The organism is Pseudarthrobacter sp. CC4, from assembly GCF_048957775.1.
Lineage (GTDB): Bacteria > Actinomycetota > Actinomycetes > Actinomycetales > Micrococcaceae > Arthrobacter.
Window position 1 is genome coordinate 1 of record NZ_JARCCZ010000034.1, and the last position, 42,587, is coordinate 42,587.

Here is a 42,587-nt window from a genome sequence, read left to right on the forward strand (position 1 = left end):
CGGCGCTGATGGGACCGCCCGGCGACAATGGCCGGCCCGGACAGGCAGAACCCGCTGTCACTTCATATCGTCTAACCAAGCAGTAGCCTTCTCCGCGGCCGTGAAAGGGTCTCTAGGCCAGTCATAGTTACCTTCACAAAGGCAGTCGTGAATGGCTTTTATGCGTTCAGACGACATTGCGGTCGTTCCCCCAAGTGATAGCGCCGGCTGCTGCCAACAGTAGAAATTCAGGCTACAGTTCGGGACTGACAACCTCTCCCGAACTGTACGTCTGCGGAATTGCTCACGTCGAGTTTTGGAAAGTGCGGATCAACGACCGGGCCAGCATCGTCGCAACTTCTCCCGCTCCTCGATCGAGCGCTGCGCGGCTTACGGTTTCATCCGGTTCTAGGTGCAGCGGAGCGCTGCTAAGGTGCATTCCCACGCTGTTACGGGGACCGCGCCCGAGTTCTCCAACCGCCACCATTGACGTCGAAGTGATTCCCACGCCAATGGCAAACCTATCCGCCCCTGATACATCAACCTGCCCCGCTAACCGCAGCGCTGATCCTAGCCTCCGCGACAGATCGTTTAGATCCAGAATCGATCCCATCATGTCCCCCGGAAGCCTGAACGTCACAGTTGTCCCGCCAGATTTGCGGATCAACACAGCAGCAAGGGACCCGTCATGGGTCTCATGCAAACCTCCCCGACGTGAAGGCGCCGGAGAGCGAACAATGACGCCGCCTTCAAAGTGGTCGAATTCCACACCCTGAGCAGCAGACACAAGTCCAGCGTTTCTGACTTGCCCCGGCAGACCGGCCCCTACCTCATCCAGTAGTCGCGCTGAAACCGGCCGTCCGTGGATCGGGACAACATGAATCTCAAGGAGGCAACGTTCCGAGGACGAAAACTGGTTCCTGAAATCGTCTTCCAGAAGCCAGCGAACCTCAACGGTTTCTTGCAGGGGCTCGAAATCCAATGATTCGGGCGCAGCCTCGAGTTCGCGGATGGACGCCACTACAGCTTGTTGAAGCTCCGATACGTCGGAGAAGGCCTTATAGAAACGGCCTGATCCGTACTCGCCCAAACTCTTTTCAAACTGCTGCTGCTCTACGTCGAAGGTGCTGCCGCTCTTTCGAAATACGTAACGGGCGATACCGGCCCGTTGTGCTGCTACCCACTCGTCGTGCGTCGCCGACTGCCCAGTCTCCGGAAACACCGTTCCGTAATGAGGGCCGAGTATCAATAGGTAGGCATCACTGGATTCCACACCCTTGATGCATGCCTCTCTGCTTGGTGCTGATTGCGCGGAAAAGTCCTCGAAACGAACAGGCTCGTGCCCGAGCGCTTTGATCAGGCCTGGTAGCGCATCTCGCTCTACTTCCAACCCACGCCGAACGCTGCTAATGAAGATCCTCATTGGAACATTGTGCTTCACTCGGCGCACCAAATTGTAAGATGTAACGCCTGCGCCCTGAAGGAATCTACAAGATTAACTCTGGGCCCGGGTTTCCAGCACGGCCAGCACCTGGCGTGCTGCAGTTCCGGTAATCGGACCACCACCGGGAGTAGGGTCGAGCTTTGAATCCTGCAGAGGGCTGGAGCAGCGTAGGCGAAGGAGACGGGGAATGGATATAGCGGGTCTGCCTGACCGGATTGCTGCAGGAATACAGCTCCTCATCAGCCAGGATAAGCCAAAGCCAGGTGGCCTCAGCCTCGGAAAGTGCCACTACTACGCGGACGGCAGCAACAACTTCTGGGCACTGCTCTACGACTCCGGGCTCTCCTCGGAGGCGCTGACACGGCAGGACGACGAAGAACTTTCGCGACTGGGGATCGGTCTGACCGACCTGAACAAGTCAGACGAACTCGGCTCGGGCCACATACGGTTGGAGGCACTAGTGCGCGAGTTCCGTCCGCAATGTATGGCTTCAACGGCAAGGGTGTTGCCAAGGACTTCGTCAGACAGGCCGGTACCCATGAGCGCGTCGAGCTGGGTCTTCAGGACTGGAGAATCGCCGACACCGAAGTGTTCGTCCTGCCCAGCAGCTCGGGCCTGTACACGCACCCACTATTGCTGGGCCGGGACGAACTGCTTCTGGACAAGCCCGCTTGGTGGGCGCAGCTAGCGATGCACCTAGGGCGGCGGTCACGGGCAGGAGTAGCCGAAACCTGAAGCGGTCCTGGGTCGACACGGTTCCTCGCCGGAGTCGAGCGCGTAACAGTTACGTAGTCGGATCTGGAGAAGCCGCATACACTCCTCCAGTGCGCATCGAATTCCATTACCGGCGGCTCCTCCGAACAAGACGTTCATCCGTTTCGTCTTCGCCAGAAAGCAGACCCAAACACGGCATCTCTCAACCTCACACGAGTTAGGTATGCTGGGCCGAAAGGCAGGGGATGGATCGGCATGGCCAAACGTAAAGCAACAGCACTGGATGTGGCACGACGGGCGGGGGTGTCCCGCAGTGCAGTGTCACTGGTACTAAACGGCAGGGCAGACGGCAACGTCACCGCCGAACGCCAGGAGAGGGTGCTCCGCGCTGCGGCGGAGCTAAATTACACGCCCAACTCCGTTGCCGTCAGCCTGCGTAACCAGCAGACATCGACGATCGGCATCATCACGGATGACATCGTTACCAGCCCTTTCGCCGGTCGTTTGATCAGCGGCGCCTCACGCACGGCCTTGGCCCGCGGATACATGGTCCTCGTGGTCGACACAGAACATGACACGGCCCGTGATGGCGCTGCGGCGCAGCAACTCGTGCACCGGCAGGTCGACGGGATCATGTACGCCACCGGCAGCCTGCGCGAAATTACGGCCCCGCCGGCGATGCTCACCGTGCCCGCCGTTCTGGCCAATTGCACTGATACCGGCTCGCAGCTCCATTCGGTGATACCGGCAGAGATCGACGGCGGACGCGCGGCGGCGCAGTTGCTGCTTGACCTGGGCCACCGCCGCATCACCTTGTTGACCGGAACTCTCAGCTCCCCCGCCGCGCCGCAGCGTGAACAGGGTTACCGTGAGGCTATGGCCGAAGCGGGGCTGGGCCTCGAACAACAGCATGTCCACGCGACCGGATGGGACATCGACGAGGGCTACCGGGCCGCTTCCTCCGTCCTGGGCGGCAGAGACCGGCCGACGGCGATCATTTGCTCCAACGACCGGGTTGCCACCGGCGTTTTGCTCTACGCGGCGACCGCAGGACTGCGCGTACCGCAGGATCTGTCCGTAGTGGGCTACGACGACCAGCAGAACCTCGCTGCCAACCTTGTTCCCGCCCTTACCACGGTGGCACTTCCGCACGCCGAAATCGGAGCAGCGGCCATGTCCCTGCTGTTGGATGCGGTCGAAGGAAAAGCCCCGGCAGCTGAGCAAGTTGAAGCAGGCACTCTTTACATGCCCTGCCGGATCATACCGCGGGCGTCCACTGCAGCGGTCCCGGCCGGCTAACCTGGCGGACCGTTTCCGCAGCGCCTGGCTGCGGAAAAGTTATGCCAGGGATGACTCGCCCAGCCTCCGCGGGAGCCCACTGTCCGCGCTTCGTCAAGCAGCTCACGCTCGTAATTCAAGTTCATCTAGGCTCCAGCAAAAGTCTCACTTGACACGTGTTAGGTGCTCTATTTACCCTACTTAACACGTGTTAGGAGGAGCCGACAATGACGTCTGAAAAGACACCGGGGAACACACCCCCCTCGTATGCGCCGCGGTCCGGCAGCGGACTTTCGCAGCTCACGCGTCGTTCCGTGCTGGGCCTTACTGGCCTCGCTGTTGCGGGAGCCACGGTGGGCGCCTGGCCCCGACTGACCGGGAGTGACATTCCGGGCCGCGGGAGCAAGGCACTGAACATCGCCATCCTTGGAACGGCAGCAGATGCCGCGGCCCGGCAGGGCCTGGTTAACGCCTTTACCGCCGCCCACCCAGATATTCCGGTCCGCTTGCAGGCGATCCAAGGCGCGGACTGGAAGGATTTCTTTTCCAAGATCCTCACCATGGCAGCCGCCGGAACACCGCCGGACGTCGTCTACGTAGCCACCGAGGGCGCCCAGCTGTTCGCCGACAAGCTCGCCGAGCCGCTGGATGATTATGTCCGCCGGGACGCTGGGGACATGAGCGACTACTTCGATGATGTTCATCCGAGCCTGCTGGAAGCCTTCATGTACCAGGGAAGCCTGTACCAGCTTCCGCTGGACTGGAACGCGGCGAACATGTATTTGAATACCACCACCTTCGCCCAGGCCGGCCTTGACCGGCCAAAGGACGACTGGACACAGGATGACTTCAGCGCCACTCTCCGCGCCCTGCGGAAAGCGCGCCCGGCCGACTTCACCCCGTACTACTGGACCAACCGGCTTTTTGGCGGAGTCGTGCCATGGCTGTACGCCAACGACACCAGCTTCCTAACCGAGAGCAAGGCCCCCGGCGGGGAGTGGCTCTGGGACCGCTTTTATCCCAAGGACCCTGCCCGGGCGACCCGCGGCGGCGGGTATCAATGGCTGGCTCCCAACGCCGAGGACGGCCGGGTTATCGAGACCTTAGACTACCTGCGCGAACTCGTGTCCGAAGGACTGGGCGTGCGGCCTGAATCGGGGGGCGGCAACGCCCTCGTTGGCTTGTTCGGGAACAACCGCATCGGCACCACGCCAGCGGGTGGCTACTGGGCGCAAGGTCTGCACGATGCAGGCATGACGGCCGATCAGTTCGATGTGCAGTTCTTCCCCCGCTGGCGGACGCAGCGGCACCAGTTCGGCGCTGCCGGCTATGCGATCATGCGTACGGCGAAAGATAAGGACGCAGCCTGGGAATGGGTGAAGTTCTGCTCCAGCCGCGAAGCGATGCAGCTGGCCATTCCCAAGCCGAACACCACTCCAACCCGCCGTTCGATGGTAAATGAGTCCTTTTACGCCGCCACCGGGCCCCGGCATTGGAAGGTCTTTTACGACACCCTCGACAGGTTCCCCGCGTCCGGCCCGATACCCGCGCCGCCGCAGCAGGCCGCCGTCGAAACTGCCCTGATGAAAAACGTTTCCACCGCTGTCAGCGGCAGCTCCGCCGGCGTACGGACAGCGATGGGCACCCTGCAGCGCGATCTCGAACTGGCCCTCAGGAGGAACGCATGACCACCATTTCTACTACCCCACGCCACACCGTAAAACCACCGGCCACGCGCCGCTCGTTCGTCGAGCGACGGTTGGCGATGATTTTCCTTGCCCCGACGCTGCTGGGGATGGCCCTGTTCACCTTCCTGCCGATCATCGGCTCGCTGGTCCTGGCCTTCTTCCGCTGGGACATCATTTCGGCACCCCAATTCGTCGGTTTCGCCAACTTCGCTTCCCTGGCACAGGACCCCACCGTCCGCGTGTCCTTCCTTAACACCATCGTGTTCGTGGTCGTCGCAGTAATCCTTCAACTCGGCATTGCACTCAGCCTGGCTTCCATGCTCCAGGGCAGGATGCCGTCCTGGCTCAGGGTATTCCTCCGTTCCACCTTCTTCTTTCCCCTGGTGCTGTCTGCCGCGTCGGTGTCCGTCTTCATGCGGTATATGTTCAACGAACAGTTTGGCGTGGTGAACTGGCTCCTGTCCCTCATCGGCATTCCCGCAGTACCCTGGCTGACCAGTCCCGTGGCCTCCGCCGCCGTCGTCGTCCTGGTGTACGTCTGGCAGAACTTCGGGTTCTCCTTCCTCCTCTTCCTCGGCGCCCTGAGCAACATTCCGAAAGAACTGCACGAAGCAGCAAACCTGGACGGCGCCACGGGCTGGAAACAGTTCAGCAACGTCACCCTTCCGCTGATCAGCCCCACCGTGCTCGTCGCCTCCGTCATGGCGATCATCAGCGCACTGCAGGTCTTCGACCAGCCCTACGTACTGACCAACGGCGGTCCAGGGGATTCCACCCGCACCGCAGTCATGGTGATCTTTGAATCCGCCTTCCAGCAACTGGAATTCGGCGAAGCCTCGGCCATCGGCCTCGTACTGACCGTGCTGATCCTGGCCGTCACCGCCCTGCAATTCCGCCTCAGCCGCCGCTTCGTCTTCTACCAGTGAGGTCCCTTATGTCCAGCCAGACCCTGAACACCGGGACCAACGAGCATCCGGGTTCCACCGCCGGCACACCGGCCACCCCACAGCCCTACCGCAACCGCCGCCTGCCCGCCGCAGGAACCGTCGGCAGATACGCCGCGCTGGCGGTGGCTGCGGCGCTGACGCTCGGCCCCGTCCTGTGGACCCTGTCCACCTCGCTGCGAACGCCGTCGGAGTCGTTCAACCTGCCCCCGTCCTTCCTGCCCATCAACCCTGACTTCACCGCCTACCGGGAGGTGTTCAAGCAGATCAATGTCGGCCTCCTGGTCCTGAACAGCGCCCTGGTGACCGGGCTGATCGCGCTTGGCCAGATGGCCTCCGCCACTCTGGCCGGCTACGCCTTCGCCCGCCTGGACTTCCGGGGCAAGAACGCCATCTTCTCGCTGGTGCTGGCCACGATGATGGTTCCAGTGCAGGTCACCATCGTCCCCGTCTTTATGCTCATCCGTGGGATGGGTCTGTCCGATACCTTGCTGGCACTGATCCTGCCGGCCATTCCCACCGCCTTCGGCACGTTCCTGATGCGTCAGTATTTCCTTGGCCTGCCAAATGATTTTGCGGAAGCGGCCGCCCTGGATGGTGCCGGACCGTGGCGGATCTTCCGTTCCGTCTACGTGCCGCTGGCCGTTCCGGGCATGGCCATCGTCGGGATCCTTGCCTTCAACTTCCACTGGAACGAGTTCTTCCGGCCACTGATCCTTACTATCAGCGAACAGAATTTCACCCTCCCCCTCGGCCTGGTCACACTCCAAGGCAACCTCGGCACCGGGAGCATATCGGTGGTCCTCGCTGGAGTGATCCTGTCCATGCTGCCCGCACTGGTCGTCTTTATCTTCGGCCAACGCACCCTGCGCGAAGGCCTCACAGCCGGCGCGAGCAAATAGCACGCACTTCCAAAAGGAACCTCATGGATACACTCACCTCGGCCAGTACGGCAGCCACAACAGACAGCTACCGCCCGGCCCTGCACTACACGGCGAAGGACACCTGGCTTAATGACCCCAACGGCCTGATCTTTCACAACGGCGTTTACCACCTCTACTACCAGAACAACCCGCTGGGAAACGTCTGGGGCAACATGTCCTGGGGCCACGCCACCTCTACCGACCTGCTGACCTGGACCGAGCACCCCGTCGCCATCGCCTGCGACGAATACGAAGACATCTTTTCCGGCAGCATCGTCTTTGACCGTCACAACACCAGCGGATTCGGCAACGGATCCACTGCGCCCCTGGTGGCGATCTATACCAGCGCCTTCAAACCGGGCTCCGGGCATGAGGGCGTCCAGGCCCAGTCCCTGGCCTACAGCCTGGACGGGGGCTACAGCTGGACAAAACACGGAGGCAACCCTGTTCTTAACCGCGGCTCCGCCGAGTTCCGTGACCCCAAGGTCATCTGGTACGACGGCGGCGCGGACAGTTACTGGGTGATGGTCGCCGTCGAAGCCACAGACTTCCAGGTGGTGCTTTACAAGTCCCGCGACCTGAAGAGCTGGGAACTGCTGAGCACCTTCGGGCCGGCTAATGCCACCGGCGGGGTCTGGGAATGCCCGGACCTGTTTCCCCTGCCCGTGGACGGCGACCCGGACAAGGTCAAATGGGTCCTCACCGTCAACCTCAATCCCGGCGGGCCCAACAACGGCTCCGCCGGCCAGTACTTCATCGGCGACTTCGACGGCACCACCTTCACCTCCGCCAGCACCGTGACCGAAGGCCCGCAGGACCCGGCCCGACTGGGCGAATACCGTTGGCTGGACTGGGGCCGGGACTACTATGCCGCCGTTTCCTTCAGCGACGTCCCGGACAACCGCCGCCTGATGATCGCCTGGATGAACAACTGGGAATACGCCAACCACATCCCCTCCACGCCCTGGCGCAGCCCCATGAGCCTCGCCCGGGAAATTTCACTCCAGGCCCGCGACGGAGAACTGTGCCTGGCCCAGCAGCCCGCGGGCGACTGGACCGCCCTGGCCGGCACGGAGTCGTTCCACCTTTCCGGAACCACCATCCACGACGGCTCGCAGGTCCTGGCGGACGCGGCCGGCACCGTCCAGCGCATCGACGTCAGCTTCACCCCCGGAAGCGCAGAGGAATTCGGCCTCATCCTGCGCGGAGACGGCCTGAAGGGAACCCGCGTGGGCATCCGGCCCGAGCAAGCCACACTCCTCGTGGACCGGCGCGAATCCGGCAGGACAGACTTCCACGCATCTTTCAGCTCCATTGACACCGCCCCCATCCAGCCCAGGCAGGGGTCCTACGAGCTCACCATCTACGTGGACCGCTGCTCCGTTGAAGTCTTCGCCCAGGACGGCCAGGTCACCATGACCGAACTGATCTTCCCGGCGGAGACCAGCACCAGCCTCGCCGCCTACGCCGTCGGCGGCGCGGCAACCATCAACAGCCTCCAGGTCACTCAGCTCGGCTAGGGCAGCACCCAAAGCAAGGAACAAGACATGCACAACGGCCGGAAACCGAACCCTCCCGGGCAGGGGTTGGACGTCGTCGTCATCGGCGAAGCCCTGATCGATGTCGTCACCACCCCCGACGGCACCACAGAACACCCCGGCGGATCACCGGCCAATGTCGCCTACGGCCTGGCCCGCCTGGGGGTGAGCACCGGGCTGCTCACGTCCATGGGCACTGACCACCGTGGTGACGCACTTGAGGAGCACCTCACGGGCGCCGGGGTGACGCTCTTGCCAGGCTCCCGGTCACTGGAGAGAACGTCGACGGCGACCGCCACACTTGCCCGCGATGGCTCGGCGAGCTACGCCTTCGACATCGACTGGGATGTGGCGCCGCTGGATCCTGCCCTTACTCCGCCCAAGCTCGTGCACACCGGTTCGATCGCAAGCTTGCTGCCACCGGGCGCCAACTGCGTCAAAGCCATCCTCCAGGAACTCCGCAGCGAGTGCATCATCACCTACGATCCCAACATCAGGCCGGCCCTGCTCGGAACCCAAGCCGAAGCACGGCACACCTTCGAGGAACTGGTGCAGCTCACCAGCGTCGTCAAACTCAGCGACGAGGACGCCGCATGGCTTTACCCGAGGAAGGCCCTGGAGGAAACCGCCACACACATCCTGGGTCTCGGAGCAGAGCTGGCTGTCATCACCCGGGGCTCATCAGGCTCGTTGCTTGCCACATCCACCACCGCCCTCAGCATTCCTGCAGTGAAGACCCCCGTGGTGGACACCATCGGCGCCGGCGACTCCTATATGTCGGCCCTGATCCTGGGACTCCTCACCCGCGGAACCGGCGGCCTGGCCCCTTCAGTCCTCGACCAGCTAGGATGCACGGCGGCCGCCGCGGCCGCGATCACCGTATCCCGGGCCGGCGCCCGGCCCCCCACCGAAGACGAACTCCGCACACAGCTCCAGCATCAGCATCAGTCCCAGCTGCATCCGCACGCCTAGCACGAGCCCTCGGTGCGGCTGCTCTGATCGTCGGCAGCGGTCACCTCGCACGCGAAAATGTAACCCTTGACACAGCTCTAGTAACGCGCGTAACCTCTATCTATGCGCAAGTAACGCGCGTTACCCACCTGGCAGCACCACCGATTATCACCGGAGCATTCAATGGCGAAAACCACCACCTCGAACCATGCCGGGGCCGCGCGGCAGCGGGGTGTCACCATGAATGATGTTGCCAAGCACGCGGGAGTTTCCCGGACTGCGGTTTCGTTCGTGCTAAGCAACCGCGAAAATGCCAGCATCTCCGAAGAGACCCGCACCCGGATCAACGAAGCTGTCCAGGCCTTGGGCTACCGCCCGAACGCCGGAGCACGTGCACTGGCATCCCAGCGCAGTGACTGGTACGGGATTGTCACCGAGATCGTCACGGCACCGTTCGCCGTCGACATCATCAAAGGTGCACAAGACCAAGCCTGGCTCGACCGCAAGTTCCTGCTCATCGCGCCCTCCGACCAGGCCGATGCCGTAGGACCCAACCAGGGCCTGGAGGACGCAGCAACCGAAAAGCTGCTGGAGCAGCGCGTGGAAGGACTTCTATACGCAGCCACATTCCACCGTGGCGTGCACGTGCCCGAAACCGCCAAGGAAGTACCCACCGTACTGATCAACTGCTTCGACGCCGACGGGAAGCTGCCCTCGATCGTCCCGGACGAACGCGCCGGCGGCCGCACCGCCGTCGAACGTTTGCTCCGGGCCGGCCACCGCCGGATCGGAGTCATCAACCTGGACCCGGCCATTCCCGCAGCAATCGGGCGTTTGGAGGGTGCACGCGAAGCACTCGCCGATGCCGGACTCGAGCTGGACCCCGAGCTCGTGGTGCCCGGATATGCAACGGCCGACGGCGGGTATGAGGCCGCGTGCTGCATCCTGGACCGCTACCCGCAGGAGGACAGGCCAACCGCGCTGTTCTGCCTCAACGATCGCATGGCGATGGGCGCTTACGACGCCATCAAGGAACGGGGCCTGACCATCCCCGGAGACATCGCCGTGATCGGCTTCGACAACCAGGAACTGATTGCGGCCTACCTCAGGCCCAAGCTGACCACGGTTGCGTTGCCGTTTGAAAAAATGGGCGCCCTGGGAGTCCAGACGCTCGCAGCTCTGACAGCAGGACAGCCGATTATTGCCGACCAGCAATTGGTCGGCTGTCCGCTGCTAGAACGCTCTTCGGTCTGACCGCGAAATCACTTTCGAAGAGCAACCCCTCCCCCACCCCTTCACTTTGCTGATGAAGATAGGAAAGAGATAACCATCATGACACAACCCCGATTCCTGAGGGCTGCCCGCACCACGGCGGCCGGGCTGGCGGTGGGCGCACTGCTGCTGACCGGCTGTGCGGCCAACGGCAACAAAGCTGCCGGCACCGACGCCGCAGCAAACGCCAGCGCCTTCCTCACCATTCCGCGTGAGGACATGGGCACGTTCGTGCAGAACTTCAACCCGTTCGCCCCCACCGTCAACCCGATGGTCCAGCAGTCCATCTACGAGTCGCTGCTGATCTTCAACCCGGCCAAGGGTGACACCGTGCCGTGGCTGGCCACTGAATGGAAGGCCGCCGACGACGGCAAGTCCATCACCTTCACCCTGCGCGACGGCGTTAAGTGGTCCGACGGCCAGCCCTTCGTGGCCGAGGACGTCGCCTACACCTTCGAGCTCCAGAAGAAGATCAAGGGTGGCTTCGAGTACCTGGACTCCGTGAGCGCCGAAGGCACCAACAAGGTGACCTTCACCTTCAACAAGCCGTGGTCGCCGGCCCTGTACGACGTCGGGCACCTCACCATCCTGCCCAAGCACATCTGGTCCGCCCTCGCCGATCCGGAGAAGGACGCCAACGCCAAACCCGTCGGCACAGGCCCCTACACCGAGGTTGACAGTTTCCAGGCCCAGTCGTTCGTGCTGAAAAAGAACCCCAACTACTGGCAGCCGGGCAAGCAGAAGATCGCCGGTATCAAGATGCTCGCTTTTGCGGGAAACGACGGCGCCAACCTCGCCGCCGCGAACGGCGATGTGGACTGGGCCCCGCAGTACATTCCGAACATCGAAAAGACGTTCGTTTCCAAGGACAAGGAACACCGCCACTACTGGTTCCCGGCCACCGGCGCCATGATCAACTGGCAGCTCAACACCACCAAGGCACCCTTCAACGATGTCGACGTCCGCAAGGCCCTGAGCATGGCCGTTGACCGGGAGCAGGTCACCACGATCGGCATGAGCGGCTACGCCGAGCCTGCGGACTGCACCGGGCTTTCCGGCAACTACGAGACCTGGAAGAACAACGAGGTCAAGGAGAATTGCACCTGGACCAAGCTGGACGTCCAGAAGGCCAATGAGCTGCTGGACAAGGCGGGCTACCCGAAGGGTGCCGACGGCAAGCGCACGCTCAAGGACGGCAAGCCGTTCGAGTTCAAGATCTCCGTGGGCGCATCCTCTTCCGACTGGCTGTCCGTGGCCAACGTGATCGCACAGAACCTGGCAGAAGTCGGCGTCACGGCAAAGGTGGAGTCCCCGGACTGGGCTGCCGTGGTTGCCGGCTACGAGACGGGCGATTTTGACTCCGGCATCGTCTGGAGCGCCAACGACCCCAGCCCGTACAAGTATTTCAACGCCGCAATGGGCACGTCGACCGTCAAGCCTGTGGGCACCAAGACGTTCGACAACTACCACCGCTTCGGCGATGCCAAGGCTGACGCCCTGCTGGCAGAGTTCGCTGCAGAGTCCGACGAGTCCAAGCAGAAGGACATCGCCAACAAGCTGCAGGAAGAATACGACGACGCCGCACCGCTGGTGCCGCTGTTCTCCGGTCCGGAGTGGGGCGCCTTCAATGACACCCGCTTCACCGGCTGGCCCACCGAGGACAACCCTTACGCAACCCTTTCGGTCCGCTCACCTTCTACGGTGCTTGTGCTGACCACGCTGGAACCGCGCAAGTAACTCCCCACCGCCTCCCTAGCCTCGCTCCGCTTCGGCCAGGGAACCCGGGCGGCGTGGGCCCATCACGCACCACTGCTGGCCGCCGGATCATCCGGCGGCCAGCCCCCAAACTTTTCCGTAATTCCCGAATGGAGGGAAACCGTGCGCTTCATCCTGCGCCGCCTGGGTTTCTACCTGATCGCCTTCTGGGCATCCATCACCCTGAATTTCCTGCTCCCCCGATTCATGCCCGGGGACCCCGTCTCCCGCATGTTCGCCCGCTCCCAGGACAGAATGCAGCCCGAACAGATTGAGGCCCTGCGCAAGCTGCTGGGTGTTGACGACCGGCCCCTCTGGGAGCAGTACATCGGCTACATGACCAACATCTTCACCGGGCAGATGGGCGTCTCCATCTCCCGGTTCCCCACCCCGGTCACCGAGGTCATCTCGTCCCAGATCGGCTGGACCCTCCTGCTCGGCGGAACCGCACTGGTGATTGCCGCCGTCGTGGGTAACCTGCTGGGCGTCCTCGCCGCCTGGCGGCGCGGCGGCGCGATCGACTCCGCGCTTCCACCGCTGCTCGTATTCATCGGCTCGTTCCCGTACTTCTGGCTCGCAATGGGCGCCCTGTACCTTTTCGGCGTAGTACTGAACTGGTTCCCCATCCGCCACGCCTTCACCGCCGGCCTGGAGCCCGGGTTCACGTGGGAGTTCATCGGCGACGTGGGCGCCCACCTGGTGCTTCCGGCACTCACCATCGTGCTGGTCTCCATCGGCGGCTGGATGCTGGGCATGCGGAACACCATGATCGCCACCAACTCCGAGGACTACATCACCATGGCCGAAGCCAAGGGGCTCCGTCCGGGCCGCATCATGCTCCGCTACGCAGCCCGCAACGCCATGCTCCCGTCGGTCACAAGCTTCGGCATGGGACTGGGGTTCGTGGTGGGCGGTGCGTTGCTCACCGAAGTGGTCTTCGCCTACCCCGGCGTCGGATACCAGCTCCTCAACGCCGTCCAGGGCCTCGACTACCCGCTCATGCAAGGCCTGTTCCTGACCATCACCGCCGCCGTGCTGCTGGCCAACTTCCTGGTGGACATCCTCTACGTCCGCCTCGACCCGCGCGTGCGCAGCAACTAGAGGGAGCGATCATGACAACCGCAATCCTGAAGCAACCCGGCACAACGGCCGCCAAAACCCCGGCGGCCCGCAAGCCCAACCGCAGCTTCGTCCACGGCATCCTCACCAACAAGAAGGCCCTGGCAGGCATGGCCGTGATGCTCGTCTTCATCGCACTGGCCCTGCTGGCACCGGTGCTTTTCCCCGGCGACCCGTCGCGGATCACCGCGATGGCGTCGCTGGAACCGTCAGCCGAGCACTGGCTGGGAACTACAGCCAAGGGACAGGACGTGCTCGCCCTGACCGTCCACGGCTCCCGGAGTTCCCTCTTCGTGGGGCTCACCGTGGGCTTCGCGTCCACCTTCATCGGCATCCTGGTGGGACTTGCCTCGGCGTACTTTGGCAAGTTCATTGACGAAGCCCTGTCTCTGGTGACCAACGTCTTCCTGCTCCTGCCCGGGCTTCCGCTCCTTGTCATTCTTGCCGCGTTCCTGCCGCCGGGTTTGGGAACCGTGATCCTGGTCCTCGTTGTGACGGGCTGGGCTGGGTCGGCACGTGTACTGCGCTCCCAGGCCCTGTCCATCCGCTCGAAGGACTTTGTGGCCGCGGCCGTGGTTTCCGGCGAACGGGCCGGCCGGATCATGTTCCGCGAAATCCTGCCCAACATGGCCTCGATCGTGATGGGCACCCTGCTTGCCTGCGTCATCTACGGCATCGGTGCCCAAGCAGGCCTGGAGTTCCTGGGCCTGGGCGACGCCAGCACGGTCTCGTGGGGCAACAACCTCTTCTGGGCAGGCAACGAAGGCGCCCTGTTGACCGGCAGCTGGTGGGTGTTCGTTCCCTCGGGCGTCTGCATCGCACTGGTCGCCTTCGCCCTGGCCCTCATCAACTACGCCGTGGACGAGGTCACCAACCCGCGCCTGCGGAAGATCAAAACCCCGAAAGATACCGAAAGGAGCGCCTCCAAATGACCATCTCCCAAGTGTCCTTCGGCTCCCACGAACCCGTCCTGGACGTCAAGGACCTCACCGTCAAGTACATCGGGGACACCCGCTCCACCACCGCCGTGGACCGCGTTTCCTTCAGCATCGGCACCGGTGAGGTGTTCGGGCTCGCAGGGGAATCAGGCTGCGGAAAATCGACCATTGCCAACTCGATCATGCGGCTGCTCAAGGATCCCGCGAAGATCGCAGGTGGCAGCATTTCCTTTGGCGGCAAGGACGTCCTGGCCATGAGCCCGGAGGAGCTGCGGCGCTTCCGCTGGCAGGACGTGGCCATGGTCTTCCAGTCAGCCATGAACTCACTCAACCCCGTGCTGACCATCGGCGAACAGATCGTGGACATCTTCACCACCCACGCCGGCTACTCCCGCAAGGAGTCCCTCCGGCGGGCCGGTGAACTGCTGGAACTGGTGAGGATAGACCCCGCACGCCTCAAGTCCTACCCGCACCAGCTCTCCGGCGGCATGCGTCAGCGTGCAGTGATAGCGATGGCCGTGGCGCTCAAGCCATCCCTCCTGATCCTGGACGAGCCCACCACCGCGCTGGACGTGGTGGTGCAGCAGGAGATCATGGCCCAGATCAAAGACCTCCAGCGCGAGCTCGGCTTCTCTGTCCTCTTTATCACCCACGACATGTCACTCATGGTGGAACTCTCGCACCGCATGGCCGTGATGTACGGCGGCAGGATCGTGGAGACTGCAAAAGCGCAGGACGTCTACACCAACCCCTGCCACCCCTACACCCAGGCGCTGATGGGCGCATTCCCGCCGCTCACCGGCCCGCGGGTACTGCTGACGGGACTGCCCGACGGCGTGAAGTTCCGTAACATCCCGGACCTCACCGAGGCGGCACCCGGCCATTTCGTGGCTCCGCTTGGTGCCGACGCTCCAGTGATTGATTCCGCAGACCTGGCAGGAGCCGCACGATGAGCCACTCCCTGACATCCCCGGTGGCTGCGTCCACCACACGCACCCCCGCCCTTGAAATCCGTGGCCTCGGCAAATCGTTCCCCATTGGAGGGCTGTTCTCCCGCGACTCAGTCCGCGCCCTGCACGGCGTGGATCTGACAATCAACCGCGGCGAAATCGTCGCGCTTGTGGGAGAGTCCGGTTCTGGCAAAAGCACCCTGGCCCGCTGCGTTGCCCGGCTCGAGAAGCCAAGCAGCGGCGCGATCCTGATCGACGGCGTCGACATCCTCAAGCGCGACCGGTTCCAGGCGTCGCGTGCGTTCCGGTCCCAACTGCAGATGGTCTTCCAGGACCCCTTCGGTTCACTGAACCCGGCCCACCGGATCGAGCACTTCCTGCGGAGGTCGCTGGCGATCCACGGCAAAGGCGGCGGTTCCGCGGAGGAGACCGTGCGGCGGCTCGAAGAACTCATGACCACCGTGGGACTGCAGGCCGACATGCTGAATTCCTACCCGCACGAGCTCTCCGGCGGCCAGCGCCAGCGCGTTGCGATTGCCCGGGCCCTCGCTGTGGAACCCAAAGTCATCCTCGCCGACGAGCCCACCTCCATGCTGGACGTTTCCGTCCGGATCGGTGTGCTGAACCTGATGCGGAAGCTCCGCGACGAGCAGGGAATCTCCATGCTCTACATCACCCACGACCTCGCATCCGCCCGATACCTGGCGGACCGGACGGCCGTCATGTTCGCCGGTGAACTCGTTGAGGAAGGCGAGTCCCTGGACCTGCTGTCCAACCCCGCACACCCTTACACCCAACTCCTCGTTTCGGCTGTCCCGGACCCGGCCCGGGCAGGCTCCTACGATCCCGTCCGCCGGGCCGAACTACGGCAGGCGGTGATGGCTTCGACCACGTGCGCTTTTGACGGCGACCCGAACCGGGCCTGTTCAGCCGAAGAACCCGTGCGCCACCAGGTTGGAGACCCCGAAAACCGCCACTGGGTGCGCTGCCACCTCTACCGGCCGTGGGCCGGCGCCGCCGGCCATGCCCTGGCGGGCGAACCAACCCAGCCCAGCCGTCCGGCGTCGAACGCTCACGAAGGGGCTTCCGCATGACTGAACTGACCCACCCGCTCGCAACGGTTCCACAGGATGAACTGGTGGCCCGGGCCGAAGCCGACCCCCTCCGGCCCCGCTTCCATTTCGTCTCACCGGCCGGCTGGCTCAACGATCCCAACGGCGTCAGCCAATGGGACGGCACGTACCACCTCTTCTACCAGTACAACCCGGAGGGCGCGTTCCACCACCGCATCCAGTGGGGCCACGCCACCAGCACGGACCTGGTCACGTGGAAGGACCAGCCCGTTGCCCTGGAACCGTCCCCAGGACCGGACGCCGAGGGCTGCTGGTCCGGGGTCCTGGTGAACGACGGCGGCAAGCCCACCCTGGTGTATTCGGGGCGGTCCGAGGGCAAGGAGCTGCCCTGCGTCGCCGTCGGATCCCCGGACCTCCTGAACTGGACCAAGGACGCCGGAAATCCCGTGATCGCAGCGCCGCCGGCTGGAGTAGACATCACGGCGTACCGCGATCACTGCGTCTGGCGGGAAGGAACAAAGTGGCGGCAGCTGGTGGGTTCGGGCATCAGCCAGCGCGGCGGTACAGCGTTCCTGTACGAGTCAGCGGACCTGCGGCGATGGGACTACATCGGGCCGCTGTTCATCGGCGACGCCTCGCAGGGCGATCCTGCGGACACTGACTGGACGGGGACCATGTGGGAATGCGTGGACCTTTTCCGGGCGGGACAGGGTTCGCTGGGGTCCGCACCCTCCGCCGGCTCGCCGGACGTGCTGGTTTTCTCGGCATGGAACGACGGCGACACCCGCCACCCGCTGTACTGGACCGGCCGGTACGCCGGGGACAGCTTCGAACCCGCGGCGCTGCACCGGCTCGATTACGGCGGCCGTTTCTTCTACGCACCGCAGTCGTTCCAGGATGAGTCCGGCCGGCGTGTCATGTTCGGCTGGCTGCAGGAAGGCCGAAGTGATCTCGCGATGGTGGAGGCCGGCTGGTCCGGGGTGATGAGCCTGCCGCGTACCGTCACGGCGGCCGAGGACGGGACCCTCCGCTTCGCACCCGTACCGGAAATCAAGAAGCTGCGCCGGGACCATGCCGGTCTGCGCGGGCAGGTGCTGACCGGTGACCTGGTGCCCCTGGAAACCGGTGTCTCGGGCAGGCAACTCGACCTCGAACTGGACCTTCAACTGGCACCTGGCGCAGTGGTGCGGCTCGGTGTACTGGGCTCCACTGTCCCTGGCAGTCCCGGAGGCCCCAGCGAGGAGACGGTCATCGAGCTGCGCAGGGCGGCTGACGACACCGTCAATGGCACGCTCCGCCTGGACCGCACCCACAGCAGCCTTGATCCAGCCGTTGATGCGGAAGACAAGTCAGGACCCGTCCCCATGCCCGAAGGACGGGTGCACCTTCGTGTCCTCCTGGACCGGTCCGCCGTCGAAATTTTTGCCAACGGAATGCCGCTCACCGCCCGCGTCTACCCCACGCTGGGCGGGGACCATGTCAGCCTTGCCGCCGAGGGCACGGCACAGGTAGTCTCCCTCGACGCATGGACCATGGCCGACATTTTTGACGGTGCTCGGAGTCTCCTTCCCTGAACCGGGGCCATACACCACCACCAACTTTTACAGCAGCATCGAAGCTGCCCAGCAAGAAGAAGGAACCCATGCAAGATTCACCCGCGGTCTCCCGTCGGTCACTCCTCACCGGAAGCGGCGCGGCTGCACTCAGCGGATCACTCGCACTGTCTGCGGCGTTCGCCGGACCCGCCGCAGCCGCACCGGCCAGGACACCAGATCCAGCATCAAACGGCTCAATTTCGAAAGGATCACGCCGGATGCGTCCCGCCTTTCACTTCAGCGTCCCGGACAACTGGAAGAACGACCCCCAGCGCCCCGTCTACATAGACGGGGAATACCACTACTACTACCTGTACAATGCCGACTATCTGCGCGGCGGCGGAGGCACGTCGTGGCGCCGCGCGACCACTACGGATCACGTCGCGTTCACTGACCACGGCGTCGCGATCCCGAAGTTCAGCGATGGCAACGGCGACTGCTGGTCAGGGTCTCTGGTGGTGGACGAGCGGAATACCGCCGGATACGGCGAGGGTGCGGTGATTGCCCTCGTGACGCAGGCGCCCGAAGGCCGCCAGGCCCAGTACCTCTGGTACTCGACGGACCGGGGGCGCTCGTTCCGGGCCGCCGGTCCGGCCCCGGTGCTGCCCAACCCCGGAGTTCACGACTTCCGCGATCCCAAAGTCATCTGGGACGATGACCGCGGACACTGGTTCATGGCGAACGCCGAGGGGCAGAAGCTCGGCTTCTACACATCCGCCGACCTGCGGTCCTGGCGGCGCGTTGGCGAGTTTGTACGCACCGATCTTGGGCTTCTGGAATGCCCTGACATCTTCCGCATGACCGCTGACGACGGCACCTCCCGCTGGATCCTCGGTACGAGTGCCAACGGCAAAGCCCGTGGCCTGCCCGCCACCTACGCGTACTGGACTGGCGCCTTCGACGGAACATCGTTCAAGCCTGATCAGCCCGAGCCCGAATGGCTCGACCACGGCTACGACTTTTACGGGGCAGTCACCTATCCACATCACGACGCCTCGGGTGCGGAAGATGAGACGCTCCGCCGGGCAATCGGGTGGGCGAACTTCTGGGACTACCCCCACAACACACCGACCCTTGAGACGGACGCGTACAACGGCGATGACATGATTGTGCGCGACATCCGCCTCAAACACGCGGACGGTGGGTACTACCTGGTCTCCGCGCCCACGTCAGCACTGGAAAACCACGTGAAGCGCACCCACCTCCTGGGCGACATAGTTGTAAAGGGCACCCGTGACCTCGACGTCCGCGCGACCGCTTACGACCTCACCTGCGAGCTCGTCTGGGACCCCGCTTCCCCACCTGCCAACGTTGGCCTTGAAGTATGCCGGGCAGAGGGCGGCGGCAGGCACGTTGCCGCCGGTGCATTCCTGCGGGGCCCCTTCGCCTACCTCAACAGGCGTCCAACGATCAACCCAACAGGAGGCGAAACCCAGACCCCGATCGACCCCTCGGCAGGACGGCTCACAATCCGCATCCTCGTGGACAGCACAAGCGTGGAGATGTTCCTCGGAGAAGGACGGGTGGTGCACTCGCACCGGGTGTTCCCCCTTAAAGGCGACAATGCAATCCGCCTCTACGCCCACGAAGGAGCCGCCACTTTCCGGGACCTGACCATTCACGAAATCAAGGCAACGCATTAGTCCAGGTCCTGACCGCGCTCATGGTCCGCAGAAAGACCTGCCAGGACACGCTCACAATCACCTTCGATTCGAGATAGCCATTACATACCTCAAAGCTGTTCGGGGCGCCTGGCCAAGCTGGTCACAATGCCACGTGGCCAAGCGGAACACCCATACAACGCGTCTCGGCGGAAATTGGGCCTGCTCATAGCCATAGCCCCCCGGGATACCCGGGGAACAGGCGAGCAATCGGACTATCGGGGCACCAGATGCCTGGAAATCTCGGCGGCAGCGTTCGGCAGGTCGATAGCGCCCGCGGCGACTCCGACGACGAGGTCGAAGCCTTCATCCGTGGTGAAGTCATGCCGGTGACCGTTGATCCACAGCAGCAGCACCATGAGCGTCCAAGCCGTCCGTTTGTTGCCGTCAACGAGTGGACGGAACCGGGCGACCGACTCCAACAAGGCTGCCGCCTTCACCACGAGCTCCGGATAGGCTTCCGCGCCCAGGACAGTCGTAGCCGGCCTGACCAATGCTGAGGCCAACAACCCGACATCACGGATATGGAAGCCGTACCGATCAACTACCTGAAGGGCATCCTCAATGTCCAGGTACGCTGTCACGCGTCTTCAAGGCGCTTCAGCAGATCAGCGTCATGACCCATAACAAAATCAAGACCTGCGCTGATTTCACGCCGGTGCGCGTGGCGCTGCAGAACCAGCTCTGCCCCCTGCAACAGAAGCGCGGACTTGGACGTATGTTCCTCAGCAGCCAACTTCTCCAGCCGCCGATCGAGGTCTTCAGGGACACGGAGATTCATAGCCATGCCTTCATGGTACCAAACCGGTACCCGCGTCGCTGCTGGACGCCATGTCGGGTAGACAGATCTTGGACCTCAGTGGCCGATACGGATCGGACCTCGCCTGGAGGCATCGTGCCTCAGAAAACCCTCTCGGGCATCTATTTAAGACAAGACACGGCGAGACAACTTTCCAAGACATCAAGACACCTGTCCAGACGCCACTCCAACTGGGCTATTTAGAGCGGAGGCAGGGTGTTGAATAGCTTTTGTTTTCCGAGACAACGGGAGGTTGGGTGTTTGCACTGGCAGCGATCGGAGTGCTGCTAGTAGTTGTTGGACTAACGTTGTGGCTCAGGAATCGCAAGCCCAGCACCGGATCCCATTAGCATCAGCGAGTAAGCTCCTTGGCACACGGGACTGCCCCGGTTTTGTTGACGGACCGGCCCCTTCTCTCAGCCAGCCGGGTGTCTCGAAACCTAACCGCCTCGAAACCCTAGGGATTCGAGGCAGGGAAGTTATAAGACAGAGCCTCAGACCATTCCCTACTAGACGATGGCTCCGTTATTGAGCTGCCGGCGCTGGGAACGGCCGGGGAGCCTCCACGCCCAATACGCAATCATGAGTCCAGCCGTCGCGGCCCCACCCGCGTACACCCAAGGCGAGGACCATGCCCCTTCGGGTGTGGGAATAGCAAAGGCAACCATGACGGCAGCCACGGCCAGAACGACCTCCACGGCCGCCTGCAGAGGCCTGGCCCGGTACTCAGGGTAGGCCAGCCGGACCAGAGGGATGATCGGAAGCAGGAAAAGGCCGAGGCTGAAAATCACCCAGATGATGTTGAACGCGAAGACCGCCAGGCCCAACACCAGCAGCCCAAGGAATTTCAACACGTCCGCGGCCCGGAGCGCCTTCACTGACGCCCAGCGGCTCAGCATCAGCCCCCAGGCCGGGAGCCCCAGCAGCCAGCCGCCACACCAAAAACCCAGGTCCAGCAGCGCCAAGACCACGAGCAGGGCACCGGGAAACAGGAAAACCACGGCCTGCCGCAGTGACGGGAGTTTGCCGGTCGGGCCGAAGATACATGCTCCGATCAGTATGTGGGCGCCCACGTACCCGGGTAATAGCTCAATCACGGGCACCTGGGTCATGCCGAACCCCAGAAGGGTCAGCGAGGCGACCATGACGCAGACCGCGGCGAAAGCCCACGGACGGCGGTCGGTGTTGGGCGTGGCATCCCCCAATGTCATGGACGCACTCTACCGGATATGAAGGAGCGCGGATCCGAACACTGAATGTGCCGGAACGTGAGCAGCCTGTGTTGAAACGCTAGCGGTACAAGTCAGTGCGTGGGCAGTCATGCGAGCACCGAACGCCGCCATTTAGCGGCAAACTCCACAGCCCTAGGTCGCGTTGCTTTCCTCTGGACGAGACGCCTCGTATCTCAAGGGATACGAGACAAACTAGCGTGTAGCGTTCAGTTCATGCCAAACGAAGAAAATGACAGAGGGGCACAGCTTCGTGAGTATCTGAACGATGCCCGCGAAGCAATCTTGTGGAAATGTGAGGGCTTGAGTGATGCCCAAGCGCGTACTCCTCTGACTCCGACAGGCACCCATGTCATGGGCCTACTGCTCCACCTGGCCGTCACCGAATCCCAGTACTTCATTTCATGTCTTGGACGGGAAATTGAGAACCCCACTATCCGGGGCGTTATCGAAGCCGAGGAGTCGCAGGCAGACTTCCTCCCGCCGCCGAATATGACGCTGGTCGATGCTCTTGAAATCTATCGGGAGACAACCGTCGCAGCCGATGCAGTGCTCGACGAATTGGAACTGGATTCACCGGCCGTGGTGCCTTGGTGGATAAAGCATCGTCACACTACGGTGGAACGCCTCCTGGTGCATATGATCGCCGAGTGTCATCGTCATGCTGGACACTTGGACATCGTGCGCGAGCAGTTGGACGGGTTCATCGGTTTGCGCCCATCCGCGCCGAACATTCCAGACCTCACGCCCGGTCAGTGGGACGAGCAGCTGCGGGTGAAAGAGCTAGCCCACGGGGCCGGGCCCAGTACAGCTAGGTCTCGAGGCACGTCTATACATTGGTGAATAGGCGTGAAGCCGCGCACGGTGCTTATGCTCGGACTTTCCGGTGAGGCCAAGTCACTTCGCTTCCAGTGAGCTGATCAGGTGGTCCAAGGAATCTCTGTTCCGCGAAATTTTGGAGATATCGCTACTGAGTCTTAGACGCTCGCGCAGGAGCCGTGAGCGCAATTCAGGTGTTCGCGATGAGGGGTCATTGATGCAGGGCAGAAGTTCCGCGATGGCCTTACTGCACAGTCCGGCGTTGAAGAGTTGCCGGATCAACCCGATGAGCTGAATTGCGTCGGGTGAGTAAGTCCGTTGGCCCGAAGATGAACGTTCAGTGGTTAGAAGGCCCTGTTCTTCGTAGTAGCGGAGAGAGCGCACACTCACGCCGGTCACCGCCGCCAGATCGCCGATTCGCATTGGGATTTGCCCCTCACCTTGGTGTCAGGTTTTACGGTACAGACATGACTACTGAAACTAGCCCCAAACCAGCCGTCCGGCAGCTGCGACTCATCGTTGAAGCCGAGGACTACGAAGCGGCTTTGACGTTCTATCGCGATGTGCTGGGACTGACAGAGCAGGCGGTCTTTGAAGGCGACGGAGATGCACGCGTCACGATCCTCGAAGCAGGCAGGGCAACGCTCGAACTCTCCAACCCCTCGCAGGTAAAAATGATTGACCAGGTAGAAGCCGATGGTCAGCCCAGCGCGAAAATCCGGCTCGCCTTCGAAGTGGACGATTCTGCCGCTAAGACCAAGGAACTGGTTGAAGCCGGCGGCACCTTGATCGCTGAACCGAGAGAAACCCCATGGAAGTCGCTGAATTCCAGGCTCGCGGCACCTGCGGGTCTTCAGGTCACGCTGTTCCAGGAAGTCGAATCCCTTCAGGAACGCAGCACCAGATCCGGTTTCAAACGCCCCTGATTCCAGGAAGCAGACCAACCAGGCACTACTGGTTGATCCGCTTCCAACCTGCTGCTCCACGGCGGCGCGCGATTTAGCGGTGCGTTACCTTGAGATGGTCTGGCTCGGCGAAGCCGGTTCTTCAGGTTTCCGTGGCGGGCACCGCGTGACTTCAGGCGCTGTATGGAGGACACCATAAAGATGATTGCGGTGATGGCTAGGCAGCCACCTACCCAGGTCGGGGACGCGTAGCCCATTCCCGCGGTGATGGTGATCCCGCCCAGGTGTGCGCCGAGGGCGTTTCCCACGTTGAACGCGGAGATGTTTACCCCCGATGCGAGGGTGGGTGCCTCCTGCGCAAAGTGCAGGACGCGGACCTGCATGCCGGGCACGGCTGCGAACCCGAAGACCCCGAGCAGGAACAAAGCGCTGGCCGCCGTCCACTGGGTCTCCAGGGCCACCGTGAAGCTGAACAGGATGACAGCCAGGGCGCACAGGAGCACGAGGAGGCTCTTGTCCAGGTTCCTGTCCGCTGCTTGGCCGCTGAAAATGTTGCCGGCGAACAGACCAACGCCGAAGAGGACAAGCATCCACGGCACGGCTGTTTCCGGGAAGCCGGCGACCTGCGTGAGCATCGGGGTGATATAGGTGAATGCGCCGAACATTGCGCCGAAACCAAAAACGGTGACAAGGATGGACAGCCACACCTGGACGTTGGTGAACGCACTGAGCTCCAGCCGGAGATTAGCCGGTTGGTTGGCGGGCTGGGTTCTGATGAACGCGAGCATCCCGATCAGGGCGATGATCCCGATGCCGGTAATGGCCCAGAACGTGGACCGCCAGCCGAAGTTCTGCCCGAGGAAGGTACCGAACGGGACGCCGAGGACGTTCGCGGTAGTGAGCCTGGCAAACATAATGGAGACCGCGGCGGCCTTCCGGTGCGGTTCCACGAGGTTCGCTGCAAGCACGGCCCCGACCCCGAAGAACGCCCCGTGGCACAGCGCGGCCACGATCCGGCCGATGAGCATCACGGTGTAGTCGGGGGAGAGTGCCGAGATGAGGTTCCCCGTGATGAACAAGACCATGAGCAAGGCGAGGGTATTTTTCGGATTCCGTCCGGCCGCGACCGCTGTGACGAAGATTCCGCCGAAGGCGACGCTGAGCGCGTAGACGGACACGAGGTAGCCCGCGACCGGGATGCTGACATTGAAGTCAGAGGCGACTTCGGGAAGGAGCCCGAGGATGACGAATTCGGTGAGCCCGATCCCGAATCCGCCGGCTGCGAGGGCTATCAAGCCTAGGGGCATTGTGTCGCTTCTTTCTGCCGGGTAGTGGTGCCCGGCCGGCCAGGCGAAAGCCTCAACCAGCCGGACGCCGGGATGGGGGTTTAAGCCGTGACGGGTGCGGGCTTCCGGAGGAACAGGGCAACCATCACGGCTGCTGCCAGGCAGAGGGCGGCATTGATGCCAATCGCCGGGAGCACCGCGCTCAGGACCCGTCCCGGGGCGGCGTCGCTGGTACCGTGCTGGAGCAGGGACGCGGCGATGATGGTGCTCATGACGGGGATGCCCATCGTGATGCCGATCTGCTGGCTCATGGTCGTCAGCCCCGTGGCGAGGCCCTGTTCAGTGTCGGGGAGCCCGGTGGTGGCGGTGACCATGAACCCGACGATCGCTGCAAGGTTCGCGACGCCGCCGACGAACGTGGCGATCAGCACGATCACTAGCGAAGCCTGGTCGGTGTTGATGAAGAGCAGTGAGCCGGTGGCTGCAGCCTGGATGGTCAGGCCGGTGATGATGGTGTTCTTGTTGCCGAGTTTGCCGATCAGTTTCGGGGCGATGACGCCACCCACCACGGTGCCGACCCCGAGGACGGCGAACGCCAGCCCGGCGCCGAGCGGTGTGTAGCCGAGGACCTGTTGAAGGTAGAGGGTCAGGACAAACACCAGGGACGTTTCAGTCGCGAACGCCAGGATTCCGGCGATGTTGCCCCAGGCGATGTTGTTCCTCCGCAGGATGGCCACGGGCACCAGCGCGTGTGCTGTGTTTTTCTCGATGAAGAAGAACACGACGACCAGGAACAGGCCCCCGGCGAGGGGTCCCCAGGCCAGGCTGTTGGCCCAGCCCTTTTCGCCGGCAGTGGTCAGGCCGAAGACGAGCAGCAGCAGCGCCAGTGTCACAGTGACCGCTCCAGGGACGTCGAGCTTCGTTCTGTTGCCGCGGGCCGACTCGGTGAGAAGCTTGGCTGCAAGCACTAGGACGAAGACGGCGATGGGGACGTTGATGAAGAACGCCCACCGCCACGACAGTAGATCAGTCAGGAGCCCGCCGAGGATCGCACCGGCGGTGAACCCGGCAGCCATCAGTGACCCATTCAGGCCCAGGGCCTTGTCCCGCAGCGGGCCTTCCGGGAAGGACGTGGTCAGCAGCGATAGTGCAGCCGGCGTGACAGCGGCGGTCGCGAGGCCCTGGGCGACGCGGGCGGCGAGCAGGAGGCCGAGGTCGGTGGCGAGGCCGCCGACCAGTGATCCGATGCCGAGCAGGGCCATGCCGGCGATGAAGAGCCGTTTGCGGCCGAACAGGTCAGCGACCCGACCGAAGAACAGGGTGAACCCTGCGGCGCACAGCGCGAAGGACGTGGCGATCCATTGCAGGTGCTCCAGGGAGAACCCCACGTCTGCCCCGATCCGCGGCAGGGCGACATTGAGAATAGAGAAGTCCACTGCGAGGGTGAAGCTCGCGGTCAGCAGCAGGACCATGATCAGCCGTTGCCGCCCCGTCATCCGGACAGGGGTGTCTTGGATCGGTGGTTCCGGTGGTGCGGTGAATTGAGGGAGGGGCGTGGTGTCTTTGGTTGTCATCGCGCGAGTATCCAATCCGTGGGGGGCGTGAGCGGGTTTTCCTCTCCACCTTGCCGACGGCCGGCAGTAACAGCTACGCCGTGTTGTGGGTAGCACGGGCAGTGCTACCCAGGTTCTCGATTGATCGTGAATACTCGGGGATATGAACGAATCAGCGATGGGCGACTTCCTGCGCAAGCGCCGGGCGGCTCTGACGCCGGCGGATGTGGGCCTGATGGATTACGGCACGCGCCGGGTGCCGGGGCTGCGCCGGGAAGAAGTGGCCATGCTGGCGGGCATGAGCGTGACGTACTACGCCCGGCTGGAACAGGGCCAGCACGTCAACGCCTCCGACGCTGTCATCGACTCGCTGGCCCGCGCCCTGGCTATGACGGAGGTCGAACGGAAACACCTTGTGGATCTGTCCGGGGCCAAGCGCCGCACAGCCAAGACCACGCGGAGCAGACCGGATCGCGTCCGGCCCGGAACTAAGCGCCTGGTTGAGTCCATGGGCAATGTCCCGTCGGTGGTGCTGGGCAAACGCACTGAAGTCCTGGCCTGGAACCGGGCCGGACACCGGCTGGTCGCCTCCCACCTGGGCTTCGACGCCCCGGACACGCCATCTGAACGCCCGAACATGACCCGGATGCTCTTCCTCGACGAGGCCACACGCAGCCTGTACCCGCACTGGCGCACCGAAGCCGGGCGTGCGGTGGCATCCCTGCGGCTGCTCTCCGGACGGTTCGCCGATGACACCGGGCTGGCTGCCCTCGTTGGAGAACTGACCCTCAAAAGCCCGGATTTCGCGAACATGTGGGCCGAACACCCCGTGGAGAACTGCATGTCGGGACACAAGACACTCAACCACCCCCAGATCGGATCACTGGAGCTGGGGTTCGAGGTCCTGACCATGCCGGACGATTCCGGCCACCGCGTCCTCACCTACACCGCAGAACCGGGAAGCGAAACTGCCACAGCCCTGGCCCGCCTCCAGCGGCCGTCCCTGACCCTTGCGCGGGAAGGAGCGCATTTTGATCAGGCAGTCTGATACAGCGATCAGTCACCACTTCAGCAGCCAGCTATATCAGTCCACTGCGCCGTTCTCGCACTTCGTACGGCATGGAGACACCGGCTACACGGCGGGCATCATCGGCCAAGACCCTTCAAGCGGTGCCTTGGTCTCCAGTGACGTCACCGAACAATGCGCAGCAATGCTGGCCAATCTGGAGTCGCTGCTCAATGAACTGGGACTGGGGATGAGCCACATTATCCGCATGACGATCTACCTCACTGACTACCAGGATTTCGACGCCATCAATACCGTCTATGCCCAACGACTGACCCCACCGTTTCCGGCCAGGACCACCGTCCAAGCGGCTGGTTTGCCGCTGGGTGCGAAGGTGCAGATCGAGGCAACAGTTCATCTTCCCAACATGGGATAACGCCTGAGGTTTGCAGCACACTAAGGATCTGTCTCGAAACCTCTGCGCCTCGAATCCCTAGAGATTCAAGAGAGCCGGCGCGCAATGGTGCGACAAAGAGGGATCACAAAACGCCGCCATTTATCGGGAAACTCCACATATCAAAGGAACCGTCCTTCCGGCCAAGGCCGCTTAGGCTGTCTCAGAAACCGTTGCTTTACTACTAAGACGGGACGACCACTCCTCAATGAGTCCTAGCACCCGGCTTCCCCACGTGGGGAGCCGGGTAAAGGATCCTTCACCGGAACGCGATCTGAGCGTGGCCTTTTAGTGCGTACTCTGATGCATTAGACGCAATGAAGAGCCGAGGAAATGCCGGAACGGCCGGTCACCCCCAATGATGACCGACCGTTCCGGGGTGTTCATGCGCCCAGTTCGCTAGGGCGCGGAGTCCACCACGGATGTGCGTACCGAGGTCCAGCCGGTGACGGTGCCAGCAGGAGAGCCTGGGTAGTCCTTCAGGAGAACATTTTGTTCGCCGATGACCAGACCCGAATCCGGGTCGATGATGATGTCGGTCCTTGCCGCACCATCAGGTGATGGAACGCCGATAGCGGTGCCCGTCCTGCCGTCAATGGTTGCTTGCCGGTCACTGAGTTTGACACCTGGAATGAGGGCGGCGACCTTGTAGAGGGCGGCGCGAAGTTCGGCTGGAACGGCACCGGTCCGCAGGCCGTCCGCAATGGTCACGAAGGCTTCACTGTCGGGGGTCTTGCCGGCGCCTTTGGTCCGTTCGTAGATCAGGTCGAGAAGAGCGCGGGGGTCCTTGGGCGACATCGCATCTGCAAAACAGCGCGGCGCTAACAACGGGCGGGAACCGGCACCGAGGTTCGTCCAGAAAGCACGCTACGGAGTATCAAAGGTTGCTTCACTCAGGTCTCCGGGATTAGCAGGGAGACGCTACCAGTTCCTGCGCCAGGCAAAGCCAGCCTGGAGCCCTGCATCGTCCTTCGGTGGATTCCTGGATCAGGTTCCCATTCCCAGATGTGCTCCGCCTGCAACATCAAGGGATACGCCGGTGATGTAACGGTTGTCCGGATCGGCAAGGAAAAGGATGGCGCGGGCGACTTCGTCTGGTTCGGCGAACCGGCGCATGGGAAGCTGGGCGGCGCGCTTGGCCCGGTTGGCGGCTGCATCCGGGCCCGAGTCCTTCGCGAATTGTGCCCACATGGGAGTGTTTACCGGGCCCGGCGCGATGGCGTTGACCGAGATGCCGTTGGGGCCGAGCAGCTCGGCGAAGGACCACATGATGTGGAGCACTGCGAGTTTGCTTGCGTTGTACGGCAAATAGTTGAGTCGTGCCTCTTTAGCTGCAACGGAGGAGAGGATCACGATCGCACCGGCAGTTCCGGTCCCAATCATTGATTGCGCGGTTTCCCGGACCATGGAGAAGGTGCCCGAACCGTTGATCCGCATGATGGAGTCGAATTCTTCGGTCGTTGTTTTCATGATGTCCGGCGTGGCACCCAGGACTCCAGCTGCATGGACAAGCGCGTCGATGCGCCCGTACCTGGTTGTGACATCACGGACGACGGTGGCGCATTGTTCTTCGGAGGTGATGTCGAGCGTGAAGAAGCCGGCTAGCTCTTGGCCCTCCTTCGCGCCGCGGTCGGCACCTATGACGATGGCCCCTTCGGCTGTGAGGGCGTCGACGACTGCGTCGCCGATTCCGCCGCTTGATCCGGTTACCAGAACGACTTGGTCTTTAAGGCTCATCTGATAACTCCGCTTGTCCGTTGCTGCCCAGCGACTGGCTGGCGGGCTGCTCGTTTCATCTTTCCAGCTCCTTAGTTGAGGTGTTTCAAAGGGTGTCCCCGCTCCGGGCGCGGCTGCTTCAGTGAGCGCCGCTCCGCGCCCTGACCTGCTGCCGCACTGTTGAAGCCCAGGTTCTCTGCCGTCCCCGGTCCAGAATGGCGCAGGCGCCCGTGCTGCCTAGCTGTTGCCGCTGGTGGCGTGGCTGGCCCATTCCCGGCCTGCTTGTTCTTCTGTGGGCAGTCCCGAGGCGGCGAGGACTTGGTCAAGCAGCCTCTGGGTATGGACAGCTTCCCGGCCGGAGGTCAGTGGCTGGGCCCTGTCGGCGACCCGGTCCAGGAAGTGATGGACGGCGGCGGAGAATCCGAGCGTGTCGGTGGCCGTTGCCCAGCCGTACGCCTCGGCGCTGAGCTCGCGTGATGTGGTGACTCCCTGGACAGTGGTCGAGACGGTTTCCGGGGCCCTGACTTCTACGGTCTTGCCGTCGCCGTAGGCATCGAGTTTTTCGCTCCAGGCACCGGCTGTCCGGGCTGCCATGAGCACTCCGGTGTTGCCGGTGCTGAAGCGGATCATGGCCGCGACGCCGTCTTCCTCCCACGGGTCGTCGCCCGCTGCGTGCGCCGCCACGTCAACAGGTTCGCCACCGCAGTACCAGCGGAGCAGATCGACCATGTGGATGGCGTTCTCGAAGGTTGCGCGGTATTCCGATCCGGGGCGGTTCTTCTGGGCCACGCAGAAGGTAGCGCCCTTCGTGCCAAACAGCTCCCGGCCGGCGGTGTAAACGGGGGCATAGCGGCGGTTGAAGTCGACCATCAGGATGCGGCCGCGCTCGTCGGCGAGGTCTGCCAGACGTTCTGCCTCCTCGGTTGCCGGGGCCAGAGGCTTTTCGCAGAACACATCGACGTCGCGGCTCAGGCACAGTTGGACTGCGTGGGCATGCTCGGAGCGGGGCGTCAGGACGAAGACTGCGTCCAGGTCCTGCGCACCCAGCATGTCATCGACCGACTTGTAGGCGGAGCCGAAGCCCCAGCGTCGGACCAGGTTGCCCGGATCCTCACGGCGTGACACCAGTGCGGCCAGCTCAACGTCATCGCGCTGGACGAGTGTGGGCAATTGGGCAATGGTCGCGATGTTTCCGGCGCCGATGACGCCGACGCGGAGGCGGTTGGTGTTCATCGGGCGTTCCTTACATGGGCGGGATCAGAGAGCATGGCGCGCAGGACGTCGGCTGATTCCCTGAATCCGTCCTCGGGCTTGGGAAGGTCTTGCCGGTGCCAGCGGTATTCAAGTTCGATGCTGAGCACGTCGTCGTAGCCGTACTGAAGCAACCCGGCGAGGATTTGGGGCCAGGGAACGACGCCGCTTCCAACGACTCGGGACCGTACCGTGCGCTCGGATGCGTTGACCCGGGCTGTTTCGGTTGCGCGGAACGCTGCGTTGGGGTCGGTGAAGACAAGGTCCTTCACGTGCACGTGGCCGATCAGGTCGCCTTGGACAGCGAGGGCCTGTTCGAATTTTTCGTCGTGGGTGAATGTCAGGTTCGCCTGATCGTACAGAACACGGATGGCCGGGTGCGCGACCTCGCGGACCAGGGCTGCAGTTTCGGCCGCGGACTGGGTCATTGTGCCGAAGTGGTTCTCAACGCACAGCCGTACGCCTGCCTGTTCAGCTTCAGGCGCAAGGGTCTGCAACGCATGCACGAGCTTTGCCCACCGCCGGGCATGGTCGGAGTCCCCGGCATGCCAGGACCCGGCGTAGACACGGACCCGATCGGCCCCGACCATATGCGCGGTTTCAATGGCACCCCGAAATTCATCGACCGCGCCGCGCCACTCCACGTCCTCAAGGGAGTTGATGGCTGTCGTGTATGGCGTCAGGCCTACGATCGGCACGCCTTCACTGTCGGAAGCCTTCAATGCCTCCATCGCGGCGCGCCGATCTCCCAGAGGCAGCCCTGACAGGTAGTCGTCTTGGTAGATAACCTCCGCGGCGTCGAGGCCGGCGGCTTTGAAGAGCGCCAGTGCCTGGGGAACCGTGTGGTCCGGGGTTCCGAGTGTGTGACCTGCAAGCCGCATCATTGAGTGTCCTTTCTGGAAGTGTTTGGAGCCGCTGCCCAGTCCGCGGGACCGACCAGCCTCGGTGGGGCTGCGACGCGGGACCGGTCGACGATCTCCATCAGCAGGCCCCAGGGGGTAAGGAAGTAAGTCCAGCGGTTGCCGGCTACGCGCGGGCTATCGCCTGCGACTTCTTTGCGCTCACCGAGCACCCGTACCCCAGGTATTTCCCGGAGCACGGCGAGCGCTTCATCGACGTCGTCCACGACGAAGCACAGGTGGTGTCCGCCGGCATCACAATGCCGCGGCGGGGTTTCGCGCCGCTCAGCACTGCTCCATTCGAAGAGTTCAATATTGAGGTTCGGGGGCAGTCGCAGCATGGCCAGCGTGAGTTTCGCGTCTGCCGGGACGTCAAAGTTTGTGGGCATGAATTCTTCGTCGGGACCCCGCTCTGAGCGGTACAGTTCCTCGGCCCCGAGCACGTCGACGAAGAACCGGATACCTTCCTCAAGGTTGGGGACGGTCAGGCCGACGTGGTCCGTGTGCTGGAGCCCCGGCAGCCGCCGCAGTGTTTCTGCTGGGGCGCCATCCATTTGCGCGGTCATGCGCGCGGTCCCGAGGTGGAGCCACGGACCAGAAGCTCAGGCTCGAGGACGATGTGGTCCACGGAGCCGTCGATATTCTGCTTCTCAGCCAGTTCGATGGCGATGTGGCCCATGTCGGCGATCGGCTGCCGCACCGTTGTCAGAGGAGGGTTGAACCGGGCTCCAAGGGCCAGACCATCGAAACCGATGACCGACACGTCCTCCGGAACACGCACGCCGCTCTTGCCGAGGGCCGAGATGACCGCAAAGGCCACCATGTCATTGGCCGCGATGATCGCCGTCGGCGGGTTGTCCATTTCGAGGAAATGCTCTGCCCCACGCGTGCCAGCATCCAAGTCCGATCCACTGTCCAAAACGACGGGCGTGCTGCCGCTCTCCGCTGACAGCTCCAGGTACGCCTCTATCCGGTCCTGGGCGGTGTGTGTACCGGCGATACCGGAGACGTAGCCGATCGAGGTGTGCCCCAGTGAATGCAGATGGTCCAGGGCGAGCATGATTCCGCGGCGGCTGTCGACGGTGACCGTTGGGACCGCATCGTCGCCTTCCACCCGGTCGATCACGACCACCTTGTGTCCGAAGTCGAAGCGTTTCAAGGCCTCGGTATCGACCTTTGTGGAGGGCGCGACAATCCCGAACGGGGCATACATGGCCTGCATGGCGGTGAAGTAACCCTCAGTTTTGGCAGGGTCACCATTGGTTACGCAGAGCAGCAGCTGGTAGCCGCGCTCGTCCGCCGCCTGCGTCATCGTCTTGGCAAGTTCTGCAAAGAACGGGTTGGTGATGTCAGGGACGATCAGCGGGATGAAGGTGCTGGTTTTTCGTCGAAGCGCCTGGGCGAGTGGACTCATCGTGTAGCCCAGCCGCTCGGCGACCCGGAGGATGTGCTCGCGTGTTTCGCTTTTCACAGCTTCCGGGCGGGAGAATGCCCGGGAGACGGTGGACCGGTGGACACCGGCGGCTTTCGCGACAACGTCAATACTCAGGTCAGGCATGTTCTTTTCCTCCGTGCTGGTCGTCATATGCCTGCCAAATGGGGCGCATGACGTTTTCGAGCTGGGCCAGCGTCGGCAGGCCCCGGAATCCATCTTCCAGTGTCTGGGCCACACGCCGTACGAACGGACCGTACAACGGGTCGCTGTCCACGTCGATTTTGGCGGACTCCGTGGTCCCGTCCACGGCGGTGAAGGTAGCAGAGCCATCGGAGTCAACGGAGGCGAATCCTGCTTCACCGACCGAGGTGTAGCTGCAGTAGCGCTTAAGCGGGGAGCCGGGAAATGCGTAACCGACCTCCACGATGGCTTCCCGCCCCTCCGGCGTGGAGATGATGAGGCTGGCGTGGTCCTCAACGGCTCCGCCGTGCAGAACCGACGAAAGCCGCGAGTCGACATGTGCCGCCGGTTCTGCGCAGCTCTGCAGGAACAGGTCGACAAAGTGGGGGCCCAGGTTCGCCAGGCATCCCCCGCCTGCGCTGACAGGATCGAGCATCCAGGGATTGGCGTTGTCGAGGTAGCGGGACGGCGGTCCGGCAATGAATGACGTTCGCTGGTACGTCGGCCGCCCTGCCTTAGCAAGCCATCGGTCGGTTGGACCGTCCCGCTGGACCAGCGGGACGGTGGCAGGGACGCCGGCTGCATCGGCGGCCTTGCGCACAGCAGAGAGTTCGGCAAGGGAAGTTCCCAGCGGCTTCTCCACCACGAAGGGAATACCGCGTTCGATCAGGGCGTGACACTTCTCCGCCATGTCGGAATGGGGGCCAAAAACGTAGGCGAGCCCAATGTCGGGAAGGTCAACCAGCTTCCGCCAGTCAGCTTCCACCGGTGCTCCCCAGCCATCGGCCAGGCCCTGGACGAGGGACACGTCGTCGTCACTGACGCCGACGACCTGATGCATTTCGGCAATCGCCTGTGCGTACAGCGGAACGTGCCAGTGGGAAGCACCAAGAATGATTGTTCGTTCGTGAGTCAACCGCGATACCCCCTTGTATGAGATCGGTTGCTGAGATCGGTTGCAATAACACTATGGATGGTGGGAGAGTTTGTCAACGACACCACAACAGCGGCCCAGGTGATAAGCAAAACCAAACCCGCTTGGGCCCAAGAAAGGCCACCATGTACAAGAAACTTCGCACCCTGCAGACCATCGATGAATCCGGCGCCGTCCTCATCGTCCGCCTTGAGAACGCAGACGTTGCCGAACGCGTTGCCGAAGCTGCCATCGCCGGAGGTTTCCGCGCCCTTGAAATCACACTTTCAATCCCCGGAGCCGTCGAGGTAATCCGCCGGCTCTCCGCCAAACATGGGGCCAATGGAGTCGCGATCGGCGCCGGAACGGTGCTGGACGAACACTCGGCCTACGAGTGCATCCGCGCCGGCGCTGAATTCCTGGTTAGTCCCCAGCTGAACCCGGCCATGATCCGGACAGCGAACCGGTACCAGGTACCAACAATCAGCGGGGCTTACACACCGACTGAGCTTGTCAACTCCGCAGAGGCGGGCGCTGACATCCTCAAGCTCTTCCCCACCGAGGCCGGCGGCATCCCCTACGCCAAGTCCGTGCTCGCTCCGCTGGCACACCTGCCGATCATGCCGGCAGGCGGCGTAACGCTGGAGAACGTCAGCGAATGGTTTGCCGCGGGCGTTGCAGGTGTCGGCGTCGGCAGCTATGTGACCAAAGCTTGGCAGCCCGATGGCGACTTTGGCCGCGTCACCAAAGCCGCCGAAGAGTTCCTTTCCGCAGTGGCAGAGGCCCGCCGATGACAGTCCCCAGCGTCTTTATTGTCATCGGCCCGGCGGGCTCCGGGAAAACCACGATCGCGCAGAGAACAGCACAAGAAAACAACGCGGCATACCTGGACAAAGACCGGATATGCGGACGCTTCGTCGAGTTCGCGCTGAAGGCAACTGGACACGACCCCACCGACCGGGAATCCAACGACTACTATCGCGACAACCTGCTGCCCCTCGAGTACGAGACACTCATGGACGTGGCCGGAGCCAACCTGCGTCTGGGCCGGTCCGTCGTGCTCGATGCCCCTTTCGGAGCCTACTTTGACGATCCGGATTTTCTGACGCGCGCGGCAGAAAAGTTCCATTGGCCACCTTCTGAGACCACGGTGGTGCGGGTAAGGGTCCCCCAGGACCTTCTGCGGGACCGGCTGACCCGCCGCGGCCTGGAACGGGACCAGTGGAAGCTTTCCCATTGGGATGAGTACTGGTCCGTCTATGGGAGTTTGGAATGCGCGTGGTCAGGCGTGCAGTACCTGGACTTCAACAACGAGACACCCCTTCCGGCAGAGGGGTGACGGCTCAGCCGCCAGAGCCGCTCATTTCGGCCAGTTCTACGCGGGCCGCTCTTTCAGCCTGCAGCATGAATTGGCCACACCACCCCTAAATCGACCGAGGCAGCACGACTGCCTCCAGTGCACAAAGTGGCTGCTGTCCTCCGGAGGCGGCAATGCCAGAATCTGCGACGCGACTCACAAAAAGACGTTGACAAGTCTCTTTTGCCACCCTTAGTGTTGTTGCAACCGATCTCTGCAACCGATCTCAGCAATCGATCTTATTGGCTCCGGTGAAAAGCCGGAGGACCGATTGCCTCCGGTGCAATCCCTAACCCCTCCTCAGCAAACGTGAAAGTATGGAGAGTTCAATGAAGACCTCAAAAGATGCGCTCGACAGCTCGGGCCCTTCTGAATTTTTGGAAGTGCCGGAGCCGCCCCGGCGCTCCGTCAACATGGTGGCAGGCACGATCGGCCACTTTGTGGAGTGGTACGACTGGTACATCTACGGGCTGCTGGCAGCGGTGTTCGCGGGACAGATATTCCCAAGCGAGAACCCCTTCGCGTCCCTTGTCGCAGCGCTGCTCACCTACGCCGTCGGTTTTGTTATACGCCCGCTCAGCGGAATCATCATCTCGCCGCTGGCCGACCGTTACGGCCGCCGGCTCATCCTGACGCTGTCCATCTCCGGAATGGCGCTCGGCTCTCTCATCATCGGCCTCACCCCCTCATTCGCGACGATCGGCTACGCAGCACCTGTTCTCTTCCTGGTTGCACGCATCCTCCAGGGAATCTCGGCCGGCACCGAGCAGCAAAGCGCCATCGCGTTCATGGTCGAACACGCTCCCGCGAACCGGAGGGGCCTGTTCGGCTCGTTCTCCAACATGGCAAGCGGCCTCGCAACCCTCGCAGCGACCGGTTCCGCCGCAATCGTGACATCATCCTTTGCTCCCGCCGAACTCGCAGCCTGGGGTTGGCGAATCCCGTTCGTCATCGGCGGCGTTCTCGGCGTCGCCGGTCTCATCCTGCGGGCCCGCTCGGATGAGACCCCTGAGTTTGAGGCAGCTGCCCTCGTCGATCAAAAGTCCGCCTGGGCGCGCCTGAAGGACCTGATCCGCGAACACCCGAAGGCTCTGCTCCAGGCAGCGGCACTCTCTGCCCCGGCAGTGGCCTACTACACCTGGGCCACCTTCCTCCCCACCTATGCCAAGCTGACCACCGGCCGGGACCTGTCCTCCACCCTGGCCGGGAGCGTTATCGGGCTGGTATTGCTCGTGGTCATCGTGCCGGTCTGCGGATACCTTTCCGACCGCCTCGGCCGACGCAAGATCTTCCCCATCATCGGTGCCATCGGCATGATCGTGCTCTTCTACCCACTGCTTCTGCTGCTGAACCAGCCAGGCTTCTGGGTATACGTTCTAGTTTCGGCATCCGGGTGGGTAGTTCTCGGTATTTGGCAGGCCGTTTACCCGACAATCCAGGCCGAGCTCTTTCCGGCCTCAGTCCGGGTAGCAGGCATCGGCTTCGCGCACCAGATCGTCATCGCCGTCTTCGGTGGCACCGCACCACTTATCGCCGCTGCATTCGTCGGCGCCGGACAGCCCATGTTCGTTGCGTACTACATGATCGCCATTGTCACCCTCTCCCTCATCGTCTACTTCACGCTCCCCGAGACCGGCAGCAAGGGCCCACGTGCCACCGTCGCACCGGCAGACCCCGAAGTGCTCGAAGGAGAGCACCTGCTCTTCGAGACTCCACACGGCGGGACCCAGGCGAACGGTTCCAAGGCGTAGACCTCCATCTCCTCCCCAGCACTGCACATGAAGAAGGCCCTCGACCGGCTCCGGTCGAGGGCTTTCCCCTTCCCGGCCGGGGCCGGCTCCAAGATGAGGCACACGTCAGGCTGGCGTGTGCCAGGTGTCAGAGTAGGGCCCCTCCTCCATTTTTGTGGCGATGGCTCAAGAAACTCGTAGACCCAAACCGGACACTTCTGACTCCGCTCAAACCGCCACGCCACTCAAAAGGACACGGCCAGGTCATTCGTCGGTTTCATGCCCGTCCGGACGTACTGCAGCCGGTCAATGGGCACATAGGAAGGCAAACAAATTCACACTGCCAGGGCTGCCGCGCCGCCAGCTAGTGCCCCAAGAACTCAGAGCGGCCAGGCCCCTCCCTGCACTTTTTGTACAACCAGATCCAGCGTCGCTGTCTGTCATTTCCAGCACCTGGATGGGCCACTCCCCTGCGGAATCGAGGCGGTATGCTCGGCCGGCAATCTGGAATCTGCTGCAACGCCCACAAGTCGGCCCCAGCGGCCCTTAAGGCAGAAGTAAGTGTTGACACTGTCCACACCTCCTTTGGCAGGACAAAACAGCGGTTCCCCAGTTCCCGCGCCCAAAAAGCGGGGCCGTCCAAGTAAGTTTCGCACCGCAATCGGCGAAGTCATGTTGTGCCCGCTCCCCCGGTCCATGAACAGGTGTAGGCCACCCCCGGCCAACCCGAGACAACCAACACGAGGTACCGCATAACCGCAGCCACAGCAGGCGGAAGGCCCACCAGCAAGGGCCTTGAACCCGCCACCCCACACACCTGCACAGGCCACCGCGGCGGCCAGGCCACAGCCCGCGAACCAACCCGTCAGAGCGACGAGAATCAAGCTTTGTACACACGTCAAAGCAAAATCGCCTCTGACGAGGCGATATGTCGTGCCCGAGGTGGGACTCGAACCGTGTTCCAGGCCTTGCAAACACTGGGAACTCCAGAAAACGTACCGAATCCGAGCTAGTACGGCCGATGGACGGCCCAGTCCGAAGCCAAAAGTGTTGACATTGTCAACGCCTTTCTTTTTGCCCAATTCCCAACGCCACGAGCGGCGGTCGCGCCCCTTTAGGCGCGGAAATTGGAATGCGCCGGTTGAAGTTCCGACCACAACTATCAGGACTGCCCCTTCTGCGTCCCGAGCTCTTGTTAATTCCCCGCGGAGGGTGTCGGTGCCGACTCCGGTCGCGGTTTCTTGGCCCACAACACATTCTTCAGAAGACCGGTCTGGTCAATGTGTACGAGGCCGGCGTCATATTGCCGGAGGGTATCGTAAGTCTTCCTCATCTCGGCGCGGTCCACTATTAGGCCGCGTGCGACGGCGCTGCTGAGGATCCACGCTGTGTCGATGACCCTGATACCGAATTTGCTCGCCAGTTGCTGGCCTCTGTACTCGTCGATGACGACGTAGACTTCCTCGCCCCGGACTTTGCGCATCATAGCGTGGGCGATAACCAGGATTTCACCAAGATCTCTATTTTCGGTAAGCCGCTGCGCGAGTGGCATCCCGGAGAGCTTTTTCACGGCAACAGACAGTGCTTCCGCGTCTTCTGACGAGACCGACGAGTCGAGTATCCCGACGTGGTCGTGGTCGGTCAGCAACCGCCAGTTGTTGACCGTGGACACTGGGAAGTCTCGGCGGTTCGATCCGCGCTTTCCAACCTCGTCGTCTACTACGTCCGGAACGCGAAGCTGGTTGGAACCCCGCTGGAGAACTTCAATCAGAAGGTTCTGCTTCGAAGCGGCGCAGAATGTGATGCACGGTCCCGCATCCAGGATCGTTATCTGGGCGGCCATGGGGTCAGGCTGGGCCGAATGCGTCTAGGTCAGCCCAGGCTACTTCGATGGTCTCAGGAATGATGCCGGCCTCTTCAAGTTCGCTGAGCTGCTGATCCGGGTCCACGCCGCTGAGCGCTGCGAGACCTTGGACGGACACGAGGTTGCGGATGTAGCCCTCAGTGGTATTTTCGATGAGCCGTTGCGGAGGCCTCGGTGTTCGGCTCTCCGCGGCCATGGCCCGGTAGTCTCCGATCCACCCGTATCGCAAGGCCAGGCCTTGGGCAGTCTCACGCCACCAGTCCGACTTTTGTGTCAGGGTAATCCACCCGTCGGATTGCATCTGGATCAGAGCGAACGCTGGTGAAACCTGGAAGTGCCTCACAACCGACGAAAGGTGTCGGACGCTCACCTCACCCCGCTCGGCGCTCAGGTCTTCAAGGAAAGCCGACAGACCTTGGATGGGTGCCAGGAGATGGCGAGCGAAAGTGTCCGCACGGATTTCTTCCGGCGTTCGCTCGGACGGGTCGTGCCGCAGACCAGCCTCGTAGTCGGCGAAGACGATGTGGCCGAGTTCGTGCCCCAGCGATGATCTCTGGCGCTCCGGGATGCCGGTCGTAGCCACGCCGATAATGGACTTTCCTCGCACCGGATCGGTTACCACCATGCCGTCCATACCCTCGGGCATTTCAAGGATTGCGACGTCGACGCCGGGCGCCACGAGTCCGATGAGTTCGTGAAGATCAGCGATCGGTCCTGTCCCGAGTCCGTGGTCGCGTCGGATCTTCACTGCCGCGAGGTATGCAGGCCGCTCACTGGGCCCGACTCCCGGAGGGATAGCTGTCTCCTCCGGCATCATGCACCGATGCCGTGCAACGCCAGATAAGCGTCCATCTCCAAGAACTGAGTAAGCCTGTTCTTGACGGCGGCAGCGTCGGCCGTGGATGTGTTAGCGCGGCCGGCCACAAGTACTCGATCGCGAACAGGATTCTCGTCCAAAATTGCCTCGACAGGGCAACCCAATGCCCAGGCGATGGAGATGACGTCGTCCATCCGGGCCGGACGTCCCCCACTTTCGATGCGGTACAACGTGCTTTGGGAGATTCCAGTGAGGTTCTCAAGATCCCGCTGGCTCAGGCCCGCTTCAGTGCGCCGCTCGGCGATTCGACGCCCAACATCAACAGACATGACAGAATCCCCTCGTTGAATCAGTTTTTTGTTTCCTGATTCAATCATAGCTGAGTGGTGATGCGACATCTCACCCGCCCTCCGCATGCTTACTCGAACGTACGTCGCTTCCGGAACCAAGCTAGGCTGAGGGCTGGAGCCAACCACAGAAGGCCACCCGGACTTCACCCGCCGTCGCAGGTGGCGTTAGGAATGCCGTGAACGACTTCGAGGGCGTAAATCTCGGGCCGGATCGATGTTCGTGTGACTATTAGTCCATGACTGGACCATGCCCAGAAACAGATGAATGGCTGAGTGACGACCCCATCAACCCGGACAACCCGGCCCTGGATTTGCTCGACAGGCGAGGCTTCGCGGAGTCCTCCATAGCAATGCTGGAAAGACTGCGGGCACAAAGCGAATCATCTGTGGTGGGGCTCATTGGCCCATGGGGTGCCGGGAAATCCAGCGTCCTGAACATGATCCGAAGCGGAATTACAGACCTCGACTCCAGCTGGACCGTAGTCGACTTCAATCCATGGAACTACCAAGACCTCCCCTCCCTGCAAACCGGTTTCTTCACCGAGCTCCATGCTGCGCTGCCGTCTGGTCCGAAGTGGAAGACGGCACGGGATGCCTTGTCGAAAATTGGTCGCCGCGTCGCCCCACTGGGAACCTTGGGATCGTTTCTTGGCTTCGACGCGGAAAAGGCCATCCAAAGCTTCGCAGACCTGATCGCAGGAGACGAAAGCCTGGCAAGTGCACGCCAAGAAGCAGAGGACGCACTCCGCAGCGCCAGCCAACCCGTTCTAATGATCGTCGACGACCTAGACCGGCTTGCTCCGGAAGAACTCCTGCTCGTCTTCAAACTCATACGTCTTACCGGCCGATTGCCACATATCTACTACCTGGTCTCGTATGACGAGGACACACTCCTGGACGCCCTTAGCCGCACCGGACTCGTTGGCAATGACGATCCGCGAAGAGCCGTGGACTACCTTGAAAAAATAGTTCAAATTCGCCTCGACCTACCGCCCCTTCGGGAGCACCAAGTCTCTGCATGGGTCGACAATGCACTGAACTCGTTTGCACAACGCTTCGGATTCAGCCTAGGAACCGAAGACATCTCCCGTTTCAGCGGCGCCTACCATGCCCACATTCGAACGCGTCTGAGTACGCCCAGATCCATAAAGCGATACTTCAGCCAGGTCGAAGCCTTCTTCGAGCCAGTGAAAAACGAAGTGGATATAGTCGACTTTCTCCTCATCACCTGGATACGAACTGCAGAGCCTCTGGTATACGAACTTGTGGCCGCCCGAGGAGCCGACTTACTGGGAAAAGAGTGGAGCGCCCGATCCGTCCTTGGGAAAGAAGACCCGAAAGCCAGAAAAGAGGTGTGGCTTTCGCGGCTGAGAGGCCCGAGTAGTCGACGCGAACCTCGAAGGAATCGCAGATGTTCTCGGCCGGCTTTTCCCGCGGTTTGAAGAAATCTGGAAAGAAACAGCTCCCGGATCCCGAGCACACAGCGCGCGGGCAGGGCGTATCTCCCATCCCAACTACTTTGACCGTTTCTTTGCTTTCGGAGTACCCTCGGAAGATATCCCGGACGCTATCGTTCAATTGGCACTCAGCCAGATTGCATCGGGTGATACCGGTCCGGAAAGGCGCCGCGTCGAAGCCGACTTCGCTGACAAAACGTCAATGATCGTCGAAAAACTCGAAACTCTCGCCGACAGACACCCGGAAAATATTCCAGCACTCATTGATTGGCTAACGTCCAAGTATCACGAGCTGGACGACATCCTCGCGTTCGTGACACCACGCCATCACGTTCGTTGGGCGACAGCCCGTCTTTTCAACAAACTGGATACCGGATCTGCCGTCGAAGCAATCGAAGCCGCTGGAAAAGCCGAAGAAGGTCTCTTTCTGGCGGCAAACTGGATCGATGCTGTCTCCAGGGAAAGCAATTTCGCCCAAGACACGGCCAAGTTATTTGCTCCCGCCCGGACGCGCTTCATCCAGCTCGTCCGTGAAACGTTGGACGGATACAAGACAACAAACCCGCTGGACATCCCGAACCACATATGGGCCCTCATCTGGGAATGGCGCAGCTTGGAAAAGGAGGAGGCTGCAAACTGGATGAACGCCACGGTGACAGACAACGGCACTGTCGGTGATGGTCGAAAAGTGAGCCATTGTGACGGTTGAAAACTGAGCCACCCGTTCCAAACGATTGGGTGGGTG

At 62.5% G+C, this 42,587-nt stretch carries 40 protein-coding genes; 23 read left to right on the forward strand and 17 right to left on the reverse strand.

Annotated features, from left to right (window positions below; genetic code table 11):
- Positions 1–283: 283 nt before the first annotated feature.
- Positions 284–1,402 carry a DUF4062 domain-containing protein gene (locus PV768_RS19250; protein ID WP_421093930.1) on the reverse strand — a complete coding sequence of 373 codons (1,119 nt, stop codon included), beginning with the start codon at positions 1,400–1,402 and terminating at the stop codon, positions 284–286.
- Positions 1,403–2,392: 990 nt separating this feature from the next.
- Here PV768_RS19250 and PV768_RS19255 point away from each other — a divergent pair.
- The 14 genes from PV768_RS19255 to PV768_RS19320 all read left to right on the forward strand — a co-directional run bounded on the left by PV768_RS19255 (position 2,393) and on the right by PV768_RS19320 (position 19,804).
- Positions 2,393–3,436: a LacI family DNA-binding transcriptional regulator gene (locus PV768_RS19255; protein WP_157238220.1), complete on the forward strand. Its 1,044-nt coding sequence runs from the start codon at positions 2,393–2,395 to the stop codon at positions 3,434–3,436.
- 206 nt (positions 3,437–3,642) lie between these two features.
- Positions 3,643–5,103, forward strand: coding sequence for an extracellular solute-binding protein (locus PV768_RS19260; protein WP_421093931.1), 1,461 nt, complete (start codon positions 3,643–3,645; stop codon positions 5,101–5,103).
- A complete protein-coding gene (locus tag PV768_RS19265; protein WP_421093932.1) occupies positions 5,100–6,029 on the forward strand; it encodes a carbohydrate ABC transporter permease in 930 nt (309 codons plus the stop codon). Before PV768_RS19260 ends, PV768_RS19265 begins: the two co-directional genes overlap by 4 nt.
- A gap of 8 nt (positions 6,030–6,037) precedes the next feature.
- On the forward strand, positions 6,038–6,949 hold the full coding sequence (locus PV768_RS19270; protein ID WP_157238223.1) for a carbohydrate ABC transporter permease: 912 nt from the start codon (positions 6,038–6,040) through the stop codon (positions 6,947–6,949).
- Between the two features lie 23 nt (positions 6,950–6,972).
- Positions 6,973–8,490: a glycoside hydrolase family 32 protein gene (locus PV768_RS19275; RefSeq protein WP_421093933.1), complete on the forward strand. Its 1,518-nt coding sequence runs from the start codon at positions 6,973–6,975 to the stop codon at positions 8,488–8,490.
- 27 nt (positions 8,491–8,517) lie between these two features.
- Positions 8,518–9,480, forward strand: a complete 963-nt coding sequence (locus tag PV768_RS19280) for a carbohydrate kinase family protein (protein WP_421093934.1) — start codon at positions 8,518–8,520, stop codon at positions 9,478–9,480.
- 162 nt (positions 9,481–9,642) lie between these two features.
- A complete protein-coding gene (locus PV768_RS19285; protein ID WP_321216082.1) occupies positions 9,643–10,713 on the forward strand; it encodes a LacI family DNA-binding transcriptional regulator in 1,071 nt (356 codons plus the stop codon).
- A gap of 78 nt (positions 10,714–10,791) precedes the next feature.
- Positions 10,792–12,468 carry an ABC transporter substrate-binding protein gene (locus PV768_RS19290; RefSeq protein WP_323057303.1) on the forward strand — a complete coding sequence of 559 codons (1,677 nt, stop codon included), beginning with the start codon at positions 10,792–10,794 and terminating at the stop codon, positions 12,466–12,468.
- A 141-nt stretch (positions 12,469–12,609) separates the two neighbouring features.
- Positions 12,610–13,587 (forward strand): ABC transporter permease, encoded by a 978-nt coding sequence (locus PV768_RS19295; RefSeq protein WP_066275479.1) that lies wholly within the window; start codon positions 12,610–12,612, stop codon positions 13,585–13,587.
- A gap of 11 nt (positions 13,588–13,598) precedes the next feature.
- Positions 13,599–14,537: an ABC transporter permease gene (locus PV768_RS19300; RefSeq protein ID WP_323057304.1), complete on the forward strand. Its 939-nt coding sequence runs from the start codon at positions 13,599–13,601 to the stop codon at positions 14,535–14,537.
- Positions 14,534–15,496 carry an ABC transporter ATP-binding protein gene (locus PV768_RS19305; RefSeq protein WP_157238229.1) on the forward strand — a complete coding sequence of 321 codons (963 nt, stop codon included), beginning with the start codon at positions 14,534–14,536 and terminating at the stop codon, positions 15,494–15,496. Before PV768_RS19300 ends, PV768_RS19305 begins: the two co-directional genes overlap by 4 nt.
- Entirely contained in the window at positions 15,493–16,587 is a 1,095-nt protein-coding gene (locus PV768_RS19310) for an ATP-binding cassette domain-containing protein (protein WP_421093935.1), read from the forward strand. The genes PV768_RS19305 and PV768_RS19310 overlap by 4 nt, the downstream gene beginning before the upstream one ends.
- Complete coding sequence (locus PV768_RS19315) at positions 16,584–18,140, forward strand: glycoside hydrolase family 32 protein (RefSeq protein ID WP_421093936.1); 1,557 nt, start codon at positions 16,584–16,586, stop codon at positions 18,138–18,140. Before PV768_RS19310 ends, PV768_RS19315 begins: the two co-directional genes overlap by 4 nt.
- Before the next feature lie 239 nt (positions 18,141–18,379).
- Positions 18,380–19,804, forward strand: a complete 1,425-nt coding sequence (locus PV768_RS19320) for a glycoside hydrolase family 32 protein (protein WP_421093937.1) — start codon at positions 18,380–18,382, stop codon at positions 19,802–19,804.
- Positions 19,805–20,037: 233 nt separating this feature from the next.
- Here PV768_RS19320 and PV768_RS19325 read toward each other — a convergent pair whose 3' ends face one another.
- The 3 genes from PV768_RS19325 to PV768_RS19335 all read right to left on the reverse strand — a co-directional run bounded on the left by PV768_RS19325 (position 20,038) and on the right by PV768_RS19335 (position 21,832).
- Positions 20,038–20,406: a type II toxin-antitoxin system death-on-curing family toxin gene (locus tag PV768_RS19325; RefSeq protein ID WP_321216074.1), complete on the reverse strand. Its 369-nt coding sequence runs from the start codon at positions 20,404–20,406 to the stop codon at positions 20,038–20,040.
- On the reverse strand, positions 20,403–20,609 hold the full coding sequence (locus tag PV768_RS19330) for a ribbon-helix-helix protein, CopG family (RefSeq protein ID WP_246084586.1): 207 nt from the start codon (positions 20,607–20,609) through the stop codon (positions 20,403–20,405). The genes PV768_RS19325 and PV768_RS19330 overlap by 4 nt, the downstream gene beginning before the upstream one ends.
- Positions 20,610–21,130: 521 nt before the next feature.
- Positions 21,131–21,832 carry a hypothetical protein gene (locus tag PV768_RS19335; protein ID WP_421093938.1) on the reverse strand — a complete coding sequence of 234 codons (702 nt, stop codon included), beginning with the start codon at positions 21,830–21,832 and terminating at the stop codon, positions 21,131–21,133.
- 234 nt (positions 21,833–22,066) lie between these two features.
- On the opposite strand from PV768_RS19335, the gene PV768_RS19340 reads away from it, so the two are divergent.
- Entirely contained in the window at positions 22,067–22,693 is a 627-nt protein-coding gene (locus tag PV768_RS19340; RefSeq protein WP_421093939.1) for a DinB family protein, read from the forward strand.
- Between the two features lie 54 nt (positions 22,694–22,747).
- Here the strand turns inward: PV768_RS19340 and PV768_RS19345 are convergent, their stop codons facing one another.
- Complete coding sequence (locus PV768_RS19345; RefSeq protein WP_323057314.1) at positions 22,748–23,092, reverse strand: MerR family transcriptional regulator; 345 nt, start codon at positions 23,090–23,092, stop codon at positions 22,748–22,750.
- Between the two features lie 44 nt (positions 23,093–23,136).
- Here PV768_RS19345 and PV768_RS19350 point away from each other — a divergent pair, with 44 nt between their 5' ends.
- Positions 23,137–23,595, forward strand: a complete 459-nt coding sequence (locus PV768_RS19350; protein ID WP_421093940.1) for a VOC family protein — start codon at positions 23,137–23,139, stop codon at positions 23,593–23,595.
- On the opposite strand, the gene PV768_RS19355 is transcribed toward PV768_RS19350, so the two are convergent.
- Both PV768_RS19355 and PV768_RS19360 read right to left on the reverse strand, forming a co-directional pair.
- Positions 23,556–24,881 carry an MFS transporter gene (locus tag PV768_RS19355; protein ID WP_421093941.1) on the reverse strand — a complete coding sequence of 442 codons (1,326 nt, stop codon included), beginning with the start codon at positions 24,879–24,881 and terminating at the stop codon, positions 23,556–23,558. The genes PV768_RS19350 and PV768_RS19355 overlap by 40 nt on opposite strands.
- 80 nt (positions 24,882–24,961) lie before the next feature.
- Positions 24,962–26,434, reverse strand: coding sequence for an MFS transporter (locus PV768_RS19360; protein ID WP_421093942.1), 1,473 nt, complete (start codon positions 26,432–26,434; stop codon positions 24,962–24,964).
- A 142-nt stretch (positions 26,435–26,576) separates the two neighbouring features.
- Between PV768_RS19360 and PV768_RS19365 the strand changes: the two genes are divergently transcribed.
- Positions 26,577–27,461: a helix-turn-helix transcriptional regulator gene (locus PV768_RS19365; RefSeq protein WP_421093943.1), complete on the forward strand. Its 885-nt coding sequence runs from the start codon at positions 26,577–26,579 to the stop codon at positions 27,459–27,461.
- A complete protein-coding gene (locus tag PV768_RS19370) occupies positions 27,445–27,855 on the forward strand; it encodes a RidA family protein (protein WP_321216069.1) in 411 nt (136 codons plus the stop codon). The genes PV768_RS19365 and PV768_RS19370 overlap by 17 nt, the downstream gene beginning before the upstream one ends.
- Before the next feature lie 417 nt (positions 27,856–28,272).
- Here PV768_RS19370 and PV768_RS19375 read toward each other — a convergent pair whose 3' ends face one another.
- The 7 genes from PV768_RS19375 to PV768_RS19405 form a co-directional block, all read right to left on the reverse strand.
- On the reverse strand, positions 28,273–28,671 hold the full coding sequence (locus tag PV768_RS19375) for a hypothetical protein (RefSeq protein WP_421093944.1): 399 nt from the start codon (positions 28,669–28,671) through the stop codon (positions 28,273–28,275).
- 189 nt (positions 28,672–28,860) lie between these two features.
- On the reverse strand, positions 28,861–29,610 hold the full coding sequence (locus PV768_RS19380; protein WP_321216067.1) for an SDR family oxidoreductase: 750 nt from the start codon (positions 29,608–29,610) through the stop codon (positions 28,861–28,863).
- Positions 29,611–29,826: 216 nt separating this feature from the next.
- On the reverse strand, positions 29,827–30,822 hold the full coding sequence (locus tag PV768_RS19385) for a Gfo/Idh/MocA family protein (protein WP_421093945.1): 996 nt from the start codon (positions 30,820–30,822) through the stop codon (positions 29,827–29,829).
- Entirely contained in the window at positions 30,819–31,724 is a 906-nt protein-coding gene (locus tag PV768_RS19390) for a sugar phosphate isomerase/epimerase family protein (RefSeq protein ID WP_421093946.1), read from the reverse strand. Before PV768_RS19390 ends, PV768_RS19385 begins: the two co-directional genes overlap by 4 nt.
- Positions 31,721–32,305, reverse strand: coding sequence for a VOC family protein (locus PV768_RS19395; RefSeq protein WP_234005568.1), 585 nt, complete (start codon positions 32,303–32,305; stop codon positions 31,721–31,723). The genes PV768_RS19390 and PV768_RS19395 overlap by 4 nt, the downstream gene beginning before the upstream one ends.
- A complete protein-coding gene (locus tag PV768_RS19400; RefSeq protein ID WP_421093947.1) occupies positions 32,302–33,297 on the reverse strand; it encodes a LacI family DNA-binding transcriptional regulator in 996 nt (331 codons plus the stop codon). The genes PV768_RS19395 and PV768_RS19400 overlap by 4 nt, the downstream gene beginning before the upstream one ends.
- Entirely contained in the window at positions 33,290–34,270 is a 981-nt protein-coding gene (locus PV768_RS19405) for a Gfo/Idh/MocA family protein (protein WP_321216062.1), read from the reverse strand. Before PV768_RS19405 ends, PV768_RS19400 begins: the two co-directional genes overlap by 8 nt.
- 143 nt (positions 34,271–34,413) lie before the next feature.
- Between PV768_RS19405 and PV768_RS19410 the strand changes: the two genes are divergently transcribed.
- The 3 genes from PV768_RS19410 to PV768_RS19420 all read left to right on the forward strand — a co-directional run bounded on the left by PV768_RS19410 (position 34,414) and on the right by PV768_RS19420 (position 37,375).
- Positions 34,414–35,061 (forward strand): bifunctional 4-hydroxy-2-oxoglutarate aldolase/2-dehydro-3-deoxy-phosphogluconate aldolase, encoded by a 648-nt coding sequence (locus PV768_RS19410; protein WP_421093948.1) that lies wholly within the window; start codon positions 34,414–34,416, stop codon positions 35,059–35,061.
- On the forward strand, positions 35,058–35,606 hold the full coding sequence (locus PV768_RS19415; protein WP_421093949.1) for an AAA family ATPase: 549 nt from the start codon (positions 35,058–35,060) through the stop codon (positions 35,604–35,606). The genes PV768_RS19410 and PV768_RS19415 overlap by 4 nt, the downstream gene beginning before the upstream one ends.
- Before the next feature lie 347 nt (positions 35,607–35,953).
- Positions 35,954–37,375, forward strand: coding sequence for an MFS transporter (locus PV768_RS19420; RefSeq protein ID WP_157238239.1), 1,422 nt, complete (start codon positions 35,954–35,956; stop codon positions 37,373–37,375).
- A gap of 1,174 nt (positions 37,376–38,549) precedes the next feature.
- Here the strand turns inward: PV768_RS19420 and PV768_RS19425 are convergent.
- The 3 genes from PV768_RS19425 to PV768_RS19435 form a co-directional block, all read right to left on the reverse strand.
- A complete protein-coding gene (locus PV768_RS19425; protein ID WP_421093950.1) occupies positions 38,550–39,197 on the reverse strand; it encodes a hypothetical protein in 648 nt (215 codons plus the stop codon).
- 4 nt (positions 39,198–39,201) lie between these two features.
- Entirely contained in the window at positions 39,202–39,966 is a 765-nt protein-coding gene (locus PV768_RS19430) for an ImmA/IrrE family metallo-endopeptidase (RefSeq protein ID WP_421093951.1), read from the reverse strand.
- 65 nt (positions 39,967–40,031) lie between these two features.
- Complete coding sequence (locus tag PV768_RS19435) at positions 40,032–40,412, reverse strand: helix-turn-helix transcriptional regulator (RefSeq protein ID WP_421093952.1); 381 nt, start codon at positions 40,410–40,412, stop codon at positions 40,032–40,034.
- Between the two features lie 209 nt (positions 40,413–40,621).
- Between PV768_RS19435 and PV768_RS19440 the strand changes: the two genes are divergently transcribed.
- Positions 40,622–41,827 carry a KAP family P-loop NTPase fold protein gene (locus PV768_RS19440; RefSeq protein ID WP_421093953.1) on the forward strand — a complete coding sequence of 402 codons (1,206 nt, stop codon included), beginning with the start codon at positions 40,622–40,624 and terminating at the stop codon, positions 41,825–41,827.
- Positions 41,828–41,963: 136 nt separating this feature from the next.
- Positions 41,964–42,551: a hypothetical protein gene (locus PV768_RS19445; protein WP_421093954.1), complete on the forward strand. Its 588-nt coding sequence runs from the start codon at positions 41,964–41,966 to the stop codon at positions 42,549–42,551.
- The last annotated feature ends 36 nt before the right edge of the window (positions 42,552–42,587 follow it).

Bases quoted from the DNA above. Each gene is read 5' to 3' on its own strand.
- PV768_RS19250 (WP_421093930.1), bottom strand. From the start codon at position 1,402: ATGAGGATCTTCATTAGCAGCGTTCGGCGTGGGTTGGAAGTAGAGCGA.
- PV768_RS19255 (WP_157238220.1), top strand. From the start codon at position 2,393: ATGGCCAAACGTAAAGCAACAGCACTGGATGTGGCACGACGGGCGGGG.
- PV768_RS19260 (WP_421093931.1), top strand. From the start codon at position 3,643: ATGACGTCTGAAAAGACACCGGGGAACACACCCCCCTCGTATGCGCCG.
- PV768_RS19265 (WP_421093932.1), top strand. From the start codon at position 5,100: ATGACCACCATTTCTACTACCCCACGCCACACCGTAAAACCACCGGCC.
- PV768_RS19270 (WP_157238223.1), top strand. From the start codon at position 6,038: ATGTCCAGCCAGACCCTGAACACCGGGACCAACGAGCATCCGGGTTCC.
- PV768_RS19275 (WP_421093933.1), top strand. From the start codon at position 6,973: ATGGATACACTCACCTCGGCCAGTACGGCAGCCACAACAGACAGCTAC.
- PV768_RS19280 (WP_421093934.1), top strand. From the start codon at position 8,518: ATGCACAACGGCCGGAAACCGAACCCTCCCGGGCAGGGGTTGGACGTC.
- PV768_RS19285 (WP_321216082.1), top strand. From the start codon at position 9,643: ATGGCGAAAACCACCACCTCGAACCATGCCGGGGCCGCGCGGCAGCGG.
- PV768_RS19290 (WP_323057303.1), top strand. From the start codon at position 10,792: ATGACACAACCCCGATTCCTGAGGGCTGCCCGCACCACGGCGGCCGGG.
- PV768_RS19300 (WP_323057304.1), top strand. From the start codon at position 13,599: ATGACAACCGCAATCCTGAAGCAACCCGGCACAACGGCCGCCAAAACC.
- PV768_RS19305 (WP_157238229.1), top strand. From the start codon at position 14,534: ATGACCATCTCCCAAGTGTCCTTCGGCTCCCACGAACCCGTCCTGGAC.
- PV768_RS19310 (WP_421093935.1), top strand. From the start codon at position 15,493: ATGAGCCACTCCCTGACATCCCCGGTGGCTGCGTCCACCACACGCACC.
- PV768_RS19315 (WP_421093936.1), top strand. From the start codon at position 16,584: ATGACTGAACTGACCCACCCGCTCGCAACGGTTCCACAGGATGAACTG.
- PV768_RS19320 (WP_421093937.1), top strand. From the start codon at position 18,380: ATGCGTCCCGCCTTTCACTTCAGCGTCCCGGACAACTGGAAGAACGAC.
- PV768_RS19330 (WP_246084586.1), bottom strand. From the start codon at position 20,609: ATGGCTATGAATCTCCGTGTCCCTGAAGACCTCGATCGGCGGCTGGAG.
- PV768_RS19335 (WP_421093938.1), bottom strand. From the start codon at position 21,832: ATGACATTGGGGGATGCCACGCCCAACACCGACCGCCGTCCGTGGGCT.
- PV768_RS19340 (WP_421093939.1), top strand. From the start codon at position 22,067: ATGCCAAACGAAGAAAATGACAGAGGGGCACAGCTTCGTGAGTATCTG.
- PV768_RS19345 (WP_323057314.1), bottom strand. From the start codon at position 23,092: ATGCGAATCGGCGATCTGGCGGCGGTGACCGGCGTGAGTGTGCGCTCT.
- PV768_RS19350 (WP_421093940.1), top strand. From the start codon at position 23,137: ATGACTACTGAAACTAGCCCCAAACCAGCCGTCCGGCAGCTGCGACTC.
- PV768_RS19355 (WP_421093941.1), bottom strand. From the start codon at position 24,881: ATGCCCCTAGGCTTGATAGCCCTCGCAGCCGGCGGATTCGGGATCGGG.
- PV768_RS19360 (WP_421093942.1), bottom strand. From the start codon at position 26,434: ATGACAACCAAAGACACCACGCCCCTCCCTCAATTCACCGCACCACCG.
- PV768_RS19365 (WP_421093943.1), top strand. From the start codon at position 26,577: ATGAACGAATCAGCGATGGGCGACTTCCTGCGCAAGCGCCGGGCGGCT.
- PV768_RS19375 (WP_421093944.1), bottom strand. From the start codon at position 28,671: ATGTCGCCCAAGGACCCCCGCGCTCTTCTCGACCTGATCTACGAACGG.
- PV768_RS19380 (WP_321216067.1), bottom strand. From the start codon at position 29,610: ATGAGCCTTAAAGACCAAGTCGTTCTGGTAACCGGATCAAGCGGCGGA.
- PV768_RS19385 (WP_421093945.1), bottom strand. From the start codon at position 30,822: ATGAACACCAACCGCCTCCGCGTCGGCGTCATCGGCGCCGGAAACATC.
- PV768_RS19390 (WP_421093946.1), bottom strand. From the start codon at position 31,724: ATGATGCGGCTTGCAGGTCACACACTCGGAACCCCGGACCACACGGTT.
- PV768_RS19395 (WP_234005568.1), bottom strand. From the start codon at position 32,305: ATGACCGCGCAAATGGATGGCGCCCCAGCAGAAACACTGCGGCGGCTG.
- PV768_RS19400 (WP_421093947.1), bottom strand. From the start codon at position 33,297: ATGCCTGACCTGAGTATTGACGTTGTCGCGAAAGCCGCCGGTGTCCAC.
- PV768_RS19410 (WP_421093948.1), top strand. From the start codon at position 34,414: ATGTACAAGAAACTTCGCACCCTGCAGACCATCGATGAATCCGGCGCC.
- PV768_RS19415 (WP_421093949.1), top strand. From the start codon at position 35,058: ATGACAGTCCCCAGCGTCTTTATTGTCATCGGCCCGGCGGGCTCCGGG.
- PV768_RS19420 (WP_157238239.1), top strand. From the start codon at position 35,954: ATGAAGACCTCAAAAGATGCGCTCGACAGCTCGGGCCCTTCTGAATTT.
- PV768_RS19425 (WP_421093950.1), bottom strand. From the start codon at position 39,197: ATGGCCGCCCAGATAACGATCCTGGATGCGGGACCGTGCATCACATTC.
- PV768_RS19435 (WP_421093952.1), bottom strand. From the start codon at position 40,412: ATGATTGAATCAGGAAACAAAAAACTGATTCAACGAGGGGATTCTGTC.
- PV768_RS19440 (WP_421093953.1), top strand. From the start codon at position 40,622: ATGACTGGACCATGCCCAGAAACAGATGAATGGCTGAGTGACGACCCC.